At 71.5% G+C, this 53,316-nt stretch carries 44 protein-coding genes, 1 tRNA gene and 5 pseudogenes (1 of these 50 running past the window's edge); 29 read left to right on the top strand and 21 right to left on the bottom strand.

Features of this window, described 5'->3' with window-relative positions; translation table 11 throughout:
• The first annotated feature begins 149 nt into the window (after nucleotides 1-149).
• The 4 genes from ACZ4Z5_RS07910 (at nucleotide 150) to ACZ4Z5_RS07895 (ending at nucleotide 6,047) form a co-directional block, all read left to right on the top strand.
• Nucleotides 150-1,637 (top strand): AAA family ATPase, encoded by a 1,488-nt coding sequence (locus ACZ4Z5_RS07910; protein ID WP_468258242.1) that lies wholly within the window; start codon nucleotides 150-152, stop codon nucleotides 1,635-1,637.
• 433 nt (nucleotides 1,638-2,070) lie between these two features.
• Entirely contained in the window at nucleotides 2,071-3,741 is a 1,671-nt protein-coding gene (locus tag ACZ4Z5_RS07905) for an arylsulfotransferase family protein (protein WP_468258240.1), read from the top strand.
• A 10-nt stretch (nucleotides 3,742-3,751) separates the two neighbouring features.
• A complete protein-coding gene (locus ACZ4Z5_RS07900; protein ID WP_468258237.1) occupies nucleotides 3,752-4,603 on the top strand; it encodes a DAPG hydrolase family protein in 852 nt (283 codons plus the stop codon).
• Between the two features lie 73 nt (nucleotides 4,604-4,676).
• A complete protein-coding gene (locus ACZ4Z5_RS07895; RefSeq protein ID WP_468258235.1) occupies nucleotides 4,677-6,047 on the top strand; it encodes an FAD-binding oxidoreductase in 1,371 nt (456 codons plus the stop codon).
• A 117-nt stretch (nucleotides 6,048-6,164) separates the two neighbouring features.
• On the opposite strand, the gene ACZ4Z5_RS07890 is transcribed toward ACZ4Z5_RS07895, so the two are convergent.
• The gene (locus tag ACZ4Z5_RS07890; protein ID WP_468258232.1) at nucleotides 6,165-7,025 is read right to left on the bottom strand and encodes a universal stress protein; all 861 of its coding nucleotides are present in this window, start codon (nucleotides 7,023-7,025) and stop codon (nucleotides 6,165-6,167) included.
• Nucleotides 7,026-7,683: 658 nt separating this feature from the next.
• Here ACZ4Z5_RS07890 and ACZ4Z5_RS07885 point away from each other — a divergent pair.
• The 3 genes and pseudogenes from ACZ4Z5_RS07885 to ACZ4Z5_RS07875 all read left to right on the top strand — a co-directional run.
• Entirely contained in the window at nucleotides 7,684-8,376 is a 693-nt protein-coding gene (locus ACZ4Z5_RS07885; protein WP_468258742.1) for a CBS domain-containing protein, read from the top strand.
• On the top strand, nucleotides 8,373-9,020 hold the full coding sequence (locus ACZ4Z5_RS07880) for a CBS domain-containing protein (protein WP_468258229.1): 648 nt from the start codon (nucleotides 8,373-8,375) through the stop codon (nucleotides 9,018-9,020). The genes ACZ4Z5_RS07885 and ACZ4Z5_RS07880 overlap by 4 nt, the downstream gene beginning before the upstream one ends.
• A gap of 157 nt (nucleotides 9,021-9,177) precedes the next feature.
• Nucleotides 9,178-9,464 (top strand): annotated as a pseudogene (locus tag ACZ4Z5_RS07875) (response regulator transcription factor); the annotation flags it as partial.
• 34 nt (nucleotides 9,465-9,498) lie between these two features.
• Here the strand turns inward: ACZ4Z5_RS07875 and ACZ4Z5_RS07870 are convergent.
• From ACZ4Z5_RS07870 to ACZ4Z5_RS07860, 3 genes and pseudogenes are all read right to left on the bottom strand, one after another.
• Nucleotides 9,499-11,217 (bottom strand): sensor histidine kinase, encoded by a 1,719-nt coding sequence (locus ACZ4Z5_RS07870; protein WP_468258226.1) that lies wholly within the window; start codon nucleotides 11,215-11,217, stop codon nucleotides 9,499-9,501.
• Nucleotides 11,218-11,335: 118 nt separating this feature from the next.
• Nucleotides 11,336-11,524 (bottom strand): annotated as a pseudogene (locus tag ACZ4Z5_RS07865) (DUF1918 domain-containing protein); the annotation flags it as partial.
• Between the two features lie 323 nt (nucleotides 11,525-11,847).
• Nucleotides 11,848-12,135: pseudogene (locus ACZ4Z5_RS07860) on the bottom strand (universal stress protein); the annotation flags it as partial.
• 181 nt (nucleotides 12,136-12,316) lie between these two features.
• On the opposite strand from ACZ4Z5_RS07860, the gene ACZ4Z5_RS07855 reads away from it, so the two are divergent.
• Entirely contained in the window at nucleotides 12,317-12,946 is a 630-nt protein-coding gene (locus tag ACZ4Z5_RS07855; protein ID WP_468258223.1) for a CBS domain-containing protein, read from the top strand.
• A pseudogene (locus ACZ4Z5_RS07850) lies at nucleotides 12,939-13,153 on the top strand (nicotinate phosphoribosyltransferase); the annotation flags it as partial. The gene ACZ4Z5_RS07855 and the pseudogene ACZ4Z5_RS07850, both read left to right, overlap by 8 nt.
• Before the next feature lie 128 nt (nucleotides 13,154-13,281).
• Here the strand turns inward: ACZ4Z5_RS07850 and ACZ4Z5_RS07845 are convergent.
• From ACZ4Z5_RS07845 to ACZ4Z5_RS07825, 5 genes are read right to left on the bottom strand one after another with little or no spacing between them, the layout of a single operon-like run.
• Complete coding sequence (locus ACZ4Z5_RS07845) at nucleotides 13,282-13,938, bottom strand: potassium channel family protein (RefSeq protein WP_468258220.1); 657 nt, start codon at nucleotides 13,936-13,938, stop codon at nucleotides 13,282-13,284.
• Nucleotides 13,935-14,594, bottom strand: coding sequence for a potassium channel family protein (locus ACZ4Z5_RS07840; RefSeq protein ID WP_468258217.1), 660 nt, complete (start codon nucleotides 14,592-14,594; stop codon nucleotides 13,935-13,937). Before ACZ4Z5_RS07840 ends, ACZ4Z5_RS07845 begins: the two co-directional genes overlap by 4 nt.
• On the bottom strand, nucleotides 14,594-17,413 hold the full coding sequence (locus tag ACZ4Z5_RS07835; protein ID WP_468258215.1) for a cation-translocating P-type ATPase: 2,820 nt from the start codon (nucleotides 17,411-17,413) through the stop codon (nucleotides 14,594-14,596). Before ACZ4Z5_RS07835 ends, ACZ4Z5_RS07840 begins: the two co-directional genes overlap by 1 nt.
• Before the next feature lie 24 nt (nucleotides 17,414-17,437).
• Nucleotides 17,438-20,119 carry a formate dehydrogenase subunit alpha gene (gene fdhF / locus ACZ4Z5_RS07830; RefSeq protein WP_468258212.1) on the bottom strand — a complete coding sequence of 894 codons (2,682 nt, stop codon included), beginning with the start codon at nucleotides 20,117-20,119 and terminating at the stop codon, nucleotides 17,438-17,440.
• A complete protein-coding gene (locus ACZ4Z5_RS07825; RefSeq protein ID WP_468258210.1) occupies nucleotides 20,116-21,801 on the bottom strand; it encodes an NAD(P)H-dependent oxidoreductase subunit E in 1,686 nt (561 codons plus the stop codon). The genes fdhF and ACZ4Z5_RS07825 overlap by 4 nt, the downstream gene beginning before the upstream one ends.
• 372 nt (nucleotides 21,802-22,173) lie before the next feature.
• Between ACZ4Z5_RS07825 and ACZ4Z5_RS07820 the strand changes: the two genes are divergently transcribed.
• The 3 genes from ACZ4Z5_RS07820 (at nucleotide 22,174) to ACZ4Z5_RS07810 (ending at nucleotide 24,576) form a co-directional block, all read left to right on the top strand.
• Nucleotides 22,174-22,353 carry a hypothetical protein gene (locus ACZ4Z5_RS07820; RefSeq protein ID WP_468258207.1) on the top strand — a complete coding sequence of 60 codons (180 nt, stop codon included), beginning with the start codon at nucleotides 22,174-22,176 and terminating at the stop codon, nucleotides 22,351-22,353.
• A gap of 329 nt (nucleotides 22,354-22,682) precedes the next feature.
• Nucleotides 22,683-23,564 carry a universal stress protein gene (locus ACZ4Z5_RS07815; RefSeq protein ID WP_468258204.1) on the top strand — a complete coding sequence of 294 codons (882 nt, stop codon included), beginning with the start codon at nucleotides 22,683-22,685 and terminating at the stop codon, nucleotides 23,562-23,564.
• 22 nt (nucleotides 23,565-23,586) lie between these two features.
• Nucleotides 23,587-24,576, top strand: coding sequence for an Acg family FMN-binding oxidoreductase (locus ACZ4Z5_RS07810; RefSeq protein WP_468258201.1), 990 nt, complete (start codon nucleotides 23,587-23,589; stop codon nucleotides 24,574-24,576).
• 138 nt (nucleotides 24,577-24,714) lie between these two features.
• On the opposite strand, the gene ACZ4Z5_RS07805 is transcribed toward ACZ4Z5_RS07810, so the two are convergent.
• Nucleotides 24,715-25,008: a DUF1876 domain-containing protein gene (locus tag ACZ4Z5_RS07805; RefSeq protein ID WP_468258198.1), complete on the bottom strand. Its 294-nt coding sequence runs from the start codon at nucleotides 25,006-25,008 to the stop codon at nucleotides 24,715-24,717.
• A 380-nt stretch (nucleotides 25,009-25,388) separates the two neighbouring features.
• On the bottom strand, nucleotides 25,389-25,808 hold the full coding sequence (locus ACZ4Z5_RS07800) for a CBS domain-containing protein (protein ID WP_468258195.1): 420 nt from the start codon (nucleotides 25,806-25,808) through the stop codon (nucleotides 25,389-25,391).
• Nucleotides 25,809-26,439: 631 nt separating this feature from the next.
• Here ACZ4Z5_RS07800 and ACZ4Z5_RS07795 point away from each other — a divergent pair.
• The 9 genes from ACZ4Z5_RS07795 to ACZ4Z5_RS07755 all read left to right on the top strand — a co-directional run bounded on the left by ACZ4Z5_RS07795 (nucleotide 26,440) and on the right by ACZ4Z5_RS07755 (nucleotide 34,156).
• Complete coding sequence (locus ACZ4Z5_RS07795; RefSeq protein ID WP_468258193.1) at nucleotides 26,440-26,907, top strand: hypothetical protein; 468 nt, start codon at nucleotides 26,440-26,442, stop codon at nucleotides 26,905-26,907.
• The gene (locus ACZ4Z5_RS07790; protein ID WP_468258191.1) at nucleotides 26,880-27,833 is read left to right on the top strand and encodes a hypothetical protein; all 954 of its coding nucleotides are present in this window, start codon (nucleotides 26,880-26,882) and stop codon (nucleotides 27,831-27,833) included. The genes ACZ4Z5_RS07795 and ACZ4Z5_RS07790 overlap by 28 nt, the downstream gene beginning before the upstream one ends.
• A 76-nt stretch (nucleotides 27,834-27,909) precedes the next feature.
• Entirely contained in the window at nucleotides 27,910-29,250 is a 1,341-nt protein-coding gene (locus ACZ4Z5_RS07785; RefSeq protein ID WP_468258188.1) for a V-type ATPase 116kDa subunit family protein, read from the top strand.
• Nucleotides 29,235-29,651 (top strand): ATP synthase subunit C, encoded by a 417-nt coding sequence (locus ACZ4Z5_RS07780; RefSeq protein ID WP_468258185.1) that lies wholly within the window; start codon nucleotides 29,235-29,237, stop codon nucleotides 29,649-29,651. Before ACZ4Z5_RS07785 ends, ACZ4Z5_RS07780 begins: the two co-directional genes overlap by 16 nt.
• Nucleotides 29,652-29,654: 3 nt before the next feature.
• A complete protein-coding gene (locus ACZ4Z5_RS07775) occupies nucleotides 29,655-29,876 on the top strand; it encodes a V-type ATP synthase subunit F (protein WP_468258182.1) in 222 nt (73 codons plus the stop codon).
• Nucleotides 29,873-30,394, top strand: coding sequence for a hypothetical protein (locus ACZ4Z5_RS07770; RefSeq protein WP_468258179.1), 522 nt, complete (start codon nucleotides 29,873-29,875; stop codon nucleotides 30,392-30,394). Before ACZ4Z5_RS07775 ends, ACZ4Z5_RS07770 begins: the two co-directional genes overlap by 4 nt.
• Entirely contained in the window at nucleotides 30,391-32,124 is a 1,734-nt protein-coding gene (locus ACZ4Z5_RS07765) for a V-type ATP synthase subunit A (protein ID WP_468258176.1), read from the top strand. Before ACZ4Z5_RS07770 ends, ACZ4Z5_RS07765 begins: the two co-directional genes overlap by 4 nt.
• Entirely contained in the window at nucleotides 32,121-33,518 is a 1,398-nt protein-coding gene (locus ACZ4Z5_RS07760; protein ID WP_468258173.1) for a V-type ATP synthase subunit B, read from the top strand. The genes ACZ4Z5_RS07765 and ACZ4Z5_RS07760 overlap by 4 nt, the downstream gene beginning before the upstream one ends.
• Entirely contained in the window at nucleotides 33,515-34,156 is a 642-nt protein-coding gene (locus ACZ4Z5_RS07755; RefSeq protein WP_468258170.1) for a V-type ATP synthase subunit D, read from the top strand. Before ACZ4Z5_RS07760 ends, ACZ4Z5_RS07755 begins: the two co-directional genes overlap by 4 nt.
• Before the next feature lie 40 nt (nucleotides 34,157-34,196).
• On the opposite strand, the pseudogene ACZ4Z5_RS07750 reads toward ACZ4Z5_RS07755, so the two are convergent.
• A pseudogene (locus ACZ4Z5_RS07750) lies at nucleotides 34,197-34,337 on the bottom strand (PEP-utilizing enzyme); the annotation flags it as partial.
• 123 nt (nucleotides 34,338-34,460) lie between these two features.
• Between ACZ4Z5_RS07750 and ACZ4Z5_RS07745 the strand changes: the two are divergent.
• Entirely contained in the window at nucleotides 34,461-34,907 is a 447-nt protein-coding gene (locus ACZ4Z5_RS07745) for an OsmC family protein (protein ID WP_468258167.1), read from the top strand.
• Between the two features lie 189 nt (nucleotides 34,908-35,096).
• Here the strand turns inward: ACZ4Z5_RS07745 and ACZ4Z5_RS07740 are convergent, their stop codons facing one another.
• From ACZ4Z5_RS07740 to ACZ4Z5_RS07720, 5 genes are all read right to left on the bottom strand, one after another.
• Nucleotides 35,097-36,419 (bottom strand): PP2C family protein-serine/threonine phosphatase, encoded by a 1,323-nt coding sequence (locus tag ACZ4Z5_RS07740; protein WP_468258165.1) that lies wholly within the window; start codon nucleotides 36,417-36,419, stop codon nucleotides 35,097-35,099.
• 112 nt (nucleotides 36,420-36,531) lie between these two features.
• On the bottom strand, nucleotides 36,532-38,949 hold the full coding sequence (locus ACZ4Z5_RS07735) for a glycoside hydrolase family 65 protein (protein WP_468258163.1): 2,418 nt from the start codon (nucleotides 38,947-38,949) through the stop codon (nucleotides 36,532-36,534).
• The gene (locus ACZ4Z5_RS07730) at nucleotides 38,946-39,068 is read right to left on the bottom strand and encodes a hypothetical protein (protein ID WP_468258160.1); all 123 of its coding nucleotides are present in this window, start codon (nucleotides 39,066-39,068) and stop codon (nucleotides 38,946-38,948) included. Before ACZ4Z5_RS07730 ends, ACZ4Z5_RS07735 begins: the two co-directional genes overlap by 4 nt.
• A gap of 22 nt (nucleotides 39,069-39,090) precedes the next feature.
• Nucleotides 39,091-39,780, bottom strand: a complete 690-nt coding sequence (locus ACZ4Z5_RS07725; protein WP_468258158.1) for a helix-turn-helix domain-containing protein — start codon at nucleotides 39,778-39,780, stop codon at nucleotides 39,091-39,093.
• A 6-nt stretch (nucleotides 39,781-39,786) separates the two neighbouring features.
• A complete protein-coding gene (locus tag ACZ4Z5_RS07720) occupies nucleotides 39,787-40,866 on the bottom strand; it encodes a zinc-dependent alcohol dehydrogenase family protein (protein ID WP_468258155.1) in 1,080 nt (359 codons plus the stop codon).
• A 601-nt stretch (nucleotides 40,867-41,467) separates the two neighbouring features.
• Between ACZ4Z5_RS07720 and ACZ4Z5_RS07715 the strand changes: the two genes are divergently transcribed.
• Entirely contained in the window at nucleotides 41,468-42,145 is a 678-nt protein-coding gene (locus tag ACZ4Z5_RS07715) for a CBS domain-containing protein (protein WP_468258153.1), read from the top strand.
• 100 nt (nucleotides 42,146-42,245) lie between these two features.
• Here the strand turns inward: ACZ4Z5_RS07715 and ACZ4Z5_RS07710 are convergent, their stop codons facing one another.
• Entirely contained in the window at nucleotides 42,246-43,133 is an 888-nt protein-coding gene (locus ACZ4Z5_RS07710) for a universal stress protein (protein WP_468258739.1), read from the bottom strand.
• A 187-nt stretch (nucleotides 43,134-43,320) separates the two neighbouring features.
• On the opposite strand from ACZ4Z5_RS07710, the gene ACZ4Z5_RS07705 reads away from it, so the two are divergent.
• Nucleotides 43,321-43,581 carry an SHOCT domain-containing protein gene (locus ACZ4Z5_RS07705; protein ID WP_468258150.1) on the top strand — a complete coding sequence of 87 codons (261 nt, stop codon included), beginning with the start codon at nucleotides 43,321-43,323 and terminating at the stop codon, nucleotides 43,579-43,581.
• 213 nt (nucleotides 43,582-43,794) lie between these two features.
• On the opposite strand, the gene ACZ4Z5_RS07700 is transcribed toward ACZ4Z5_RS07705, so the two are convergent.
• Together ACZ4Z5_RS07700 and ACZ4Z5_RS07695 are read right to left on the bottom strand one after the other, a co-directional pair.
• Nucleotides 43,795-44,160, bottom strand: coding sequence for a hypothetical protein (locus ACZ4Z5_RS07700; protein ID WP_468258147.1), 366 nt, complete (start codon nucleotides 44,158-44,160; stop codon nucleotides 43,795-43,797).
• A gap of 223 nt (nucleotides 44,161-44,383) precedes the next feature.
• Nucleotides 44,384-44,572, bottom strand: coding sequence for a hypothetical protein (locus ACZ4Z5_RS07695; protein ID WP_468258144.1), 189 nt, complete (start codon nucleotides 44,570-44,572; stop codon nucleotides 44,384-44,386).
• Nucleotides 44,573-44,794: 222 nt separating this feature from the next.
• Here ACZ4Z5_RS07695 and ACZ4Z5_RS07690 point away from each other — a divergent pair, with 222 nt between their 5' ends.
• Entirely contained in the window at nucleotides 44,795-45,934 is a 1,140-nt protein-coding gene (locus ACZ4Z5_RS07690) for a glutathione-independent formaldehyde dehydrogenase (RefSeq protein ID WP_468258141.1), read from the top strand.
• A gap of 157 nt (nucleotides 45,935-46,091) precedes the next feature.
• Here the strand turns inward: ACZ4Z5_RS07690 and selD are convergent, their stop codons facing one another.
• On the bottom strand, nucleotides 46,092-47,111 hold the full coding sequence (gene selD, locus ACZ4Z5_RS07685; protein ID WP_468258138.1) for a selenide, water dikinase SelD: 1,020 nt from the start codon (nucleotides 47,109-47,111) through the stop codon (nucleotides 46,092-46,094).
• A 66-nt stretch (nucleotides 47,112-47,177) separates the two neighbouring features.
• Here selD and ACZ4Z5_RS07680 point away from each other — a divergent pair.
• From ACZ4Z5_RS07680 to fdh, 4 genes are all read left to right on the top strand, one after another.
• Nucleotides 47,178-47,272: transfer RNA gene (locus ACZ4Z5_RS07680), tRNA-Sec, on the top strand.
• A 54-nt stretch (nucleotides 47,273-47,326) separates the two neighbouring features.
• Nucleotides 47,327-48,715, top strand: a complete 1,389-nt coding sequence (gene selA / locus ACZ4Z5_RS07675; protein ID WP_468258135.1) for an L-seryl-tRNA(Sec) selenium transferase — start codon at nucleotides 47,327-47,329, stop codon at nucleotides 48,713-48,715.
• Nucleotides 48,706-50,559, top strand: coding sequence for a SelB domain-containing protein (locus ACZ4Z5_RS07670; RefSeq protein ID WP_468258132.1), 1,854 nt, complete (start codon nucleotides 48,706-48,708; stop codon nucleotides 50,557-50,559). The genes selA and ACZ4Z5_RS07670 overlap by 10 nt, the downstream gene beginning before the upstream one ends.
• Nucleotides 50,560-50,856: 297 nt before the next feature.
• Nucleotides 50,857-53,316, top strand: the 5' portion of a protein-coding gene (gene fdh, locus ACZ4Z5_RS07665) for a formate dehydrogenase (RefSeq protein WP_468258130.1). 825 nt of this gene lie beyond the right edge of the window; the window shows 2,460 of its 3,285 coding nt (coding positions 1-2,460); the start codon lies at nucleotides 50,857-50,859; its stop codon lies off the right edge, out of view.

Raw genomic sequence — 53,316 nt, 5'->3', positions numbered from 1 at the left:
TACCCCCCCCCCCCCACCCCCACCCCCCCCCCCCCCCCCCCCCCCCCCCCTCCCCCCCCCCCCCACCCCCCCCCCCCCCCTCCCCCCGGGACGGTCGCCTTCGGGGGGTACTGGAAGTCGAGGACAGCCACCGATGAGGGGAGCGGTCCGTGCCACACTCCGATGCCGTAATCCACCCCCGGCCGGACGGGATGTACGACCGCGTGGCCGAGTGGGAGGCCCTCATGGCCTTCGCGAGCGCACCTCAGCAGGGTCCCGCTCTCGGCGTCGTCTCGGGACGGCGCCGACAGGGCAAGACCTACCTCCTGAGGGCGCTGACCAGAGCCACGGGCGGCTTCTACTTCGGGGCGCAGGAAGTCACAGAGGCGGAATCGCTCCATCAGCTTGCCGACCAGTTCGCCCTGCACACCGGCACTTCGCCTGCACTCGACTGGCGTGGATGGGGGGACGCTGTCGACGCCCTGCTCGCCCTCGGGGATCAAGGACCGGTTCCCGTGGTCATCGACGAGTTCCCCGACCTGGTCCGGCAGAGCCCAGCCCTCCCCTCCATCGTTCATGGTGCCCTCCACCGCCTGCAGGCCCGGAGTCGGCCGGGCCGCGTCCGACTGCTGCTCAGCGGCAGCACCGTCTCTGTCATGCACCGCCTTTTCAGTGCATCCTCCCCGTTGCGGGGGCTGGCGACGCTGGAACTCGCGGTCCGCCCACTGGACTTCCGGCAGGCGGCCGGGCTCTGGGGCATCGACGATTCCCCGCTTGCGCTGCTCGTGCACGCCGTGGTGGGAGGAACTCCCGCATACCGGTACGAGTTCGTCGCCGACGACATCCCGACAGGTCCGGACGACTTCGACGGCTGGGTGTGCAGGACCGTGCTCAATCCCCGCAGGCCCTTGTTCTGGGAGGCACGCCACCTGCTCGAGCAGGAGGCGGACCACTGGGACCGGGCTCTGTGCCATTCGGCATTGACCGCCATCGTCTCGGGATGCTCCACTCGCGGCGAGGTCACCCAGTCTGTGGTCCGTCCCCTGCCCGAGGTGTCCAAGACCCTGGCGCTGCTGGAGGACTCGGGCCTGCTGCAGAGCGAAACCGACGCCTTCCGGCCAGGCCTGAAGCGTTACCGCATTGCGGAGCCGTTCCTGGCCTTCGACCACGCGATCGTGTGGCCGAACCGCTCGGCGCTCGAACAGTCGGACACCGCGCACGTCTGGCAACGCGCCCGCTCCGTCTTCGACGCATCGGTGGTCGCACCGGACTTCGCTCAGGTGTGCCGGGACTGGGCTGCGAAATTCGCCGCTCCGGACACTTTCGGGGCACCTGCCGCAACCGCGTCCCACGGCTCACTTCCGGGTTCGCAAAGCTGCACGCCAATCGACGTCGAGGTGGTCGTGCGCGGTGAGTCGAACCGTCGGCCCGGCCCCCTGCTGTCGGTCGGACAAGCACGCTGGAACGAAGTCATGGATCTCCCTCACCTGGAGCGCCTGCACCATCTGCTGGCTCTGCTCGCCGACAGCGGCGAAGACATCGCCCGGGCGAGGCCGGCCTGCTACAGCGGCGCAGGTTTCACACCTGAGCTACGTGCGGCGGAGGCTCGCCGTGAGGTGCTCCTCGTCGGCCTCGACCGGCTGTACCGAGGTCGGTAGCGTTGGCAGGTGCGCCGGGAGAGCCGTTTCCTGGCCGATGTGGGCGGCCCCGCCGGGCGCCGGTCATCGCCCGGGCCGCCGGGTTGCGGACCGACCCGAGGTGCCATTTCCAGGGCAGGAACAGCCACGACCAGGCCGAGCAGGTCGCCGCCGCCCATCGCCGACTATTCCTTGGGTCATTCCGGGGCCGGCAGTCCCTCTCTCGGCGATGTCGGCGGCTCGACCGAGTGGAAGCTGCCTCAGACCGCTCCTCGGACTACCGCGAAAGCCTGGACTCTACTGTGGGTGGCGCAGCCGCCACGCCCGAACGGCCCACTGCACCGCCCTACGACAGGCGCGAGCAGGCGGTCACTCCTACCGTCGCCAGAGGACGACAGTTCCATGCGATTCGGGCGAAGGCGCACGGGCGCAGAGGCGGCGAGGAGACGGATACATGCCAGAGCGACGAATGGGGGCTCGCGGTGCGAGAAGGGGGCTGAGCCGCATTGCCGGAGCCTGCGTGATCGCCGTGGGGTTGGCCTTCACGAGCTGCCCGCCCCACGCCGCCGCGAGTTCACCACCCGACCGGCCGCACCTGTGCGCGACGGAGCCCGCTGCCCCGACCGGCAGTGCCACCACGCCGCCGCCGATCACTTCGGGCAGCGACGTATGGAGCTTCGTCTCCGAGCCGGACCTTCACCCCCAGCGGGTCACGGTGACTGCGCACAAGCCCGGGACGGCTCGCGGCAAGATCTTCGTCGGCCCCTATGCCATCGGCACCGCGGTAGTCGGTCAGACGGGGGCGCTGATCTCCGACAACTCCGGCGATCCGGTCTGGTTCCGCCCCCTGTCCTCGCCCGACCTCCAGAACGCGGACTTCAAGGTTCAGACCTATCACAATCCCAGGACCGGAAAGGCGCAGCCGGTGCTGACCTGGTGGCAGGGATCCATCGCCATTCCGCCCACCTACACGAACCTGCCGGGCGGCGCCCCCGAGCCGGGCGGGTGCTACTACATCTACGACGATCGCTACCGCCTGCTCAAGACGGTCTTCGCGCATCACGGCTTCTACCCGGACGAGCACGAGTTCCTGCTGACCCGCAGGGGGACCGCACTGTTCATCGCGACCAAGCCTGTCCCCATGGATCTCACCCCCTACGGGGGGCCGAAGGACGGGGCCATCCTGGACAGCGAGGTCCAGGAAGTCGACCTGGAAACGGGGAAGCTCGTCTTCTCGTGGGACCTGCTGGATCACCTGGACCCCGCCGACTCCGAGGTGCCTGCCTCCGATGCGGCGACGTCAGGCGGGGTATGGGACGCCTACCACCTGAACTCGATCGACGAGGGGCCCAAAGGGGAACTGCTGATCTCGGTCCGGAACTTCTGGGCGATCTTCGACATCTCCAAGAAGTCCGGAGCGATCCGCTGGCAACTCGGTGGCAATAAGAGCGACTTCACCTTCGGCCCCAATGCGGACTTCTACTGGCAGCACGACGCGCGGTTCGGGCCGGACAACAAGATCAGCTTGTTCGACGACGGCTGCTGCAACCAGCCGGACGGCACACCGGAACAGGAGTCCCACGGCCTGGTCCTGGACCTGGACTTCGACGACCGCCGCGCGACCGCCGCGCGGACCTACTACCACCAGCCACCGCTCTTCTCGGCGTCCCAGGGAAACACTCAGGCCCTCGCCAACGGCAACAAGTTCATCGGATGGGGCCAGAACTCGTACTACTCGGAATACGCCGACGCGGGAAACACGGAAGGCAACGGCTCGGAGAACCTGCTCTACGACGCGAAGCTGCCGGGCTCGAACATCTCGTACCGGGCCTTCCGGAACGAGTGGGTCGGCAAGCCCTACTATCCGCCGAGCGCAGCGGCGAAGACCGACAACGGGAACAGTGTCGTCTACGCCTCCTGGAACGGTTCGACGCAGACCAGAGCGTGGCGGGTGCTCGCAGGACCCGACCCCGATTCCCTGTCGGTGGTCGTGCGAAAGGCGGAACGCACCGGGTTCGAAACGGCGATCCCGGCGGACGATCCAGGACCGTACTTCCAGGTCAAGGCGTTGGACGAAAAGGGTCACGTCCTCAAGTCCTCCGACGTCGTGACCCTGACCCGCTGAAGGCCGACCCATGAATGAGCCACGTCCCGATCCCGACCGCCGGACCCATCTCGGAATGCGCCCCGGCGAACTCGACGGAAAATGGTACGCGAAGTACTGGAACCCGGTTATGGCTCCACTGCCGGAGCACATCAAGGAGGCGATCGATCTCGGTCCGCAGGCACCCCCTTTGTGTCTGGGCCTGGACGATGCGGGCACCTTGGGAGAGCCCGGCGATCAGGACCTCGAGAACGGATACAGCCTCTTCGACGACGGCTCCATGCACATCGCCACATCGACTCGGATGCCGAGGGTGTCACCGGACATGGTGGACTGGTGGTTCTGGTGGCACACCACGGAGACCCAGCGGTACAAGCTGTGGTATCCACGTGCCCACCTGTACGCGGAATGGTCCGGCGGCACGGCGGACCGGAGCGCCACCCACCGTGAGAGGTATGTCGGCGGCACGTCGTTCGTCGACGAGTACGTCGGTAACGTGCTGGGCGAGCTCGCCATTCGCTTCGTCCGTCCCAGCAGCCTGGGATTCAGCGAGGACGGGCTCGATCCGGAGAAGGCAACGGCGATCTGCGCGAGAGTCGGTTTCTCGCACGTCCCTCTCGACTGGGGTCATCTGGTCCATCATGTGCGCCGGGTGAACGGTGGCGCCGAGATGCGTTCGCGCTTCTGGATGGGCGGGAAGTACGTCGCCCCCCGTGGAGGAGCCTCCCTGACCGGTGAACTCGAGAAGGTCGCGGAAGGCGTGAGACATCTCGGAGACGCGCAGGCCCGCGCCATGATCGTGCACTGCTCGCAGGAGATGAACCACCTCGCCGCGTTCCTCCCTGACATCTTCGACGAATTCAAACACCGTGAACAAATGTGAACAGTCCGGATGTCCTGCGCCCGGGGGCTCGGACGACAGGTGATGTGCATGGAACCCGGCGAAGGGAACGGACATGGCGAACCAGATCGAGGGCAGGGTGCTGCGGCGCGGTGACTACCGCTACGAGAGCCTGCGCCGTGAGGCCTGCTGGCACTCTGGGGTCCCGGACCGCCACCCCGAGGTGATCGTGCTGGCGAACGACGAGGACGACGTCGTCGGAGCGGTGAAGCTGGCCAGGGAGGAAGGCCTGCAGATCGCCGTGCGTTCCGGCGGCCACAGCTGGTCCGGGTCGCACCTGCGTGACGGCACGGTGTTGATCGACCTGTCCAATCTGCGCCATGTGACGGTCGACATGGAGGCGATGACCGGCACAGCCCAGCCCGGCATCAAGGGATCGGAGCTCAACTCGCTGCTGGCGGAGAAGGACCTGTTCTTCCCCACGGGGCACTGCACGGGCGTCTCCATCGGCGGTTACCTGCTTCAGGGCGGATTCGCCTGGGCCGGGCGGGACTACGGACCGGCCTGCATGTCGGTCACCGGCATCGACGCGGTCACTGCCGGAGGGGAGCGGATCCACGCCGACGAGACCCGGAACGCCGACCTGCTCTGGGCCGCCAGAGGCGCCGGTCCCGGATTCTTCGCCGTCGTCACCCGCTTCTACGTCAAGCTCTACCCGCGCAAACGGATCACGATGAACAGCGGCTACTTCTGGCCCGCCTCGGCCGCGCGGGACGTCTACGCCTTCGTGCACGAGATCGGCCGCCAGACGCCCACAGAGATCAATCTCATGTGCAACCGCGATCCGATGACGAACAACGAGCCGCTCATCTCCCTCAATGCCACCGCCTTCACCGACACCGAGGAGGAGGCCAGGGAGCAGCTGTCGGTCTTCGAGTCCTGCCCGTCGCGCGCTCAGGTGCTCACCACACGGCTCAACGAGGTGACGGACACCGGCACGCTGAGCCGGCTCGGCACCGATCCGCACTACGACGAGACCAAACGCTATCTGGCAGACAACATGTGGACCCATGCCTCCTTCGACGACCTCTGGCCCAACTTCGAGGCCATGCTGGAAGTCTGGCCTCCGGCACCCTCGCACATGGTGCTGTACAACTGGGGCGGATACGAGGGGCAGCCCGAACGCCCGCCGATGGCCTTCTCGGTGGAAGACGAGCTGTACTACGGGCTGTACGCGGCCTGGTCCGATCCGGCCGACGACCGGAAGTACACGCAGTGGGTGACCGAGCACATGCGGGCCTGGGAGCCGTACGCCAGCGGCATCCAGCTGGCCGACGAGAACCTGCTCAACCGCCCCTACCGCTTCCTGACAGACGAGAACCTCCGACGCCTCGACGACCTCCGCTCCACCTGGGATCCCGACGGGCTCTTCATCTCCTGGCTCGGCCGCCCCTACCCAGGCACTGACACTGCGGACGTGAGGTGACCGTCCGGCGACGAGCACCTCCTCACGCTGTTCGACGGCCCGTCCGCTCGCACGCCTTACGGCCTGTCCTGGTCTGCCTGAACCTCCGCCCCCGAAACAGAGAACGGGCGGGGTCAATCAGTGATGCGGAACCACAGCGAGGGGGCATTCGGCATGGTGCAGCACCGCGTGGTTCACCGGCCCCAGATGCATGCCGGCACGGCCGTCCCTGCGCCGTGCTCCCACGACGAGCAGAGCGGCGGCCGACGAGACGTCCAGCAGTACGTCACGAGCGCGGCCCTCCGCGATGTGCCGCTCGACGCGCACCGAGCTGTGCAGCAGTCCCTGCAGGGCGTCATCGACAAGCGCCTCTGCCCGGCGTTCGGCCGTTTCCTCCTCCTCGGCGGAGTCCTCCGTCCGGTCGGGCACCGCTGAGGAGGCGGCGCGCCAGGCGTGGACCACTTCGAGCGGAACCCCGCGGAGTTCCGCCTCGCGCAGAGCGAAGGCCAAGGTCTGCGCCGCGGTTTCCGGATCCGCCATACCGGCGACCACACGGTCGCCGGCCGCAGCCCGGTCGGTGCCGCGCACGACGAATACGGGGGACTCCGCGTGCGCCGCGACCACGAGGCTCACCGAACCGAGCAGCAGGCCGGCGAGGGTACCGCCGCCCCGGCTTCCGACGACGACGGCGAAAGCCTCGTGACTCTGCTGCACGAGTGCGGCGGCGGCGTCCTCGGGGACCACTTCGCTGGTGGCTTTCACTGCGTCGCTGCGATGAAGGGCGCGCTCTGCGGCTACGCCTGTGATGTGCTCCGCGTAGACCTGCCCGACGGGCCGTTCAGCGCTGAACGACAATGCGTGACGTTCGTACCTCTCCCAGCGCGACGCATACACGATGCGCAGCGGCGCGCCGTGGAGGGCCGCCTCGTCCACGGCCCAGTCCAGCGCGTCGAGGCTCGGCCCCGATCCGTCGACCCCCACGATCAGCGGACGCTCCACGGCTCTCACCGCTTCCTCTTCCGTTGCGGACCCCTGACGTCGACGCTGCCACGCGCCGGCCGTCCGAGGGAGAGGCAGGGCGGCCCTGGCTCCAGGGCCGTTCGGCCCATGCGTCGCGCCGAGGTTGGCGCCGAAGGTGGTGACAGGGGAGGAAAGTCCGGAAGGGGGCCATGGTGAAGCAGCGCACGCTGGCCGCGCTCATCGGCTTCGATGACGCCTCGCCGCACGACGGAGGCGTGGGGACCGCCGTCATGGCGGAGATCGTGTGGCGCGCCGTCGACAGACCGCTGCCGCCGGGGGCGGGGGTCGGCACGTGCGAAGACGACCCGGGCCGGCTCATGGGCCTGCGGGAGCAGGGTGCGGAACCGGCCGTCGTGGTGTGCGCGGCGCACTTGGGGGCCGTCCGTCCGGGCCGGGTGTACCGCTCGGAAGCGGACCGTGCTCGCGTTGAGGAACGTGCCGCGCCCGACGCGCCCCGGCCGGGCTTGGGCGAGGACGTGGATCGCCCCTCGTACGCCTGCCCGAGTGGCCGGTGGTGTACCCGGTGGGGCTCTCGCCGGCCGTCGCGGCAGCAGTGGGGCCGACAGCCGCCGCCGTCGCGGACGAACGGGTCCGGCACCGCCACAGTAGCCGCCGCGCGAGTGCAGGAGGGATGACCGTGAAGCACGACAAGGTCGGCTCCGTCATGACCACCGATGTGGTCACCGCCGCCTACGACACCCCGTTCAAGGAGGTCACCCACCTGCTGCAACAGCACCGGATAAGCGGCCTTCCCGTCATCGACGACGACGAGAAGGTCATCGGGGTGATCTCGGAGACCGACATCGCGACCCGCCGGCCGGACACGGGCGAGAACGGGAGCGGCGCGCATCGGCTCCGCTGGGCCTCCCTCATGGGCAGGGCCCGCCCACGTGAGTCCAAGGCGCGTGCCCGTAACGCCGGGCAGTTGATGACCCATCCAGCCATAACCGTCCACGCCGAGCAGTCCATCGCCCAGGCGGCGCGCACCATGGCCGAGCGGCGCGTCGAACGGCTGCCGGTGGTGGACGTCGAGGACCGTCTCGTCGGCATGGTGACCCGCAGGGACCTCATGCAGGTCTTCCTGCGTCCCGACCCCGAGATCCGCCGCGAGGTGATCGACGAGGTCGTGGTCCAGTCACTCTGGCTGGCCCCCGAGTCGATCGACGTCAGTGTGCAGGACGGTGTCGTCACGCTGTCGGGGCAGATGGAACGCCGCAGTGAGATCCCCGTCGCCGTAAGGCTGACCGGCCAGATCGACGGCGTGGTCGCCGTGGAGGACCGGCTCTGGTACCGCATCGACGACTCGCACACCCAGGAGACCCTGCCATGACCGGTTCACCGCACATCGTCAGCGACGTCATGACCCACACTGCCGTCGCGGTGGGGCGCCGCGCCGCCTACAAGGAGATCGTGGAAGTGATGGAGCAGTGGAAGGTCAGCGCCCTGCCGGTGCTCGAGGGCGACGGCCGGGTGATCGGCGTGGTGTCGGAGGCCGATCTGCTGCCCAAGGAGGAGTACCGCCTCGGCGACCCCACAGGGGCGGACCGGCCCCTGTCCAACGCGGCGAAGGCGGCTGCCCTGTACGCGGAGGAGCTCATGTCGAGCCCCGCCGTCACCGTGCACCCGGACGCCACCATCGCGGAGGCCGCCCGCATCATGGCGCGCCGCCGGGTCAAGCGGCTGCCGGTCGTCGACGGCGTCGGCATGCTGGAAGGCGTCGTCAGCCGCAGCGACCTGCTGAAGGTGTTCCTGCGCCCGGACGAGGACATCGCCGACGAGATCCGCCGCACCGTCCTCGCCGACCTTCCCGTCCAGGGGGGACTGGAGGCTTCCGTGGCCGACGGGGTGGTGACACTCCGCGGCGACCTGCACGACCGCGTGCTGGTCCCTCTGGTGGCGCGGGCGGTCCGATCGGTCGAGGGTGTGGTGGACATCCGGCTGGACCTGAACGAACCAGGCCCGCCCGTCGCATGACGTCACCGACCTCGCGGACGGCACGGACCGGCGCCACCATGGGGCCGACGGGCACAGGTGGACCGGTCGGCCCTGTCCCCCGGCTCCACACTCGACATGCTCAAGGGTGGACCCGAAGGTCAGGGGGCTGACATGTCCGAGGCACCGGCCTTCTCGGCCGGCCACCACCGCCCGCCTCATGCGCTCCCTGCGCACGCCGGAGGACACCCTCCACCCCGAGGACGAACGGCCGGCCCCTCTGCCCGAGCGTGAGCGGGCCGTCCTCGACCTGGTTCGGAGAGGGCCTGACGAACCGGCAGATCGGCAGGCGGCCGTACCTGTCCGGGAAGCGAGCGGCTGTACCTGTCCGAGAGGACAGCCAAGAACCACATCTCACGGCTGCTCTCCAAGCTGGGTGTGGAACGCCGCGTCCCAGCTGCGGTCATCAGCCGCACAGATCCATGAGCACGAGCAGCGAGTGCACTGAACCACCCGGCCCTCATGCCTGTGCACACAGCGGAATTCGCCATTCCAATCGGGTGCCGCCCACGGCACCGCGTCTGACGGTGAGTTCACCGCCCAGCCCCTCCGCCCGTTCTGCCAGGTTGCGCAGGCCGCTGCGTCGGCCTCCTTCATCGATGCCGACGCCGTCGTCGACGGCGGTGACAGCGAGGGTGCCTGCCTCCGCCAGGATCGCCACCTCCGCCCGGGACGCGTGGGCGTGCCGCGCGATGTTGGTGAGCGCCTCGCTCAGCACGGCGACGACCTCGTCCGCGGCCTGGGGGGAGACGTTGGTGTCGACCAGTCCCTCCATTCGCAGTGCCGGGGTGAAGCCCAGCGCGCGCGAGGCGTCCTCGACCACGTGGACGGCACGGATCCGCAGCCCAGGGCGCGTGCCCTTCTCGTCGTGCTGCCGCAGCCCGAAGATCGTCGACCGGATGATCTTGATGGTGGAGTCGAGGTCGTCGATGGCCCGCGCCAGCCTCTCCGACGCCTCCGGGTGCTCGACGAGGCGCTGGGTGCTCTGCAGTGTCATTCCGGTCGCGAACAGCCGCTGGATGGCAAGATCGTGGAGGTCACGGGCGATCCGGTCGTGGTCGGCGAGCGTGCTCATCCGCTCGGCGTCGCGCCTGCGGTCGGCCAGTTCCAGGGCGACGGCGGCCTGCCCGGCGAACCCGGACAAGGGGGAGGTCTCGACCTCCATGAAGGGCGGGCGGCCGGCCCGCCGGGCCAGCATCAGGACGCCCCGGACCTTCTCCTTCGTCCCCACCGGGACGGCCACCGCCGGCCCGAAGCCGCTCCACCGTCCGCGCTGGAACGTCACCCGGGCGTCGGCCGCCACATCCTGGGTCGCGACGAGGGTTCCCTCGGTGAGTGCGGCGGAAGCCAGGGTGCCGTCCGGAGGCAGCGTGCGGTCCTGGTGCTGCTCCGCCCGGTCCCCCAGCGCCAGGACGCCTCGCAGTCCCCCCGTCGCCTGCCGGAGGTACATCACGCCGATCTCGGCCACGGTGATGCGGCGGGCGCGTTCCACCATCATCTCGAGAACCTGGATCTCGGCGGAGCCGGACAGGAGTGCGCTGGTGCACTCCGCGCCGGCTTCCAGCCAACGCTCTCTGAGCCGCACTTCCTCGAAGAGGCGGGCGTTCTCGATCGCGAAGCCGGCGGCAACAGCGAGGGAGGCCAGGACGGCTTCGTCCTCGGCGTCGAACGCGGCCCCGCCGCGCTTCTCGGTCAGATAGAGGTTGCCGAAGACCGCGTCACGGACCCTGATCGGGACGCCCAGGAAAGAGTGCATCGGCGGGTGGTGGGGCGGGAAGCCGGACGAGGCGGAGTGCTGGGAGAGGTCGCTCAGCCTGAGTGGTTCGGGACGGCGGATGACCTCGCCGAGGAGCCCGTGACCGGTCGGCAGGTCACCGATGCGGGCGCGCAACTCGTCACTGATGCCCACGGGCAGGAACTGGGCGAACCTCTGCCCGTCACCGATGACGCCCAGCGCCCCGTACTCCGCGTCCACCAGGGAGACCGCGGCCTCCACGATCCCGCGCAGCACCTGCGGGAGGTCCAGCTTCCGCCCCACGGACAGGACCGCCTCCAGCAGCCCGTCCAGCCGGTCACGGGTTCCGCGCACCTCGTCCATGCGGACCTGGAGCTCGTCGAGCAGTTCGTCCAACCGGAGCCGCGGCACCCGGCTCGCGGCCTCCCGGTCATCACCGCCCATGGGGCCTCCGCCTCGTCGCCGTCAGGCATGGAGCGCTCGGTACCCTTCACGTTAGCGCTCACGACGAGCCCGGGCCCGGACGGCACGCGTCCGCACGGAACGGTCAGTGACTGCCGTGTTCGGTGAGGTGCTTGATGTGGGCGTCAGGGCCGGGGAAGAACAGGGTCACCCGCCCCGTATCGGACCAGCGAACGTCATAGGGCGGACTGCCGTCCGCATGGTGCAGTCCCACGATCTCACCGTCACGCCCCTCCACGCCCACGCTGGGGCCCCCGACGACGATCTGGTCTCCCTTGCGGGCACACATGCCTGGACGTCGGCCCGTCCGGCTCTCTTCCTCGCGGGCGGTTGCGGACATGTCCTCGTCTCCTCGCAGAGCCAGCCGTTCGACGCAAGGCGGAAGAAGCCCATCCGCTTCTCGCGGGTCCCGATCGTCCGGTGAACGGCCTCAGCCGCTTCTCCGGATCCTTCTCGCGGGCCTCCTCCGTCAATTCCATGCAAGCACGCTGCTCGGCCGGTCACCAGGGCCCAACAGGCCACTGCACGGACCGAAGGGCCCTGTCCGCGCCCTGACGAACCCGGCCATGCCGGAACCGTAGGAGCGGCCCTGTAGAGGGCTGTCGCGGGCTCGTCCGTACTGAGCTCCACGGTCGTCCGAAGCGACGGGATGCGCTGTTCCACTACTTCGGCTGCTGCCCGCAGGAGGGCGTTCCCGGCCTCCCGTTCCCGCTCCGGCGTCTCGGCCGACGGATGGACAACGTGGGTTGCGGTGCCGACCGCGTGAACGATCTTCAGGGACTGCCCGCGGCGGTCTGCTTCCGCCGCGGCCCACAGTGCGGCCGCCGTCGCCTGGGAGGAGCCGTCAACTCCGACGACGACGGGGCCTCGGTCCCGGCCGTCCGGTGCGCTGGTACCCATGGTGTCCTCCATGCCGTCGCACGAGGTCCTGCGAGCTCGCCGCCCCACCGCGCCCGGAGAGGGGGTCAGGGCCGCAGGGGCCGCCGGAAGGGCCGAAGGTCCCTGTACGTCCTGGGCCCGCCGGTTCCACGCTGGAATAGGACTGCTCCGATCCCCCAGGCTGCTGAAGGAGGAGTCGGCCATGAGGCGCAGTGTTGCCGATCTGATGACGCCCACCGCCGTGAGCGTCCAGCGGGGAACCCAGTTCAAGGAGATCGTGCGGCTGCTCGACGAGTTCGGCATCACGGCGGTGCCCGTGGTGGACGACAGCGGGTGCCCCGTCGGCGTCGTGTCCGAGGCCGATCTGCTCCGGCGGCAGCCCCCGGGATCTCCGCCGCGCACGGCGGAAGTCCTCATGACCAGCCCCGCCGTCGTCGCACTCCCCGGGTGGAGCGTCGTCCAAGCAGCACGGACCATGGAGAAGCACCAGATCAAGCGTCTGCCCGTGGTGGACGCCGCCGGCCGTCTCATCGGCATCATCAGCCGCAGTGATCTGCTGCAGATCTTCCTGCGCCGCGACCACGCGATCCAGGAGGAGATCCTGGAGGACGTCCTCACACACACGCTGCGGATACGGCCGTCGGACGTGACGGTCGACGTTGACGACGGGCGTGTCACCCTCAGTGGCACGCTGGACCGCCGCAGCCTCGTACCGGTCGTCGTGCGCCTGTGCGAGGACGTCGACGGAGTCGTGGACGTGGTGGACCGGCTCACCTACGCGGAGGACGACACGGCCCCGGCGGGGACGACGGACGGAGCCCCCCGTGTCTGACGCCACCACCACGGACCTGTACGAGGTGACGACGGCCCTGTCCTTACCTGCGGGAGGGCATGCCCGGCCCGGCCACCTTCAGCCTCTTCGTCCGCGACCTGCCGGCCGACCGCGGCTTCCCGGTCGCCGCCGGACCGGAACCGTCCCTGGACCACCTGTCCCGCTTCCGCACCGGCCCAGGACGACGCACGGGCCTTCGCCGCCGCCCCTGCTCAAGACCGTCATACACGGCGGCGCAGAAAGGAAACCCCGGACACCCCGGCAGCGGCCCGGGCACGCTTCGAAGCCGACCTCGCGAACCTGCCTGAAGTGGGCCTCGGCGGGGCTCGGGACCGTCACTGGAAGGCGGCGTGGATCTCCTGCTCGGTGGCTGCGTGGGAGACGACGAGGAGTTCGTCGCCGGGCCGGAGCCGCATCTCGGGCGTGGGGACGGTGGGCTGGCCTTCACGGATGACGGTGGCGATCACGCTGCCCGCGGGAAGGGTGATCTCGGCAAGCCGGTGACCCGCGGCGCGGGACTCCGGTGTGATGGCGGTCTCGATCACGTCGACGCCCGCTTTGCTCAGGCGCAGGAGGGCCACGGTGTCGGTGGCTCCGGTGGCTTCCTCGATGAGGGAGACGAGGGGCATGGCAGCGGGGACCGCGGTGTCGACACCCCACCGCTGGTCGAAGAGCCAGGTGTTCTCGGCGTCGTTGACGCGTGCCGCGACGCGGGAGACGGCGAACTGCCGCTTGGCGAGCAGGCTGATGACGAGGTTGTCCTCGTCGTTGCCGGTGGTGGCGATGACGAGGTCGGCGGTGTGCGCGCCGGCGTGTTCGAGGAAGGAGGGTTCGCAGGCGTCCCCGGCCATGAGACGGACGGGCAGGTGGCCTTCGAGTTCGGTGATGCGGTCGTCGTCGATGTCGACGAGGGTGACGTCGTTGCGGGCCGCGGCAAGGACCTGGGCGATCTGGGTGCCCAGGCGGCCGGCACCCGCGATGAGGGCCTTCACGTCCCCAGCTCCTTGTCCAGGAAGCCGCGCAGGCGGCCGAGGGCGGTGGCGGCGACGGCGAAGGTGACCAGGTCGCCGGGTTCGGCCGGGGAGCTGTGGGCGGGCACGAGTGAGCGGCCCGACCGGGTGACCTCCACGACGCGGATCTCTCCGTCGACGTCGAACTCGGTGAGCCGCCGTCCGGTGAGGTAGGGAGGGAGCTCGGAGCGCACCAAGAGGGTTTCGCCGTTGCCGAAGGTGAGCTCGGGCGTGAGGTGGCGGTGCAGCAGCATCTGGTGGATCTGGTGCACTGTCCAGCGGACGCTGGCGATGGTGGGAATACCGAGCTCGCGGTAGATGTCGGCGCGGCGGGGATCGTAGATGCGGGCGAGGACGATGGGGACCCGGTAGGTCTCCTTGGCTGTCCGTGCGCTGACGATGTTGCTGTTGTCCCCTGAGGTGACGGCCACGAACGCGTCGGCGTGCTCGATCCCGGCGGCCTCGAGTACCGCGCGACTGTATCCGTTGCCTTCGTGGAACCGGCCGGGGAAACCCGTCGGCAGCAGCCGACGGGTCTTGTGGCTGCGGTCGATGAGCCGTACGTCGTGGCCTTCGGCGACGAGCTGGACGGCGAGCGTGGATCCCACCCGCCCGCAGCCCGCGATGATCACTCTCATCACGTTTCTCCCTTCGGGGTCGCCGTCAGGTGGCGGCGCAGCCACGCCTTGCGGATCTCCTCGGCGGCCAGCAGCAATGCTCCGAAACAGGCGAGGACCGCCCAGTCGGCTGCGTCCAGCGGTGCGGTGTTGAAGACGGCCTGGAGCGGGGGCAGGTAACTGATGGCCGCCATCAGGGCGATGCCGAAGCACCCGGCGGCGATCAGCCATGGGTTGGACAGCAGCCCGACCCGGAACACGCTCTGCCGGTCGGTGCGTACCGCGAGCGCGTTGAAGAACTGGCTGACGACGATCCCCGCCTGGACCATGGTGATCGCCTCGCGGTAGACCGTGTTGTCCTCGGTGAAGTCGGAGTACGGGATTCCGGAGGCGTGGATGTTCCAGAAGAACACCACGCACACGCCGAGGGCCTGGATACCGCCCAGGAAGAGGATGCGTCCCGTCACGGCGGTGGAGAAAAGCCGTTCCCGGCGGGAGCGCGGCGGGCGGTCCATGACATCGGGCTCCGGTGGCTCGGCGCCGAGCGCCAGGGCGGGCAGGACATCGGAGCCGAGGTCGATGGCGAGGATCTGTACGGCGGTGATCGGGACCAGTGGGAACCCGGCGAAGGTGGCGGCCACGATCGGCACGAGCTCGGCGATGTTGTGGCTGAAGAGGTAGATCAGGAACCTGCGGATGTTCTGGTAGACCGACCGGCCGAGTCTCACCGCCGTGGTGATGGAGGCGAACGAGTCGTCCAGCAGCACCATCACCGCGGCTTCCCGGGCGACGTCGGTGCCGGAGGCGCCCATCGCCACGCCGATGTCCGCGTGCTTGAGGGCCGGTGCGTCGTTCGCGCCGTCGCCGGTGACCGCGACGACCTCGCCGCGCCGCTGCAGGGCGGTGACCAGCCGCATCTTGTGCTCGGGGCTGACCCGGCACAGCAGCAGCTCGCCTGATGCGGCGAGCACGGCGTCAAGGCCGTCGTCGTCGAGCGCGTCCAGCCGGGTGCCGGTCACGATCGTCGGCGCCGGCCACTGCACGATCCCGACGCGGCGGGCGACGGCCTCCGCGGTCAACGGGTGGTCGCCGGTGACCATGATGATGCGGATCCCGGCCCGTCGGCAGGCAGCCACGGCGTCGCTGACCTCCGGCCGTGGCGGGTCGAGCATGCCGACGAGGCCGAGCAGGGTGAGCTCCGATTCGACCTCGTCCTGGACGGCATGAGGATCGGATACGAGCCGCGATGCCGCCGCCAGCACCCGGAGCCCCTGGGAGGCCAGTCGGTCGTTGGCAGCGGTCACGGCCGCGCGGAGTTCGTCGGTCAGCGGCTGCTGCTCGCCCTGCCAGTCGATGGCGGTGCAGCGGGCGAGGAGCTCCTGCGGCGCACCCTTGACGTACGCGTGGTAGGGGTGACCGTCCGGGTCCGCGTGCACGGTGCTCATCAGCTTACGGACCGAGTCGAAGGGGTACTCCGCCACACGTGGCGCGGCGGCCTCCTCGGCGGTGAGGTCCACACCGGCCTTCGCCGCGGCGACGAGCAAGGCCCCTTCGGTGCTGTCGCCGAGTACCCGCCAGCCCTCGCGGTCCGAGGGCGGGACGAGCCGGGCGTTGCAGCACAGTGCCGCCGCACGCAGCAGCCCGCGAACCGGCTGCGGGTCGGTGACGTCCCCAACCGGCGCGTACCCCACACCGGACAGGGGGTGTGACGCGCCGTCGGCCCACACTTGGGCCACAGTCATCTCGGCCTTGGTGAGCGTCCCGGTCTTGTCCGTGCACACGACGGTGGTGGAGCCGAGCGCCTCCACCGCCAGCAGCTGCTTGACCAGCGCGTGCCGACGGGCCATGCGCCGTACGCCGATCGCCAGCGAGACCGACAGCGTGGCAGGCAGCCCTTCGGGGACGAGCGCGACCATCACGCCGAGGGCGAACACGAAGGTCTCCACGAACGGCTGCCCGGTGGGCACGCGTACGGCGAACAGGACCGCTCCGATCGCCAGCGCCGTTCCCGCCACCCGGCGGGCCATCAGAGCGACCTGGCGCTGCAGCGGTGTCTTCTGACGCGGTGCTGCCGCCGCGAGCCGGAAGATGCGTCCGAACTCTGTTGCCGCACCGGTGGCGAACACCACGGCCTTGGCGGAGCCCGCCACCACATCGGTGCCCATGAAGACGCAGTTACGGGCCTGCAGCACCGGCCCGGCCGCCACCGGCTCACCCGTGCGCCCGACCGCATCGCTCTCCCCGGTCAGGGACGCGTTGTTCACCGACACCTCATGCGCATCGATGAGGCGGCAGTCCGCCGACACCGCGTCCCCGGCTTCCAGGACGACGACGTCTCCGGGCACCAGGTCACGCGCGGGCAGCTCCTGGCGCTCCCCGTCGCGGAGCACCCGGCAGGTGTGCGGCACCATCGCCTGCAGCGACTCCGCCGTACGTTCGGCCGAGTACTGCTGTGCGAAACCGATGGCCGCGTTCAGAACCACCACACCCAGGATCGCCACGGCCAGCTGCAACGTGCCCACGTCACGGGGCTCCTGGAGGCCATAGGCCAGGAACGTGATCGCCGACGCGACGAGCAGCACCACGGCGAACAGGTCGGTGAACTGTCCGACGAGCTCTCGCCACAGTCCTCTCCGCCCTGCGGGCGGCAGCTCGTTGGGACCGAACCGGTCCCGCCGCGCCACCGCGTCCGCCGGGGCGAGTCCCCGCGGCGAGGTGTCCAGCGCGGCGAAGACGTCCCGGGGCGGCAGGGTCTGTACTGGGGGGCCGTGTGTCCCGCTCGGGGCCGCCTGCCTGCGGCCCCCGTCACCGGGCGTCAGTACGGGGGTTCCGGTACCCATCGGCGTGTGCCCTGCCGGTCGTTGTCACGGCGCGGCCACGCGTACGGCCGTGACCTTGTACTCGGGGCAGGAGGTGACGGTGTCCGCGTGGTCGGAGGTGAGCCGGTTCACTCCGCTCGCGGGGAAGTGGAAGGAGCAGAAAACCTGGCCGGGGGCTGTCTGTTCGCTGACCCGGGCGATGAGCCGGGCCTGGCCGTGCCGGCTCTCCACAGTGAGCTGCCCGCCGTCCCGCACGTCGTACCGGATGGCGTCGTCGGGGTGCAGGTCGAGGAAGTCGACCGGATCGAGCGCGAGGTTGCCGCCGCGGCGGGTCATGCTCCCGGAGTTGTAGTGGGCCCAGCGCCGCCCGGTGACCAGGACCAGCGGGTAGTCGTCGTCAGGGTGTTCACCGGGTGGGAGGTAGGGGGCCGCAGCAAGGTGGGCCCGCCCGTCCGGTGTGGCGAACCGTTGCTTGTAAAGGTTGGCTTCCCCCGGGCGGTCAGGGTGCGGGCAGGGCCACGGCACAGCGCCCTCCCGGTCGAGCCGGTCGTGGGAGATGCCGGCGAAGACGGGCGCGACCCGTCCGCACTCGGCCAGCGCCGTGGCCGGTGTCGGGCAGCCGATGTCGACGCCCATGGCCGTCGCGACGGCGTGCAGGACGTCGAAGTCGGTACGTGCCTCACCCGGCGGGGGCACGGCGGGACGGACGCGCTGGAAGCGGCGGTCGAAGTTGACGAAGGTGCCGTCCTTCTCCAGCCAGGACGCGACGGGCAGCACGACGTCGGCGTGTCGGGCGGTCTCGGACAGGAACAGTTCGTTGCACACCACGAGCGGGCACGTTTCCAGGGCCCCGGTCACCTTTCTCGTGTCGGGGTCGGTGGCGCAGACGTCCTCGCCGATGACCCACAGCGCCCGCAGATCACCCGCCCGCGCGGCGGCGAACATGTCCGGGATCCGCAGGCCGGGCCGCTCCGGAACCGGTACGCCCCACACCGCTTCGGCCCGGGACCGTACAGCAGGGTCGGTCACCTTCCCGTAGCCGGGCAGGAGGTCGGGCAGTGCGCCCATGTCGGAGGCGCCCTGGACGTTGTTCTGGCCGCGCAGCGGGTTGACGCCGTGCCCGCGGTCGGTACCCACGGCGCCGCGCAGGATCGCCAGGTTGGCCAGGGACCGCACCCCGTCCGTGCCGTGGAGGTGCTCGGTGACGCCCAGACCGTAGACGATCGCGGGGCGTAGGGCACGGCCGTACAGCCGGGCTGCGGCGACCAGGTCCGGAGCCGGCACGCCGGTGATGCCGGCGACCCGGTCAGGTGGATAGTCGTCCAGCAGGTCGGTGAGCTCGGGCAGACCACTGGCCCGCTCCCTGAGGAACTCCTCGTCGGCCAGGCCCTCGGACAGCAGGGCGTGGGCCAGCCCGTGGAAGAGGGCGACGTTGGTGCCGGGGCGGGGCCGCAGATGCACATCGGCGTGCAGGGCGAGCCCGACGGCACGGGGGTCGGCGACGACCAGTTTGGCCCCGCGCAGCACGCGTCGGAGCAGTCGCGCGCCGACCACGGGGTGGGCTTCGACGGGGTTGGCCCCCACCACCAGCAGGCAGTCGGACAGCTCCACGTCGTCGAAGCTGTCGGTGCCGCCCGACAGGCCGAAGGAGGCGGTCAGGCCGGCGGCGGACGGCGAGTGGCACAGACGCGAGCAGTTGTCGACGTTGTTCGTACCGATGCCGACGCGCATGAACTTCTGTACGAGGTAGTTCTCCTCGTTGGTGGCGCGCGCCGAGGAGATCACCGCGACGGCGTCCCTGCCGCCGGCGTCAACGGCCGCCCGCAGTCCTCGTGCGACATGGCCGAGCGCCTCGTGCCAGCTCACCGGCTCCAGGCGGCCGTCGCGCCGCAGCAGAGGCCGGGTGAGCCGTTCGGGAGAGGTCAGATATCCATGGGCGAAGCGCCCCTTCACACAGGCGTGCCCCTGGTTGACCGGGCCATCCCGGGAGGGCAGTACCGCCGTGACCTCGCCGTCGGAGGCGACGACGTCCAGGGAGCAGCCGACGCCGCAGTATCCGCACGTCGTACGGGTTGCCGTCGGCCGGTGGGCGGAGGTGAGCCCGCGCCCGGGTCCGGGTTCGGTGATCGCACCGGTGGGGCAGGTGTCGACGCAGCCGCCGCACGCCACACAGTCCGACTCGGCCCAGGGCCCACCGGTGCCGGGAGCGACCACGGTGTCGCCGCCTCGGCCGACCAGGGTCAGAGCGAAGGTGCCCTGCACCTCGGCGCACATGCGGACGCACCGGCCGCAGGCGATGCACAGGTCCCGGTCGAGGTGGACGTACGGGTGGGAGCCGTCCCCGCCGCGAGCTCCGGTGCCCTGTGCCGTCCCGGGGCCGATGCCCAGGGACCGGCAGACATGCGCCAGCTCGCTGGGGTTGTCGGGGGCCAGGGCACCGGGGGGCAGGGCGGAGGCGACGAGTTCCACCGCGTCCCGGCGCAGCTGCTGGAGTTCTTCGGTGGCGGTTTCGACGTGGAGGTCGGAAGCGGCCGGGGTGACACAGGCCGCCGCGATCTGCCCGTCGGCTCGGACGAGGCAGGTACGGCAGGAGCCTGCGGGGCTGAGCCGGTCGTCCGAGCAGAGGGCGGGCAGGTCGATGCCTGCTTCACGTACTGCCGCGAGCAGCGAGGCTCCCTCGGGAACGGTGATGCCCGTGCCGTCGACGTCGATCTCGATTCCGGTCATGGCCCCCACCCCGCCAGCCGGTCCCCGTAGGCGTGGGCGAGGCTGTACACGGCGGGCGGAATGCGCCGCCCGAAGGCGCACAGGCTCGCCTCGGCCAGAACATTTGCGAGCCGTCCCCACTCCAGTCCGGGCGGAGTGCCGGCGGAGGCCAGTTCCAGGCCGCGGCGCGAGCCCACGCGGCAGGGGGAGCAGGCGCCGCAGCTCTCCGCCGCTGCGAACTGCCAGATGTGCCGCAGCACTTCCTCCGGTGCCACGCGCTGGTCGAAGGCGACCAGTCCGGCGTGGCCGAGAGCGGCGCCCCGGGCGGCCAGGGCGGACTCGGTCAGCGGCACGTCCAGCGCGCCGGGGGCGAGGAAGCCACCCAACGGTCCACCGACCTGGAGCGCGGCCAGTTCTGCTCCGTCCTTCAGACCGCCGCCCAGAGCGGTGACGATCCGCCGTACCGGAGTGCCCAGCTCGACCTCGTACGCGCCCGGCCGCGTGAACCGCTCCGACAGGCAGACCAGCTTCGTCCCGGTCTGGTCGGCGGTGCCGCGCCGGGCGTACGCTTCTCCACCCCGGGAGACGATCCACGGGACGGCTGCCAGGGTCTCGATGTTGTTCACGACGGTGGGCGCGTCCCACAGCCCGTGCCGGGTCGGGTAAGGCGGGCGCGGCCGGGCGCAGCCCCGGCCCCCTTCCAGGCTCGCGATCAGGGCGGTCTCCTCACCTGCGACGTACGATCCGGCGCCCTTCACCGCCTCGACGTCCAAGGACGTGTCCGTGCCGTGCACGGAGGGACCGAAGTGCCCGTCGGCGTACGCCTGCGCGAGCGCTTCCCGTATCCGCGCCAGGGCGCGTGGATACTCCGAGCGCACGAGCACCACACCCCGGCGGGCGCCGCACGCGAAACAGGCCAGGGCCAAGCCCTCCAGCACCCGCTCGGGGTCTTCCTCCATCAGCAGCCGATCCGCGTAGGAGCCAGGGTCGCCCTCGTCTCCGTTGACCACCACCACGGTTCCGGGCGCCCGGCCGGCCGCCTCCCACTTCGCGGCTACCCGGAAGCCCGCGCCACCACGTCCCCGCAGCCCGGATGTCGCCACCTCCCGCTGGATCTCGTCAGGGGTGCTCGTGGTCACTGCCCGTGGCCACACCTGCCAGGCGGACTCACCGGCCACCACTCCTCCCAGCAGCACGGGGTCGCCGGTGTCGTCGGCCGCCGGGACGTCCGGTGCCCGGGGCGGCTCGCGCCCTGCGAGCTGCGCGGCCAGCGTCGGGCCTGTGCAGGGCGTGTCACCGTCGAGCGCCGCAGGACCCGCGTAGCAGTACCCCAGACAGCGGACGGCCTGCAGTGACCTCCCTCCGTCAGGTGAGGCCGTGCCCGCGGTGACGCCCAGCTCCTGCTCCACTTCCCCGAGGTGCCGTCCGGCCCGAGCGGCGAAGCACGCCGTGGCAGCGCAGACCCGGACATGGCGGCGGCCGTGCGGGGCGGCGAGGTCCGCGAAGTAACCGGCCGGTCCGAGGGCGGCGGCCGCGGGCAGGCCGAAACCGGCGGCGACAGCAGGAGCCCAGGCCTCGGCACGGTCCGTCGTTTCCGCCCTCGCCTCGGCCAGCGCCTGGACCAGCCGGTCTCCCGGCCGCCCACGCCGCTCGGCCAGGGCCCGAAACGCGTCGAAACGGTCCCCGGGACCCACGGGATCCATGACCTCATCGTGGAGGCGGGCCGACGAGGCCGCAATCCGGGCAATCCACAGCCGGTCGCACCATCGGCCCGGGCCTTCCCAGTCCGCCTGGCGCCGCGCCCGTGACGGGACGCCGACAGGGCTGCTGTTCCGCCGGCCGGACGGTCCCGACCCCATCGGCCTGCGCGCCGAGGAACCGCCGGACACTGCTTGAAGCGGACAGGGCGGGCGGCTCGAGGCCGACCTGGCGAGGGGCGGCCGCTCGGCGTGGTCTCCGAGAGCGTCCTCCTGCGCCGGACGACGGATGAGGACGACCTCGCGCACCCTCCCCCCGGGTCCGGGCCCGAGGCGTTGGAACGAGCCGGGGCAGAGGGGAGGACGGCGCGGCAGCTGATGTCCACTCCCGCCCTCTGCGCCAGGACCGACTGGAACGTGGTGGAGGCCGCCCGCCTCATGGCGAGGAGGAACGTCAGACGTCTGCCCGCGGTAGCGAGGCAGGCGAGCTCCGGCATCTTCCAGTCGCAGCGACCTGCTGAAGATCTTCCTGCGGGACGACGAGACCGTCCGCCGTGAGATCGTCGAGGACGTGCCGGGTCCGCTCCCTGCGGCAGAGCCCCGCTGCCACGACCGTCCATGTGGACGACGGACAGGCGGCTCCCACCGGAACCGTCGAGTTCCGGAGCCTGATCCCCGCTCTCGTGTGCTCGTGCAGGACCATGGACGGTGTGGTGTCAGCATCGGAGGACCGCGCGTTCTCCATCGACGACACCGCCGGGCGACGCTGACGCCCGGGCTACAGGGCCGTTCGGCCCCAGCCGGGGACCGTCGGCCCCTGCTGCCGGAGTCCCGGGGACGGAAGGCTGGGACCGGGCTGCAGGGACGGCCCGGAGGAGGTACACGACATGAACCGCCCTGTGACCGTCGGAGTGGACGGCCACCCCGAGAGTCGGGCCGCCGCAGAATGGGCCGCCCGCGAGGCGATACTCCGTGACGTGCCGCTCCGCATCGTGCACGTGGACGAGTGGCCCCTCGAGGTGCCCGTCACCTTCCCTGAGGCCGGCCGCAACGATCACCTCCGCTGGGTCGACTCACTCTTGGAGGACGCCGCGGACGAGCTCCGGCAACGCCACGCAGGACTGGCGGTGTCGACCCGGCGCCTGTCCGGCCGGCCGGCTGCCGCGTTGGCCGTCGAGGCGGCCGACGCGCAGATGCTGGTGCTCGGATCGCGCGGGCTGGGCGGCCTCGGCGCTTTCCTGGTCGGTTCCGTAGGCACGGCGACCATCGGCATCACGGACACCCCCGTCGTCCTCGTACGCCCCGGGAAGAGGGACGCGGAACCGGCCGTCTTCCCCGGTCCGTACCGGGACGTCGTCGTAGGGGTGGACATCCGCGAGACCGGTTCCGAGGTCCTCGCGTTCGCCTTCGACGTGGCCGCCCGGCGCGGCTGCGGGATACGTGCGGTGCACGGGTGGTCCATGCCGTTCGCGTTCGGCTGGGCGCCGTGGCTCGACCCTGGGGTCATTCAGGAGGTTGCCGACCAGGTCGCCGACAGCCTCGGTGCTGTGCTGCTGCCGTGGCGGCAGAAGTACCCCGCGGTCAAGGTCGAGGAGAAGGTGCTCGTCGGCGCTCCCGCCGAGCAGGTGTTGTCCGCGGCTGCCGATGCGGACATGGTGGTCGTCGGCCGCCGTATCCGCCGGTCCCCGGTGGGCGGACACCTGGGCCATGTCGCCCACGCGGTGCTGCACCACGCCGCCGCCCCGGTCGCCGTCATCGCGCATGACTGACCGTGTCACCCGGGAGGATGCCATGATCACCGCCCCCCTGGACAGAGCCACCGTCACCGCCCTGGTCGAGGACGCCGTGGCGGCCCCGTCCATGCACAACGCCCAGCCGTGGAGGTTCCGTTACCTGGCCGGCCCGGCCACGGTACAGCTGCGTGGCGAGCCCAGCCGGTCCATGGACAGGGCCGACCCGCAGAAGCGTGCCCTGCACCTGGGGTGCGGTGCCGCGCTGTTCAACCTGCGGGTGGCCGCCGCCTACGCCGGGAGGGAATCGGCCACGACGCTCCTTCCCGATGCGGCTGACCCCTGGCTGTTCGCGGAGGTCCGCCTCGACCGGCCGGTACGGCCGGACGACGACCTGGCAGTCCTCCACCCGGCCATCCGTCGACGTCACACGAGCCGCTTCCCGTTCACGGACGAAGAGATCCCCGCCCCCATCCTGGACGGGCTGCGCGCCGCGGCCCTGCTGGAGGGGGCCCGGCTGCACCTCCCCGACCTCTGGCACGTACGGGAGGTCCTGCAACTGGTCCACGATGCCGAGGGATTCGAGGCGTTCGACCCCGAAGTGAGGGACGAACTGTCCCGCTGGACCCGGACGGCCTCCGACAGCGTCACCGCGTCTCACGAAGGCATACCGGCACGTGCATTCGGTCCTCGGCAGTACGACGTCACGGCGCCGGTGCGGGACTTCGCCGCCGGCCGGCCGATGCCCGGCCGTGACACGGCCACGTTCGAGAAACGGCCCTGTCTCGCGCTCCTCGGCACAACCGACGACCGCCCCGTCGACTGGCTGCGCGCCGGACAGGCCATGGAACGCGTTCTGCTCCAGGCCACGCTGGACGGCCTGGTCACCTCTCTCACCTCCCAAGCCCTCGAATGGCCCGAACTGCGCTGGGCCGTACGCGATCCCGCTTCGGCGATGGGCTACGTCCAGATGGTGATCCGTCTCGGCTACGGGCCGGAGGGCCCGGCCACTCCGCGCCGCCCGGTCAGTGATGTCCTCGATGTCGCCTGAGACAGCCGATCGCTCGCGCTGGACGCCGAGGGTGGGGCTGGCCCCAATACCACTGACTTTGCGGGTTTCCAGGGCACCGATCGGAGCATCCTTACAGGTCGGCAGATCGCGAACCCTGTCAAGTCACCGGCATGGGGGCTAGCCCGCGGGGTCCGGCCACGCCGGTCCCGGGCTCGGGCTGGTGGGCCCTGCGCCGACTGCCTCGAGGTCCCGGTCCACCACCCGCATCAGCTGCCCCGCCAGATCCGTCATCGCCCGGCTCGCCGCCAGTTCGTCGCCGATCTCGGGAACATCAGTGTCATGAGGGTTGCAACGGGCCGTTCCGTGCCCGGTCAGCGTCGCGGTCCCCGTATCCAGCACCATCCGGGCCTTCGTCGTTCCCTCCTCCTCGAAGAGGAACAGACGGACCTTCCACTCCAGCGTCCGCGTCATGGCGCACCTCCTCGCTCGAACGCCCCAGCGGTGCGTTTCCGCACCGCGATCCTGCTTTCAGGATCCACCCGCGCCGCTGTATCCGGCTGCCCGCCGACGGCGGGTTCACCCCCGGGCCCGGCGGTGAGCATGCCGCCGGGCCACTCACACGGGGTTCAGATACCGACCCGGCCTCGGTCGCCGACCCGGACACGCCCGGCGGCAGCCCGGTCCGAACCTCGTCCGACCCGCTGTCCACACGGCACCACGCGGTTCTCCAGGCAGACCGACCACCGCGGAGGCCGAGGCCCGACCGGCAGCAGCTCGCGGCCCCTGGCAGGGGCGCAGCATGCGAGCCAGAACCAGAACCCGTGAACAAAGCCGGTTGGAGAGGGCCGAGGTCAGTGGGCCGCGCAGACCACCTCGACGAAGTGGCCCACCTGTTCTTCCGGCAGACGACGGGCGAGATCCGCCTCGCTGATCATGCCGACCAGGCGATGATTCTCGATGACCGGCAGCCGCCGGATCTTGTGCTCTTCCATGGCCTGGAGGACTTGGTTCGCATCGGCTTCGGCGTCGATCGTGATCGGCTTGCCCTGTGCCAGTTGCCCGGCGGTCATGGTCTTCGGGTCCTTGCCCTTGGCCAGACACTTCACGACGATGTCACGGTCGGTGATGATCCCGTGGAGGCGATTGTCCGGCCCGCAGATAGGGAGGGCCCCGATGTCCAGCTCACTCATCCGGCGTGCCGCGTCCTCCAGCGTTTCGTTCTCCTGCACGCAGGTGGTACCGGCGTGCATGATCTCCCGTGCCGTGGTCATGGCAGTCTCCTTCGAATCTGCGCGGCAGGAGCCGTCCGTCAGGAACCGGGATATCGATGTGACGCCCTTGAAAGGCCTCAGGCAGAGCCATCACGGTTCACCCTGGCGAAGAGCGGCACTCCGGCGCTTTCCATGGTGCATGTCCCCGCCCGTCCGGGCGACTTCAACGCAAGAGCCCAGGAAGAGAGCGTCCCGCTCAGTGAGCTTCCTTTCCCGGCGCCAGGCGATGGAGGCGTCTGAGACGCCTCGTCATCACGCCGGCGGGCGGCCCGGCTGCAGCCTCCAGTCGCGGGGAAGACGTCCGGACCGGTCACGTGTCCGGGCCGGCGGTGACGAGGGGGCGTGCCGTCACCGCTGAGATGCAGCGATGCCGCGTGATCATCCCCTCGTCCCGGGGTCGGCAGCAGATCCGGGACCGGAGCGGCTGGAAGCCGCCGACCTGCAGGCCGGCACCGTCGTGTGTCGCGAACCGTCGCCCGCACTCGACGTAGGGCCGTCCCTCTTTCAGTTCACGCGAGAAGGCCTGGCCGGCCAAAGGCCGGTCGGCCCTCTCCGGTGCGGATGTTCCCTCTGGAGCGACAGCTCACGCGGCAGTGTCCACACTGGAAGGAGCCGACCGCAGGAGGCAGTCGTGGTGGGATTCCGGGACTTCCTGGCACGGTTCAGGGCCACTGGAACTCCGGGGGCCGCTGTGGCACCGGTGCCGGCAGACCGGGTGTCCGAGCTGGAGCAGGAGCTGAACCCGGCCTTGGCCCGGCTGGAGGACGCCCAGCAGGAGGTGGCGCGGATCCGCGCCGAAGCGGACCGGGCGGCCGAGGCGGTGCGTCGCCAGGCCGCTGAGCGGAGCGACGAGATCATTGCGGTTGCCAGGGCCACGGCCTCCCGGGTCCGGGACGAGGCGGCCTCCCGGGTCCGTGAGGTGGCGCGGACGGAGGCCGCGGAGGTTGTCGCCACCGGCGAACGAGAGGCGGCTGCCCTGCGGCACCGGGCAGAGCGGCGTATTCCCGCCGTGGCCGGACGCATCGTCTCCGATGCGTTCCGAGGCATGGGCGACGAGACGAGGGGCGCCCCGTGGGTACCGCCTGGGTCGCGGGTGTGACCAGGGCGAGGGCCCTGGTCTCCCGGTCGCTCGGAGCACCTGGTGTCCGCGACCTCGCGGCAAGAGCCACACTGGACGAAGCCCTGCAGGTCCTCGGGACCACGTCCTACCGCCGTCATGTGCACCGGGGGTCGGATCTCGGCCAGGCGCAGCATGCGGTGTCCGCGACGCTGTTGTGGCACATGCGGGTCCTCGCCGGTTGGCTGCCCCGGGGCGGGGCCGCGCTGCTGCGCCCGTTTGCCGCGGGATTCGAGATCGCCAACGTGGAGGCCCGTTTGCGGCTCCTGGGCGAGCCCCTGCGGGCCGAGCCCACGCGGGGCACCGGTCAGGCTGCCGAGCCGTACCGGCTCGGCAGCCTGGAGACGGCTTGGCGTCGCCTGGAACACGCGGCCGACGCCCCGGAGCTGCGTGCCGTCCTGGCTTCGTCGCCGTGGGGCGACCCGGGGGACGGCACGGTGTGGGCGACGGCCGTGACCCTGCGCGCGGTGGCCGCGGCCCGGCTGGCCGACATCGTTCCACCGGCGCGCAAGTGGGCCGAGGGCAGAGCGGCTCTCCTGGTGGCACGCGAGCGCTTCGTCGGACACCGCAGCCTGCCCGAGCCCGCCCGTCGGCACCTGTCCGCGCTGCTCGGCCGGCGGCCGGTCGGGGCGGCGCGGTTCGAGGACTTCGTACTCCAACTGCCACGTACGGCGTGCTGGGTGCTCGACGGTGTCGAGGACGTCCGCGGACTGTGGCGCGCCGAGGCGCGATGGTGGTCGGTGCTCGACAGCGAGGGAACCGCGATGACACACGACGCGCGCTACGGCACGGTCCCGGTGGTCGGGGCTGTGGCCGTGCTGTCGGCGGACGCCTGGCGGACGCGAGCGGCACTGGAATCGGCGGCACGTGGGGGAACGGCCTCGGGAGAGCTGGATGCCCTGGTCTGAAGCGCTCACCCCCGTACGCATGCAACGTGTGGCTGTCGTAGCCCCCTCCCCGGCCCTGCGGCGGACGCTCGTGGCCGTGGCAGACGTCGGGTGTGTCGAGCTGGAAGGCGCTCACGCGAGCCGCGCGGGCCCGGCGGCACTGCGCCTGCAGCGCCTCTCAAGCGGTGCGGAGGTCCCCTCGTCGTTGACCGCGACCGCACCCGACCTCGACGTGCTCGAGCAGCAACGGTGCATCGCCCTGCTCGCCGGCGAAGCCCAGCTGGAGGAACGGGCGCTGGGCGCCGTCCGCCGCGGTGGGGTGGCCGCACTGGCCGGATGGTGCCCGGCTGCGGACGTGCCGGCAGTGGAACGGCGGCTCGCCGGTACCGGTGGGGCGATCGTCCCGCTTCCCTCGCCGCGAGGTGTGGATCCCCCCACCTTGCTGCCCGGCGCTCGGGGAGAGGCCGGCACGTTCACCCCGCTGGTGAGCACCTACGGCACGGTGCCCTATGCGGATCTCGACCCCACGTGGCCCGCGGCCGTCGCCTACGTCCTCATGTTCGGCCTGATGTTCGGCGACGTGGGGCACGGAGCCCTGCTGGTCCTGGCGGCGCTGTCGCTGCGCCACGGACTCCCGCGCCGACTGTGCCGATGGCGGCGCCTGTGGCCTTTCCTGGCCGGTGCGGGAGGGGCCGCCATACTGGCGGGCTTCGCATACGGCGAGTTCTTCGGGCCCACGGGTCTGCTGCCCGTCCTGTGGCTCGATCCGGTGGAGCGGCCCGCGCGGCTCATCGCCGCCTCGGTCGGCTTCGGCGCACTCCTGCTGGCCTTCGCCTACCTGGCGGGCACGGTCAACCGCCTCCGGGAGGGCGGCCCGGCACGCGCCCTGTACGCCACCTCCGGATGCGCGGGCTTCGCGCTCTTCCTGGGACTCGGCGCCATCAGTGGCGGCCTGTACCTGCACCGGCCGTGGCTCACCGTGGCCGGAGCTGTGCTGGCGGCGGTAGGTCTGGCCCTCGCGGGCGCGGGAATCCTCGCCTCCACGGGGGGTGGCGCGGGCGGTGTGGCGGAAACGGGCGTTCGGCTCTTCGACGTTCTGCTGCGGATCGGCACGAACACAGTGTCCTTCGCCCGTCTCGCGGCATTCGGCCTCACCCATGCCGCACTGGGCGGGCTCGTATGGCGAGGCACCGCCGCGCTCGCGCACGACGGCAGCGCGCATGTCGCGGCTGCCGTGCTGCTGTTCGCTGCCGGCACCGCCGTGACGTTCACGCTGGAGGCACTCGTAGCCGGAGTGCAGGCCCTGCGACTGGAGTTCTACGAGCTGTTCTCACGGCTCTTCGACGCCGAGGGCAGGCCGTTCCGCCCCTGGCACGTTCCGACCACGGACACGGATCCCACGGCAGACGCGGAGGTGACCCCGTGCTCGCATGGCTGATCGTCCTTCCCCTCCTCGCCGCCGCCCTCTGCGCGGTGCGCACGCTCGCCCAGCGGCGCGGCAGGGCGACACTGCGCTGGCTCCTGGCCTCGAACCTCACCCTGCTCGGGGGCGCCGCGGCGCTCCTCGTCACGGTCCTGGCGGACGCCACCCAGGCGTCTCCCGCCCAACCTGCCGGGCAGACGGGCCCGAACTCGGCGGCCCTGATCGGCGCGGCGATCGCCGTGGCCGGGGCCTCCATCGGCTCGGCCATCGCGGTGGCCTACACCGGCGCCGCGGCGATGGCCGCGCTCAGCGAACGCCCGGAGCTGTTCGGGCGCGCCATGGTCGTCGTGGGACTCGCGGAAGGCATCGCGGTCTACGGCCTCGTGGTCGCGATCCTGCTGATCGGCAAGGCCTGACCCATGGGCTCGGTGGCTGCCGTCGGCGAACGTGCCCGTGTGGCGGGCCTGGCCCTCGCCGGCGTGGACGTCCACCCGGCGGAGAGCGCGGAGGAGGTCCGCACGGCATGGGAGCAGCTCGGCCCCGGCGTCACCCTCGTCATCGTCACCGAGGGCGCGGCGGCCGCGCTCGGCCGCCAGGCGCGGGAAGGTCCGCATCCGCTGGTCGCGGTGATGCCGCCATGACCGCCCGGAAGGACGCCGGACATGCCGACCGGGCGATGGACCCCGTACGTGCCGAACTGCTGCACGTCGCCCGCCAGGCCGCCGACGCCCTTCTTGCCGAGGCCGTCGAGCAGGCGGCCAGGACCGAGGAGGCCGCCCGGCAGACGGCCGCCGGGATCCTCGAACAGGCGCGCCGTGAGGGGGAAGCGGACGGTGCGGCGGACGCGGCCCGGATCGTGCGGCGTGCCCGGGCACGCGCCCGCGCCCTCGTCCTCCAGGCCCAGGGCGCGGTGTACTCGGAGTTGACGCGACACGTCACAGAGGATGTGCGGCACATGACTGCCAGGGCGGGTCTTCGGGACCGCTTGGAGTCACGGGCGCGCATTCTCCTGGGCCCGGATGCCGTGATCACCGGCACTGCCGACGGTGGCGTGGTCGCCGGAACCGCGGGGCGGCACGTCGACTTGACGCCCGCGGCACTGGCGGCCCGGGCGCTGGAGAGGAACGGCGCCGAGGTGGAAGCGTTGTGGGCCCCATGAGACGGCCGGAGCAGGGCGCAGGCCGTGCGAGCATCACCCGGGTGACCGGTCCCCTCGTAGAGCTGGCCTACGAAGGCTTCCTTGCGATGCACGACCTCGTCCTGCTCGGCGAGGCAGGGCTGCCGTCCGAAGTCGTGGCGATCAGCGGCGGCACGGCCACCGTCCAGGTGTACGAGTACACCGGCGGACTCACACCAGGCACACCGGCGCACCCACAGGGCCGGCCCCTGTCCGTCCGCCTCTGGCCGGGCCTGCTCGGCGGCGTGTTCGACGGACTGGTGCGGCCTCTGTCAGAAGCCGGGGAACGGCTCACCGGAGGTATGACGAGTACCGCACCGGACGAAGGCACATGGATGTTCGAGCCCACCGTGCGGGAAGGCGTCGCCGTCGGACAGGGGGTCGTCCTCGGCACGGTCCCGGCAGTGCTTCCGCTGCGTGTCCTGGTGCCGCCCCGGTGTTCCGGACCGGTCTCCTGGATGGCCCCGGCCGGCCCGCGGCACGCGGACGAAGTCATCGCCGTGGTCGGCGGCGACGAGGTCCGCATGTCCGCGCAGTGGCCCGCCAGAACACCCCGCCCGGTACGGGAGCGGCTTGAGGCGGTGACTCCTCTGACCACCGGGCAGAGGGCGATCGACCTGCTGTTCCCCATGGCGCGAGGCAGCACGGTGGCTGTGCCCGGCGGGTTCGGCACGGGGAAGACCATGCTGCTGCAGCAGATCGCCAAGTGGTGCGACGCCGACGTGATCGTGTACGTCGGGTGCGGCGAGCGCGGCAACGAAATGGCGGACGTCATCGAGGAGCTGTCCCGTCTGGAGGACCCGCGTACGGGGGGACGTCTGGCCGACCGCACAGTCGTGATCGCCAACACCTCCAACATGCCGATGATGGCCCGTGAAGCGAGCATCCACACAAGCGTCACCGTCGCCGAGTACTTCCGCGACATGGGCCTGCACACCGTGGTGATCGCCGACTCGACGTCACGCTGGGCCGAGGCGCTGCGCGAATTCGCCTCCCGCATGGGCGAACTTCCCGCCGAGGAGGGCTATCCCGCCCGGCTCGCTTCAGAGATCGCCGCGTTCTACGAACGCGCCGCGCTCGTGCGCACCCTCGGCGGAGAGACCGGCTCGGTCACGGTCGTCGGCGCCGTCTCCCCGCCGGGCGGCGACCTCACCGAACCGGTCACCGCGCACACCGAGCGGTTCGTGCGCTGCCTGTGGACCCTCGACCGCGACCTGGCCTACGCACGCCACTATCCCGCCGTGTCCTGGGGCGCATCGTTCTCCCGCGACGTGTCCCTGCTGGCCGCCGCCAGGGCCGCCGCCGGTGACCGGGAGTGGGCGGCACGCCGCGGGCGTGTCGCCGCTCTTCTGGCCGAGGCCGACAGACTCGCCGACCTGGTCGAACTGGTCGGGATCACCGCCCTTCCACCACGGGAACGCATCGACGTACTGGGCGGGCGCCTGCTCCGGGAGAGCGTCCTTCAGCAGAACGCTCTGTCCCCGCGAGACGCGTACTGCTCGCCCGAGAAGACCACGGCACTCGTCACGGCCGTCCTCACCGTGGTCGAACGGTGCTCCGAACTGGCCGACTCGGCCGAGCGGGCCGACGCCGTGGAGTCGGTCGACTACACCCCGCTGGTGCGCGTACGGGAAGAGGCCGGCCCGCACGACGTGGACGCGGTGGCGGTGGCACGGGACACGGTCCTCGCCCGGCTCGGGGAGATCCGGTGACGCTGCCGTACGAGATCGAGTACACGGACGTCCGGGCACTGCGCGGCCCGCTGGTGATCGTCGCCGGCGTGGCCGGGGTGGGCTGGGACGAGTTCGTCCGTATCGACCTGGACGAAGGCGGCCGACGGCACGGGCTCGTCCTGGAGGTCGACCGCGATCTGGCCGTCGTGCAGGTCCTGGAAGGCACAGCCGGCATGGATCCGGCTCGCACGAGGATCGCGTTCGCGGGGAGACCCCTGCACGTTCCCGTCGGACAGGGCTGGCTGGGAAGGATCTGCGACGGAAGGGGCGAACCGGCCGACGGCGGGCCCCCGGTCCTCGGCCACACCGGCGCGGCGATCAGCGGCAAGCCCCTCAACCCCGTCCGCAGGGAGCCCCCGTCCGAGCCAGTCCTCACCGGGGTGGGCGCCGTCGACGTCCTCACCACGCTCGTCCGGGGCCAGAAGCTCCCCGTCTTCTCCACCGCCGGCCTGCCCCACCTCGAACTGGCCGTTCAGATCGCCGCCCAGGCCATGTGCGGCGGCGAACCCTTCAGCGTCGTGTTCGCCGGCATGGGCCTCACCCACGCCGAGGCGGTGTTCGTCCGCGACGGACTGGCCGAACGCTCCGCCGCCGGGGAACTCGTGCTCCTGCTCAACACGGCGGACGACCCCGTCATCGAGCGGCTGGTGACGCCCCGCCTGGCGCTGACCGTTGCGGAACACCTCGCCTTCGACGCCGGCCGGCATGTCCTTGTGATCATGAGTGACATGACCGCCTACGCCGAAGCCCTTCGTGAAGTGTCCGCCGCGCGCGGCGAGATCCCCGCACGGCGTGCCTACCCCGGCTACCTCTACAGCGACCTTGCCTCGCTCTATGAACGGTGCGGACGTATCCGGGACCGCCCGGGCTCGGTGACCGTGGTTCCGGTGCTCACCATGCCCGCCGGTGACATCACCCACCCCGTTCCAGACCTCACCGGATACATCACCGAGGGCCAGGTGGTGCTGTCGCCCGAGGCCCACGCCTTGGGCGTGTATCCGCCGATCGACCCCCTCGCGTCGCTGTCACGTCTCATGCGGCGGGGAGCGGGCGAAGGCCGTACACGCGCCGACCACCCCAGTGTCGCCGCCCAGCTGATCGCTTCGCTCGCTCGTGCACGGCAGGTGCGGGAACTCGCCGACTTGATCGGACGCCCCGCGCTGAGCCCCACCGACCTGCGCTACCTGGACCTCGAGCGGTCCTTCCGCCAGGACTTCCTCGGGCAGAGCTCTGCCGAGAGCCGCCCGCTCGGCGAGGCCCTCGACCGGGCCTGGCGGGTCCTGCTGACCCTCCCGCGCAGCGAACTGGGCATGGTCCCGGCCGACTTGATCGACGCGCACGCGGGCGCCGGACACCAGGGGGAGGAGCCATGACCGTGGGACGGGGCGCCGCTCCCGGACGTGCCGGACGGCTGCGCCTGCGTCACCGGCTCGACACCGCGCTGCGCGGCGCCGACCTGCTGGAGCGCAAGCTGCACATCCTGCTGGAGCGCGAACGGCAGCTCCGCCGGACCGAGGAGACCGCACGCGACGCGTGGCAACGGCTCCTGGCGGAGGCGGAGACCTGGCTGCTGCGCGGACTGCTCCTCGGCGGCGAGCAGGCATTGGCCTTGGCCGTGCCCGCCGACAGGGCGGACACGACCTTCGAGTGGACCACCTCCATGGGCGTGCGGCACCCGCTCAGGGCTGCCTTCACGTCTGCTGTCCGCTCCGGAGACGAGCCGACGCCGCGCAACACCGCACTGGTCCTCGCAGAGGCCGCCTACGGCGAAGCGGTCCAGGCCGCCGCGGACTTGGCGGCGGCCAGTGCGGCCGCACGCCTGGTGGGAGAAGAGGCGGCGCGGACCCGGCAACGGGTCCGCGCCCTGAAGCGGCACTGGATCCCTCGCCTGACTCGGCAGCTGGCTGCACTGCAGCTCGCACTGGAACAGGCCGAGCACGAGGACGGCGTCCGCCGGCGCTGGGCGGGGAGTGGCCGCGCGGCCGGAGCCGGCCATCCTCGACGGCCATGACCACGGGAATGCCGTACTCGCGAGCGACGATCGCCGCGTGCGACACCGTGCTCCCGCTGTCCGCGACGACGGCCGCGGCGAGCCGGAAGAGCGGGGTCCACGCCGGGTGGGCGTACGGCGCCACGAGCACGTCGCCCGTCCAGCGGTGAGACGACCCCGATGACGGCCACGGCCCTGGCATCGGCGCTCCGCGCGGTGCGGGGCCGATCGGCCCCGCACATGACCCCATGGGCCTCTCCCGCCGTCCGGCCGGGAGCGCTCCACTGGTTCGGTGGACATGGAACCCAGGAGGAGGGCCGACGCCATGACCGGGACAGCCGAGACCGTTGGAGCACCGGTTCCCGAGCCGGAAGCGCACCGGCTGGAAGCGAGCCATGTCACGGGGGACGCGTACGCCGTGCAGGTCCGCGGTCACCGGGTGCTGGTCGACCAGCCCGTCGCGGCCGGCGGGCAGGACAGCGCACCCACTCCGACGGAACTGTTCGCCGCGTCCCTCGCCACCTGTGTCGCCTTCTACGCGGGACGCTATCTCGAGCGCCACGGCATCGACCGTGCCGGACTGCGGGTCCGCGCGGAGTTCATCATGGCGCCGGACCGGCCTGCCCGTGTCGCCGACATACACCTGGTGGTGTTGCCTCCGCCCGGGCTGCCGGAGCAGCGCCGTGCCGCCATGCTCGCCGTCGTCTCGCACTGCACGGTCCACAACACGCTTCGGCAGCAACCCTCGATCCGCATCGAGGTCGTCTCCTGACCTTTGTCGGAGCGGGCGGGCAGCGCCCGTTCGAGCCGGGCGAGGGATGCCTGTGGGCGCCGGGCGCATGGCCCGAGGCGCATTCGCCCGGGGTTCGTACGTCGACGACGGTCAGCTCGTGCAGACGGACGTGGGCCTGCTCCGGTGTGAGGGCGGAGATGTGGTTCCTTGATCGGAACGGGCGACCGGTCAGCGTCCGCCCGGCGTGCGGAGGAGGAGCACGGCCATGTCGTCCTGCCCGTCGGCCGGCACATAGGAGGCGAGGGTCTGGCACAGCTCGTCGACCGGGAGCCGGGCGTGCTCGGTGACCGTCCGGGCGAGGTCGGCCATGCAGTCGTCGAGGTCCCGGCCCGGGTGCTCGACCACGCCGTCGGTGAAGAGCACCACAGTGGCGTCCCCGGGCAGCGGAACGACGTGGTCGGGGCGGGGGAACCCGGCGTCCACGGCCAGCGGCAGGCCGGGCTCGGTGTCCAGGTAGTGGCCGTGCCGGCCAGGCGTGACCAGCAAGGGCGGCAGGTGACCGGCGCTGGACCAGCGCAGTGTCCACGCGGATCCCTCCGGCTCGACGCGGGCCAGGCAGGCGGTGGTGACGGGGGCGTCGGCCACGGTGGCCAGGATGCCGTCGAGACGGGAGAGCAGGGCGCTGGGCGTGGTGCGCTGTTCATGAAGCAGAGCGCGGAGCATGTTGCGGATCTGGGACATGGCTGCGGCGGCGTGCAGATCGTGGCCGACCACGTCTCCGATGGCCAGGGAGCAGGTACCGTCGGGCAGGAGTACGGCGTCGTACCAGTCGCCGCCCAGTTCCCGCCCCGCCGCCGGCCGGTACTCCGCGGCCGCCGAGAACGGCGTCAGATCGGGCAGCCGCGGCAGCAGCAGCCGCTGGAAGCGCTCGGCGCCGGTCCGGACCTGCTCGAAGAGCCGGGCGTTGTCGATCGCGACCGCCGCGGCGCCGGCCAATGCCACCACCACGTCCCGGTCGTCGGTGTCGAAGGGCCTCCCGTCCCTCCGCTCGGACAGGTACAGGTCGCCGTAGACCTCGCCGCCCACTCGGATCGCCGCTCCCAGGAGTGTGTGCATCGGCGGGTGTCCCGAGGGAAAGCCGGCGGACGAGCGGTGTGCGGCGATGTCGTCGACCAGCAGCGGCTCCGGGTGGCGGATCATGTGACCCAGCAGGCCGTGGCCCTTGGGGGCCCCGATGCCGGCCATGCGCTGCATCTCCTGCTCGGTCAGGCCGACCGCGACGAACTCCTCCAGCTTCCGGTGCTGCTCGTCCAGGACGCCCAGTGCCCCGTAGCGGGCGTCGACGAGGTCCATCGCGGTGGAGACGATCCGGCGCAGCACCTCGCGCAGTTCCACCTCCCTGCTGATCGCCAGCACCGCCGCGAGAAGTGCCCTGAGCCGTTCCTCGGCCACCGCGACAGCCCTGAGCTGTTCCGCGACTCCCGCGAGCGCGGTGTCCGGGAACGGCGGGGCACCGTCGGACTGCGGTGCCTCGTTCTCGCGTCGACGCATGGGAAACGCTCCTTCCGCGTACTGCCCATGCTGCGTCATCCGGCGTCGCCGTGCCCCGGGGCCCACGGGACGAGAGCCGGGACCCGGCCGAACGGTACGACCCGGTCTGCCGTCAGGCGCGGGGGAGCAGGTACCACCGTTGCTCGCCGGGCGCGACCGCGACACGGCGCCCGCCCGGGAGATCAACGGTGAGGGGACGCTGCTGGGACGCGGGCACGCTGATGCCGAGCCGTCCGGGCCGGGTGCGGACACGGATGCCCCGATGGCCCTGGTAACAGAGGGTGAAGGAGAAGTGGGCCAGTTCGTCGAGCGGTACCGGGTCCAGCCCCAGCGCGTCGGGACGGGCAGACAGGCCGGTGATCCCGCGCTGGACGAGGTCGAGCGTGCCGGCCATGGCGCCGAGGTGGACGCCCTCGCCGGTCGTGCCGCCCTGGACGTCGGCGACGTCGCTGAGCAGCGCCTCCTCGCAGTAGGCCCAGGCATCCGCCCCCTTGAGCCGGGTGAGGACCCAGCCGTGGACGAGGCTGCTCAGCGTCGACCCGTGACTGGTGCGCCGCAGGTAATAGGCGACGGTGCGCCGCCACAGCTCGTCGTCCAGCCGGTGCCCGAGCCGCCCGAACAGCGCGATGAGTTCGGCGGGGGAGAACAGGTACCCGAGCATGAGCGTGTCCGCCTGTTTGGACGCCTTGAAATGGTTGACGCTGTAGCCCTCGGCCTCCAGGATCCGGTCCAGGCGGCGGATGTCGACGTACCGGGCCCGGTACGCGTCCCAGTCCAGCTCGGCAAGCTCTCCGTATCCGTCGAACTGGCTGATCACGTCGTTGTGGAACGGCACGTACAGCCTGCGCGAGACGTCGTCCCATCGTTCGAGCGTCCCTGCGTCGATCGAGAGCCGTTCGCAGAGCTCCTCCCGGCGTGCCGGGAGGAGCCGGCCGAGGAGATCGAGTGCCCTGGCGAGGACCCAGGCGGCGGTCACGTTCGTGTACGTGTTGTCGTCCAGTCCGGCCGTCCGGGCCCCCGGATAGGCGTCGTGGTACTCGTCGGGGCCGACGACGCCCCGGATGCGGTAGTGGCCGAGCGACGGGTCATAGGTGACCGCGCTCGCCCAGTAATGGGCGATCTCCACGATCAGTTCTGCTCCCGGGCCGTGGAGGAAGCCCATGTCCCCCGTGGCCTCGGCGTACCGCCAGGTGTTGTACGCGATCGCGGATCCGACGTGCCGCTGCAGCCGGGAGCGGTCCGGAAGCCAGCGTCCCGAGCGGGGGTTGAGGTGGAGTTCCTGGGACTCCTCGCGGCCGCTGCCGGCGCTCTGCCAGGGGAACATCGCGCCACGCCGCCCGGCCGCCGCGGCCGACGCGACGGCTTCCGGGAGCCGACGGTGGCGGTAGAGGAGGAGACCCCGTGCCACGTCGGGGAAGTGCAGGGTGAGGTAGGGCAGCACGAACAGTTCGTCCCAGAAGACGTGGCCGCGGTACGCCTCGCCGTGCAGTCCCCGGGCGGGCACGCCGACGTCCAGGTCCGCGGTGTGCGGGGAGAGGGTCTGCAGCACATGGAAGAGGTGCAGGCGCAGGATCCGGCCGGCGTCGCCGGGAACGTCCAGTTCGGCCTGGCTCCACAGGCGGGCCCAGGCGGCGCGGTGAGAGGCCATCAGACGGGGGAAGCCGGCAGCGCGTGCGACACGGTCGACGGCCGCGCGCAGCGGATCGCCGGCCGGCCGGTCCATCGAGGTGTGCAGTGCGACGGTCTTGGTCAGGACCACGGGCCGGCCGCGGGAGATGGGCAGGGTCCAGTAGACGACCGGACCTGTCTCGTCGACTCGGGTGCGGCCCTCGACCGGGGTGCGGCCCTCGGCCGGGTTACGGACCGTGGTCCGCACGGCCATGCCGATCCGGGTGCCGGACCCGGCCGTGCTGCACGACAGCCAGGAGACGCCGTTCGGTTCGATCCCGGCGCGATGCCCGACCAGGTGACGTCCCTCCAGGTCCCGGTACCGTTCGACTCCCGCGTTGACGACGGTGCCGTCCAGCGCGGACTCCACGTCGACACGGCCGCTCCAGCCGTAGGCGCGCAGCGTGGTCCGCTGGGCCGCGAGATGGGCGTCGCCCATGTGCACGATGCGGGTGTGGGTGACCCTGAGGCGGCGGCCGTGCCCGTCCTGGTACAGCATTTGCCGGACCAGGACGCCCGAGCGCAGGTCGAGGGTCTGCCGGTGGTGGCGCAGACTCGGGTGGTCGGGGGTGAGCCAGTCGCCCACGGGGCCGTCGTCCGGGCGGCACCGGTAGCGCAGCGGCAGCCAGTTGGGGAGGTTGACCAGGTCCTCGTTCCCCACGCGGCGGCCGGCCACCGTGGATTCCAGACGGTCGTAGCAACCGGCCACGTAGGTGCCGGGATAGTGGACCGGACCGGCACCCGTCTCCGACGCGGCCCCGCGGGTGGCGAATCGGCCGTTGCCCAAGGTGCACAGCGCCTCGCGCAGACGCTCCTGCTCGGGGTCGTAACCCTCGTACGCCCAGGTCCATTCCGCGGTCACGACGGCGCGTCCCCCAGCGGACCGGCGGCGTGCGGTGCGGACAGGTCCGCAGGTACGGCGTCGGCAGCGTGCGCGCACAGCGCGGGAAACGCCGTCGACGTACCGCCCGCAACGTCCATGGTGTCGCTCCCCGGGGCGTGGTCAGCCGTGCGGGCCGACGATCCGGCGGCCGGTGATGCGGGAGGGGGAGATCGCCACCCACAGGTCGCGCCGCCCTCCCACCCACGGCGGGGTCGCCGCTTCTTCCTCCAGGCGCCGGACGGCGGACTCCTCGGTGACGGCGCGGGCCGGCCCGACCGCAAGCACGCTCCAGCCCCGGCTGAAGGTCTCGTCCACGCGGTCCACCTCGAAGGCGACCTCGTCTCCCGCGGCGAAGGCGGGAACCTTGCCCAGAGCGGTGCGGAACGCGATGTCGGTACCGTCGACGAGGTAGTTGACCGGAACGATCGCCGGTCCTTCGGGCGTGAGCACGCCGACCCTGCCGACCCCGTGGGTCGACATCAGCGCGCGGCACTCCTCTTCGTCGAGTTCGGTGAGCACGGCGTCACGCAGGGCCCGGCCGCGACCCGGCGGCTGATCCGCGGTGCCTCCGGTCAGATCGGCCACCGTCGTGTCCAGGGCCGCGGCCAACAGCTGCAGCGTGGCCGCGTCCGGGGCGGCCGGCCGCTCTTCGAGGTACTGGAGGTAACTCTCGGCGGCGCCGCTGCGCACCGCCAGATCCGCGAGGGACAGGCCGAGTTCCTCGCGCCGGGCGGCCAGGCGACGACCGATGTCGGTTCGCGTATGTGAGGACGTGCCGCCTTCGGAACCGTGCGGGGTCGTGCCGGTCATCGTGGTTCACCTCTCCTCGGGCGCAGCCGGTGTGACCGCGTCGTGCCGGGGTCCGCCGAGCACCACCTTCAGCGCGCCGGTGTCCGCGGCGCGGGAGAACACGTCGTACGCCTCCTCCATCCGTCCGAGCTCGAAGCGGTGGGTGACGAGCGCGGACGTGGGCAGCCTGCCCGCGGCCGTCATGCGCAGCAGCAGGGGAGTGGAGCAGGTGTCCACGAGGCCCGTCGTGATGGTGACGTCCTTGATCCACAGGTCCTCGAGGTGGAGTACGGCAGGCTTGCCGTGGACGCCGATGTTGGCGACCCGGCCGCAGGGGCGCACCATGCGCGTGCACATCTCGAACGCCTCGGGCACCCCCACCGCCTCGACGACGACGTCCGCCCCCAGCCCGTCGGTGAGGTCCGCGACGAGCTGCTCCGGGCCCTCGGCGGCGTTGGCGGTCGCGTCCGCCCCGAGGCTGCGGGCCGCGGCGAGCCGGGACTCGGCGAGATCCACGGCGATGATCCGTCCAGGGGTGTAGAGGCGGGCGGTGGCGATGGTGGCCAGGCCGATCGGGCCGGCGCCGACCACCACGACCGTGTCGCCCGGCGTGACGTGCCCGTTGAGCACACCCACCTCGTAGGCGGTGGGGAAGATGTCCGCCAGGAGCACGGCGTCCTCGCTCTCGACGCTGCCGGGCAGCGCGTGGACGGACAGGTCCGCGAACGGGACGCGGACGTACTCGGCCTGCGTGCCGTCGATCAGGTGGCCGAGGACCCAGCCACCGCCTCCGCGGCACTGTCCGTAGCGGCTCTCCCGGCAGAAGCGGCAGCGTCCGCAGGCCGCGATGCAGGACACCAGCACCCGGTCGCCGGGACGGACGGTACGGACGTCACCACCGGTCTCCATGACCTCGCCCACGGCCTCGTGCCCGAGGATCCTGCCGGGCTCGACCTCGGGTACGTCGCCCTTGACGATGTGCAGGTCGGTGCCGCAGATCGTGACCGCGTCGACCCGGATGATCGCGTCGGCGGCGTCCTTGACGTCCGGGTCCGGTACGTCCTGCCACGCCGTCCGTCCCGGTCCCTGGAAGACGAATGCCTTCATGGCCTCGCGCCTCCTCTGCCGTTCTGTTCTGCTGTCCCGCATGTCTGCACCGCCAGCCTGTCTCGCGTGGTGCGCCCGGCGCTTGGGCCGGACGGCCCCGGGCGTGTCCCGCTCGGCCCATCCGGCGGGGCGGCTGGGGTGCGAGAGTGAACGAAGCCTCAGCCGGAGGTGGGCGAGCATGACGGACACGGTCCCAGCGGCCACGGGTGAGCGGCCACGACCTGCGCTGCCGTCCTTCGTGGGTGGTGCGGGCACCGTCACGGGCAGTGCGTTCCTCCTCGAAGTCTCCTCGAGGCCTCGTCGAGTCCTCGTCGGGCCGACTGTGCGCCGGCCTGGTCGACCGCGGACTCTTTCAGGGTCCCGCCGAACCTCGGCGCCGCAACCGGCGCCGCTCTCCCCGCGACACCGCCGACGTCGCCACGGTCGTTGTGAGCCCCCGCACCTCGACAGCCAGGCGCACCTCGACCACCGCGGATACCTCCCCCCGGCTGGTACGCCAGGGGTTCCGCGGGCCCGTCCTCACCAGCGAGGCCACTTCCCGGCTCGCCGACCACGTCCTGCGCGACAGCGCCCGCCCGCTCCGTCCGATGGGAGACCCGACATGGCCTCCACCCCCTACACCGTGAACGACGTGATGACGACCCCCGTCGTGGCCGTCACACCCGACGCCCGGTTCAAAGAGATCGTCGCCGCCATGGACCAGTGGAAGGTCACCGCCCTGCCGGTCATCGAGGGCGAGGGCCGCGTCGTGGGCGTCCTCTCCGAGGCGGATCTGCTGCCCAAGGAGGAGTTCCACGACACCGAGCCCGGGCTGATCGAGCAGATGCAGCGCCTGGGCGACACCGCCAAAGCCGGCGCGGTGAGCGCCCGGGACCTCATGACCACGCCACCGGTCACCATTCACGCGGACGCCACCCTGCCCCAGGCCGCTCGGATCATGGCACGCCGTCAGATCAAGCGCCTGCCCGTGGTCGACGCCGACGGGATCCTCCGAGGCATCGTCAGCCGCGCCGACCTCCTCAAGGTCTTCCTCCGCCCCGACGGCGACATCGCCACCGAGGTACGCAGTGAGATCGTCGACCGTCTCTTCGCCGTCTCCCGCCGGGACATCCGGGTCCACGTCGCCGACGGCGTCGTCACCCTCACCGGCTCCGTCCGGGACGGCACCCTCATTCCCGTCGCGGAGCGCCTCGCCCACGCCGTCGAGGGCGTCGTCGGCGTGAGGTGCGAACTCACCGGGCCGCCGGAACCGGCCGCGGCCGCCGACCCGTCCGCCTGACCTCGCCTCTCCCGGCGTGCCCGTGGCGTTGCGGGGAGGGATCACCGCACGGCACACCCGTCCGACGATCGTCGCCGACGCGCCGTGGCCGGGGCAGGCGTCAGGGATGCGCGGTGGAACCCCGGACCACGGCGACCGGACAGTGCGCGTGGTGGAGCATGGCCTGGCTCACCGACCCCAGCAGCAACCCGGTGAATCCGCCACGCCCCCGGGCGCCCGCCACCAGCAGCTGGGCGGAGGCACTCTCCCTGATCAGAGCCTCACGTGTGTCGCCCCGGACCACCTTCTGCTCGACCTCGACGCCCGGGTACTGCTCCCGACGGCCCGACAGCGCCTCGGCAAGCAGACGCTCTTCGGCCTCCGGGAGCGCGGAGGGAGGGTGGGCGTAGGGCAGTGACGGATCCCGTGGCGGAGGCATCGGCGCGTTCCACGGCGTCCAGGCGTGGAGAGCGAGCAGACTCGTTCCGCGCAGCGCGGCCTCGGCGAAGGCGAAGTCGACCGCGCGGTCGCCGGCGGAGGACCCGTCGACGCCCAGCAGTACCGGGCCGGTCGCGTCAGGCCGTTCCCGCACCACCATCACCGGACACTGGCCGTGCGCGGCCAGATGCACCGCTGTGGAGCCCAGCAGGAGACCGACGAAGCCTCCCATACCCCGGGAACCGACGACGGCCAGCTCCGCACCGCGCGACTGGGCTTCGAGCACGGTCAGCGGCTCGCCCGTCACCACGGCCGAGGTGACGTCCAGGTCCGCAGCCGTGGCCCGGGCCCGCTCCACCGCCTCGGCCACGAGGCGCTCCACCGCGTTCCGCAGCCCGCCCTCGGGCGGGCCGAGCAACGACGGCTCCAGCGACACATGTGCCCGGGGCCAGAGGAACGCGTGCACCACGCGCAGCCGGGCCCCACGCCACTGGGCCTCCCGGGCCGCCGCCTCGACCGCTGCGAGACCGGAGGCCGAGCCGTCCACTCCCACCACCACCAGGCCGCCCACCGCGCCCCCTTCATGCTCCGAGTCCTCCCCCAAGCCTCACCTGCGTGCCGCGTCCCCGCCACAGAGACGAGGCCGCTCGGACCACGCGCGGGGCCGAACGGCCCTGGCACACCGGCCGGGGCCGGGGCCAGCGTGGACACGTACAAGGTTTTTCCTCGCAACCTCATCGATCCTGGAGGTGGGGACCGTGATGTACTGGAACGGCGGTGGCTGGGCCTGGATGGCCTTCATGCCCCTGTTGTGGATCGGGCTGATCGGCCTGGTGGTCTGGGCCGTCGTACGCCTCACCCACCCCGGAGCCGGCCGTGACGGCACCCGTCAGGGGGCGTCGGCGCCCAAGGAGGATCCGGAGGAGATCCTCGACCGCCGCTTCGCGTATGGCGAGATCGACGCCGACACCTATACCGAGGCACGCCGACGTCTCGAGGCGCACCGGCCGAGGCCGTGAGGGCGGGAGGCGTGAGGGCGGGAGGCGTGAGGACGGTGCGGAGCCGCGCGACCGAGGGCTGCTGGTCACCGACCTGACACCCGCTCATGCCCGATGCCGGCCGCCGCGACTCGCCCAGCCCCCCGCCCCCCGCCGCTCCGCCGCGACTCGCTCAGCACCTCGAGAGGTGGCGAACGATCGCCGGCGCCGGCGGTCACCGTGCGGGACGCGGCCTCAGGAAACGCGTTTGATCGTCCCGGTGTTGGGGTCGTGGCCGGGCACCGCCGAGTACCGGCACGCGCCGCTGTAGAAGCGGCTCACCTCCACCCAGCCCGCCGGGGGGAGCGTGGATGCGCAGGCGTTCACCGTGGAGCCGATGGGCATACCGGAGACCTGCTGGATCTTCTTCATGTTCGGGTTGAAGGTGGTGCCGCAGGCCCAGCTGTTCCACCACTGCACATCGACCCAGCCGGACGGGGTCAGGGAGCTGGAACACATGGTCACTGTGTCACCCGGAGCGGCCGAGGCCGGAGTGCCGGAGAGCGCGACACACGCGGCGGCGGTCAGCAGGGCCAGCGGCGCCGGACGGAGACGGATCACGGGCGGACCTCCGGGTTCTACGAATTCTCTACGTGAACCCCACAATCCATACCGTTCCGTCACATCGGGAGGCAGTCGGTTATCGGACCGAGGTCGTTTGGCCGAAACGAGTGCGTCCATGATCGGTGATCACAGGACGCGGCATTCCGCGCGGAACCGGCCGCGACGCGGCGAGAAACGGCCGGACCGGCGCGCGCCGGTCCGCCGACGGGGCGTCCTCGGGTCAGCGGTCGACGGCTTCCTCGGTGCGCCCCTCGGCGAATTCCCACCACGCGAGCGGGAGCCAGTCGCCGTTCACGAAGGCGTCGACGGACGACCCGCGTCCGCTGATGGCCACAGGCGTCCCCGGCGGGTACGTCGTGCCGGACAGGCCGGGCACGGGGACGAGCAGGGTCCCGAAGCGCTGCGTCACTGTCCTCGTCCTCCGAATTCGGCGTGAGGTTGAAATCGGTATTTCCTAGAACATAGCTGGCTTGTCTCCTGCTCCCTAGAAGGGGAGCATGAGAGTTAGGTCACGTGAGGCGAACGGCCGCGGCTCTTCGGCCTGCTTCTCACCCGTTCGCACGAGGCTCCGTCGAGTCGACGGCCGTTTGTCTCCGGCAGCGAACACGCATCGCTCATCGGAGGTGTCGGCATGAAGGCTGTCGTCTACAAGGGACCGTTCGAAGTAGCGGTGGAAGAAGTCGAGACCCCCCGGCTCCAGCACCCGAACGAGGTGATCGTACGGGTGACGTCCACCGCCATATGTGGCTCTGACCTGCACATGTATGAGGGCCGTACGGCGGCCGAGCCGGGCATCGTCTTCGGTCACGAGAACATGGGCATCGTCGAGGAGCTCGGCGAGGGAATCACCTTGCTGAAGAAGGGCGACCGTGTGGTCATGCCCTTCAATGTGGCCTGCGGATTCTGCAAGAACTGCGTCGCCGACTACACCGGTTTCTGCCTCACCGTGAATCCCGGATTCGCCGGTGGAGCGTACGGCTACGTGGCGATGGGGCCGTGGACCGGAGGCCAGGCAGAATACGTGCGGGTACCGTACGCCGACTTCAACTGTCTGAAGCTGCCGCAAGGCACCGAGAACGAGCGCGATTTCGTGCTGCTCGCCGACATCTTCCCGACCGGCTACCACGGCAATGAACTCGCCCAGGTCTCCCCGGGTGAGAGCGTCGTCGTCTACGGCGGCGGGCCCGTCGGTCTCATGGCCGCCTACTCGGCCATGCTGCGCGGTGCGTCGAAGGTGTTCGTCGTCGACCGGGTGCTCGAGCGGCTGCAGAAGGCCGAGGAGATCGGCGCGATCCCGATCAACTTCGCCGAGGGCAACCCGGTGGAGCAGATCAAGGAGCAGACCGAGGGCGAAGGCACGGACAAGGGCATCGACGCGGTCGGATACCAGGCCATGGCCAGGAGCGAGGACCACGAGGAGCCCGCGGCCGTGCTGAACTCGATCATCGAGAGCGTCCGGCCGACCGGCGCGCTCGGCATACCCGGCCTCTACGTGCCGGCCGACCCGGGTGGACCGGACGAGCAGGCCAAGCGCGGCCGGCTCATGGTCTCGATCGGCAAGCTCTTCGAGAAGGGCCTGCGCCTGGGCACCGGGCAGTGCAACGTGAAGCGCTACAACCGGCAGTTGCGCGACCTCATCATCGCGGGCCGCGCGAGGCCGAGCTTCGTCGTCTCCCACGAGCACTCCCTGGAGGAGGCGCCCATGGCCTACGACAAGTTCGACAAGCGCGTCGACGGCTACACCAAGGTGATCCTGCATCCAGGGCAGTAGCTCTTCCGTAACGGCGGCCCGCCGGCTCGGGCGAGGACCGGGTCGGCGGGCCTGTGCGCCCACTGGCGCCGCCTCCTCGGAGCCGACGGGTCGGATCGCCGGCTCGAGTCCCCAGGCGACGCCCCGTCCCGCAGCGGCCGCGCGGTTGGTCCCGGACTCAGCGGATCACCAGGACGTGGTCACCGCGTGGCAGCAGCTCGCCCACGACCGGTGCGCCGGGGATCTCGCCGGCCACCAGCAGCCCGCCGGAGGTCTGCGCGTCGGCCAGCAGCAGCGCCTCGTCCTCGCTCACCGCCGACAGGTCGCTGTGCGGGCGCACCCACTCCAGATTCCTGCGGGTGCCCCCACTGACGTAACCCTCGCGCAGTGCCTCCCGGGCGCCGTCGAGACAGGGCACCGCGGCCGCGTCGATCAGCGCCGTCACCCCGCTCGCCCGCGCGAGCTTGTAGGCGTGTCCGAGCAGCCCGAAACCGGTGACGTCCGTCGCGCAGACGCAGCCGGCGGCCAGCGCCGCATCGGCCGCCTCACGGTTGAGCCGCGTCATTACGTCGACCGCCTGCGGGAACACCTCGCCGGTGGCCTTGTGCCTGCAGTTCAGCACCCCGATGCCGAGCGGCTTGGTCAGCGACAGCGGAACACCCGGCACGCCCGCGTCGCTGCGCAGCAGACGGTCCGGGTGGACCAGGCCGGTGACGGCCAGACCGTACTTGGGCTCGGGGTCGTCCACGCTGTGGCCCCCGGCGACGTGGCAGCCCGCCGCAGCGGCCGTCGCCAGGCCGCCGCGCAGCACCTCACGGGCCAGTTCGAGGGGCAGCACGTCCCGTGGCCACGCCAACAGGTTCACGGCGAGCAGCGGACGGCCCCCCGTGGCGTACACGTCCGACAGCGCGTTCGCCGCCGCGATCCTGCCCCAGTCGTAGGCGTCGTCTACCACGGGCGTGAAGAAGTCGGTGGTCGCGAGCACCGCCAGGCCGTCGTGCAGCCGGACGACCGAGGCGTCGTCGCCGTCGTCCAGGCCGAGCAGCAGCTCGCCCGCTGGGTCCTGGACCGGGACGCCGGCCCCCAGGCCCCGCAGCACCTCCTCCAGCTCGCCGGGCGGGATCTTGCAGGCACAGCCGCCGCCGTGTCCGTACCGGGTGAGGCGGGTGGATGGCCGGGGCGACGTCGACGCGGTCACACGGCCATCCTTCCGCACATGCTGCGTCGGCGGGCATATCGGGGCAAAGATGTCTTTGTGGCGCGAGGAGGCGTATCCGGCCTGGTGACCGGCCCGGTCTTCAAAACCGTCGAGCGGCAGGAGCTGCCGTTGGCGGGTTCGATTCCCGTCCGCCTCCGCCACGTCCCGCACGAGGGGCAGCCTTCCCAGGACCGGCAAGACGCGCAGGGCGCTCCATGAGCGATCCGCGCCGGCGCATTCCGGGCACCGACACGATGCTCGCCGAGCCACGCATCGCCGAGGCCGTACGGACGCTGGGGCGCCCCCTGGTGAAGGCGGCCATCGCCGACGCCCAGCGGCGTGCGAGGTCCGGCGAGATCGCCCCCGAGGACGTGGTCGACGCGGCGGTCGGCGGCCTGCCCGAACGGGCCTCCGGTCTGCGACCGGTAATCAATGCCACCGGGGTACTGGTGCACACCAACCTGGGCCGCGCGCCACTGTCGGATGCGGCGCGGGCCGCCGTGACGGCGGCGGCCGGATACACGGACGTCGAGTTCGACCTCGTGGACGGCCGCCGGGCCCGCCGGGGACGCGGCGCGCTCGCCGCGCTGGCCGAGGCCGTACCCGAAGCCGGAGCGGTGCACGTGGTGAACAACAATGCGGCCGCGCTGCTCCTCTGCGCCCTGGCGATGGCCCGCGGACTGGAGATCGTGATCAGCCGCGGCGAGCTGGTCGAGATCGGCGACGGCTTCCGCATCCCGGAGCTGCTGGCCTCCACCGGAGCACGGCTGCGCGAGGTCGGCAGCACCAACCGCAGCCACGCTCGGGACTACGCGGAGGCGATCGGCCCCGACACCGGCTTCCTGCTCAAGATCCACGCATCCAACTTCCGGATCAGCGGCTTCACCGCGGCGGCGGAGGTGACCGAGCTGGCGGCGCTGGGACCCCCGGTCGTGGTGGACATCGGTTCCGGCCTGCTCGCCCCGCACGCCCTGCTCCCGGACGAGCCCGACGCCGCCACCGCCCTGCGCGCCGGGGCAGCCCTGGTGACCGCAAGCGCGGACAAGTTGCTGGGCGGCCCGCAGGCCGGGCTGCTGCTCGGCGACGTGGACCTGGTCGAGCGACTGCGACTGCATCCCGCAGCCCGGGCCCTGCGCGTGGACAAGCTGACCCTGGCCGCGCTGGAGGCGACACTACGCGGTCCGGAGCCGCCCGTACGCACCGCGCTCGCCGCCGGCGCGGCCGGGCTGCGCGAGCGCGCCACCCTGCTGGCCGAACGCCTCCGGGCCCGGGGGGTACCAGCGGAGGCACTGCGCACGGAGGCGGCCGTGGGCGGTGGCGGCGCGCCGGGGGTGGCCCTGCCCAGCGCTGCCGTCGGCCTTCCCGCGTCGTACGGCCCGCTGCTGCGCACCGGCGCGGTCCCGGTGATCGGCCGGCTGGAACACGGACGCTGCCTGCTGGACCTCCGTACGGTCACGGCCGAGGAGGAACAGTCGGTACTGGAGGCCGTCCTTGCCGCCGCACAGCGGTCGCACGCGAGTGGGACGAGCGGTGGACACGCCTGCGGCGCCGGGCGTGCGGAGGGCTGCGGAGGCGACCAGGGGAGCGAGCGGCCGTGCAGGTGATCGCCACCGCCGGTCATGTCGATCACGGCAAGTCGACGCTGGTGAGGCTGCTCACCGGGATGGAACCCGACCGGTGGGAGCAGGAGCGGCGGCGCGGCCTGACCATCGACCTCGGATTCGCCTGGACGGCCCTTCCCGGCGGACGGCAGGTGGCGTTCGTCGACGTCCCCGGCCACGAGCGCTTCGTGCCCAACATGCTCGCCGGTGTCGGTCCGGTCCCCGCCGTGCTGTTCGTGGTGGCGGCCGACGAGGGGTGGATGCCGCAGTCCACCGAGCACCTCCAGGCGCTCCACGCCCTGGGCGTCCGGCATGTGCTGCTCGCCGTCACCCGCTGCGACCTGGCCGGTCCGGAACCGGCCCGCCGGGAGGCGCTGGCCCGGATGACGGCGGCCGGCCTGGGAACGGTCGACTCGGTGACGGTGAGCGGCCGCACCGGAGAGGGCCTGGACGGGCTGCGCACCGCGCTGGTCCGGCTGCTGGATGCCCTGCCGCCGGCTGATCCGGACGCCGACGTCCGGCTGTGGGTGGATCGTTCGTTCAGCATCGTCGGCGTCGGCACGGTGGTCACGGGAACGCTCACGGCCGGCACCCTGCACGCCGAAACGGAGCTTCGGCTGGCGTCCACCGGGGCGGCGACGCGGGTACGCGGCCTGCAGGCGCTGGGCCTGGACACGCCCGAAGTCCGAGCCGTGGCCCGGGTGGCGGTCAATCTCCGTGGCGTCGACCACCGTGCCGTCGGCCGCGGCGACGCGCTGCTCACCCCGGGCAGATGGCTGACCACGGCCGAGGTCGACGTGGCGTTGCACCGCTGCGACGGCGGCGGCCCTCACAGGGGTGACCGCAGCGGTGCGGTCACGGACGACCCTGGCACGGGCGACGCCGGTGAGCGTCACGGCATCCCTCGAGAGCTCGTGCTGCACGTCGGATCCGCGTCCGTCGCCGCCCGGGTGCGGCCGCTGGGGAGCGCGAGCGCCCGGCTGCGGCTGGCTCGTCCCCTGCCGCTGCGCGTCGGCGACCGCGCACTGCTGCGCGATCCCGGTCGGCACCGCATCGTCGCCGGAGTCGACGTGCTCGACGTGACGCCCCCCGAGTTGAGCCGGCACGGAGCCGCGCGACGGCGCGCCGTGGAGCTGGCGGCTCTGACCGACGCCCCACCGCGGGCGCTGGCCGAGGCAACACTGCTCCGGCGGCGCTTCGCGACTGCAGGAGGACTGCACTCCATGGGGCTGCCCGAGGTGGGCGAGCCGGTCGGCGACGGCCACAGGGTGCACACGACCGTATGGCGCGAACTGCTGGCCGCAGTGCCTGCAGTGGTCGACCGGTGGTGCGACGACCATCCTCTGGAGTCCGGCGTTCCGGTGGAGGCGCTGCGGCAACGGCTGCGGATGCCCACCACCGGTGCGGTGGAACGGCTTGCCGCAGCGGCGTCGCTGCCGGTCGTGGACGGGCGGGTGTGCCCGGAAGGCGGGCCGGCGGTGCTCCCGGGACCCGTCGAGGCCGCCGTGGCCGCACTGACCGCAGAGTTGCGCGATGCCCCGTTCGCGGCCCCGGACGCCGCCAGGATGGCCGAGCTGCGGCTGGGGCCCAGGGAGCTGGCCGCCGCAGTGCGGACCGGCCGCCTGTTGAAAGTGGCCGACGGCGTCTTCCTCCTCCCCGACGGGGACGCCCGGGCAGGCGAACTGCTCGCGCGACTGCCCCAGCCGTTCACCCTCAGCCAGGCACGACAGGCGCTGCGTACCACCCGGCGGGTCGCGGTTCCGCTGCTGGAGCTGCTGGACCGCCGCGGCGTGACCGAACGGCTCCCGGACAGCACCCGCCGCCTGCGGACCCCGCCACCCACCTGAGCGGTGCAGGCGCGGACGGGGCCCTCCAAGGACGACGACCGGCTCCCCCAGGGCCGCGCGGACGGGCCCTCCAAGGACGACGACCGGCTCTCCCAGGGCCGCGCGGACGGGTTCTCACAGCGCCGCCCGGGGTTCTCCCGGGACTGCCGGGTTAGGACCCCCAGGACCGCGCGAACGGATTGTCCCAGGACCGCCCGGATGCACCTCCCAGGACGTCCGACGGTGCTCGACATGCCCACGCCGGGACCCGGCGTTACGTTGGCTGCGACGGCGGAGGGCGCGAGGCGGGAGATCGCCATGGGCCTGCGACGATGGATCGACGACTGGCCGGTGTACCGGCAGCTCACCGGCGACGATGCGCTGGGCAGGGGCACCGCCGCACGCTCCCGAGGCACCGAGCGGCTGTCCGCCCGCACCGAGCGGGCCGACCGGGTCGTACGGTCCGTGTGCCCGTACTGCGCCGTGGGATGCGGCCAGAAGGTCTTCGTCGAGGACGAGAAGATCACCCAGATCGAGGGCGACCCGGACTCGCCCGTCTCACGCGGTCGGCTGTGCCCGAAGGGTGCCGCCAGTAAGCAGCTGGTGACCGGCCCCGGCCGGATCAGCACCGTCCTCCATCGGCGCCCGCACGGAACGGGGTGGGAGCGTATACCGCTCGACCAGGCGATGGAGATGATCGCGGACCGGGTCGTCGAGACCCGCCGGCGGACCTGGCAGGACACGCATCACGGCGTGCCCGTGCGGCGCACGCTCGGTATCGCCTCCCTCGGCGGAGCGACGCTGGACAACGAGGAGAACTACCTGCTGAAGAAGCTCTACACGGCGCTGGGCGCCATCCAGATCGAGAACCAGGCGCGGATTTGACACTCCGCCACGGTTCCCGGTCTGGGGACCTCGTTCGGCCGTGGCGGAGCCACGACGTTCCAGCAGGACCTGGCCGAGGCCGACTGCATCCTCATCCAGGGCTCGAACATGGCCGAGTGCCACCCCGTCGGCTTCCAGTGGGTGATGGAGGCCAAGGAACGGGGTGCCACGATCATCCACGTCGACCCCCGTTTCACCCGTACCAGCGCACTGGCGGACATCCACGTGCCGATCCGGGCAGGCACCGACATCGCGTTCCTCGGCGCTCTGGTCAACCATGTGCTGAGCAACGGCAAGGACTTCCACGAGTACGTGGTCGCCTACACCAACGCACCGGCGGTCCTGCGGGAGGACTTCGCCGACACCGAGGACCTCGACGGGCTGTTCTCCGGCTTCGACCCGGAGAACCACAACTACGAGACGACCAGTTGGATGTACGAGGGCGCGCAGGCCGCGGCCGCTGCCGGCGACAGGGACCGGTGGACGGCGTCGGGCGACGAGGACGAGCGGGGCGCGGCTGCCCGGCAGCACGGAGGCAGGGAACTGCGCGACACCGCCCGCGCCGAGTCGTACGGCGCCGGCGGCCCCGCTCTGGGCGTGAAGCCGGCCATGGACCCGACACTGCAACACCCCCGCTGCGTGTACCAGGTACTCAAGCGGCACTTCGCCCGTTACACCCCGGAGCTGGTCGAGGACGTCTGCGGTGTCCCCCGCGAGCTGTTCGCCCGGGTGGCCGATGCGATCACCGCCAACTCGGGACGCGAGCGCACCACGGCGCTGTGCTACTCCGTCGGCTGGACCCAGCACACCGTCGGGGTCCAGTACATCCGCACCGCGGCCGTCCTGCAGGCGCTGTTGGGCAACATCGGGCGGCCGGGAGGCGGCATCCTGGCCCTCCGCGGACACGCCAGCATCCAGGGCTCCACGGACGTCCCCACGCTGTTCGACCTGCTGCCCGGCTACATCCCCATGCCGCACGCCCATCAGCACCAGGACCTGGACGCGTTCGTGGCCGCGGACGCCGGCACGACCGGCTTCTGGGGCAACATGCGCGCCTACGTGGTGAGTCTCCTCAAGGCCTGGTGGGGCGAGGCGGCCACCGAGGAGAACGACTACCGCTTCGACTGGCTGCCCCGGCTGACCGGCGACCACGGCACCTACCAGACGGTGCTGAACCAGCTGTCCGGGGAGTGCAAGGGGTACTTCCTCATCGGTGAGAACCCGGCGGTCGGCTCGGCCAACGGCAAGCTGCAGCGGCTGGCCATGGCGAATCTCGACTGGCTGGTGGTGCGGGACCTGCGGATGATCGAAAGCGCGAACTTCTGGAAGGACGGGCCGGAGATCGAGACCGGTGAGCTGTGCCCGGAGGAGATCCCGACGGAGGTGTTCTTCCTTCCGGCAGCGGCGCACACGGAGAAGGACGGCAGCTTCACCAACACCCAGCGGCTGCTGCAGTGGCACGACGCGGCGGTCGCCCCGCCCGGGGACGCCCGGAGCGACCTGTGGTTCGCCTACCACCTCGGCCGGATCATCCGGGAGAAGCTCGCCGGGTCCACCGACCCGCGCGACCGCCCGCTGCTCGACCTCACCTGGGACTATCCGACCGAAGGCCCACTGGCCGAGCCGAGCGCCGACGCCGTACTGGCCGAGATCAACGGATACGGGCCGGACGGGCCGCTCTCCAAGTCCACCCAGCTCCGCGACGACGGCTCCACCGCCTGCGGCGTCTGGATCTACTGCGGGGTCCGCGCCGGCGGTCACAACCACGCGGCGAACCGCCGGCCCCGCGACGAGCAGGGCCGGGTCGCCCCCGACTGGGGATGGGCGTGGCCGGCCAACCGCCGCATCCTCTACAACCGGGCCTCGGCCGACCCCGAGGGCAGACCGTGGAGC

Source organism: Streptomyces sp. NPDC030222 (assembly GCF_055573115.1).
This window is presented reverse-complemented; position numbering and strand designations above follow the sequence as displayed.

Coding starts and splice junctions, on each gene's coding strand:
- ACZ4Z5_RS07905 (WP_468258240.1), top strand. CDS start 2,071: ATGCCAGAGCGACGAATGGGGGCTCGCGGTGCGAGAAGGGGGCTGAGC.
- ACZ4Z5_RS07900 (WP_468258237.1), top strand. CDS start 3,752: ATGAATGAGCCACGTCCCGATCCCGACCGCCGGACCCATCTCGGAATG.
- ACZ4Z5_RS07895 (WP_468258235.1), top strand. CDS start 4,677: ATGGCGAACCAGATCGAGGGCAGGGTGCTGCGGCGCGGTGACTACCGC.
- ACZ4Z5_RS07880 (WP_468258229.1), top strand. CDS start 8,373: ATGACCGGTTCACCGCACATCGTCAGCGACGTCATGACCCACACTGCC.
- ACZ4Z5_RS07870 (WP_468258226.1), bottom strand. CDS start 11,217: ATGGGCGGTGATGACCGGGAGGCCGCGAGCCGGGTGCCGCGGCTCCGG.
- ACZ4Z5_RS07855 (WP_468258223.1), top strand. CDS start 12,317: ATGAGGCGCAGTGTTGCCGATCTGATGACGCCCACCGCCGTGAGCGTC.
- ACZ4Z5_RS07840 (WP_468258217.1), bottom strand. CDS start 14,594: ATGAGAGTGATCATCGCGGGCTGCGGGCGGGTGGGATCCACGCTCGCC.
- ACZ4Z5_RS07835 (WP_468258215.1), bottom strand. CDS start 17,413: ATGGGTACCGGAACCCCCGTACTGACGCCCGGTGACGGGGGCCGCAGG.
- fdhF (WP_468258212.1), bottom strand. CDS start 20,119: ATGACCGGAATCGAGATCGACGTCGACGGCACGGGCATCACCGTTCCC.
- ACZ4Z5_RS07825 (WP_468258210.1), bottom strand. CDS start 21,801: ATGGATCCCGTGGGTCCCGGGGACCGTTTCGACGCGTTTCGGGCCCTG.
- ACZ4Z5_RS07820 (WP_468258207.1), top strand. CDS start 22,174: ATGTCCACTCCCGCCCTCTGCGCCAGGACCGACTGGAACGTGGTGGAG.
- ACZ4Z5_RS07815 (WP_468258204.1), top strand. CDS start 22,683: ATGAACCGCCCTGTGACCGTCGGAGTGGACGGCCACCCCGAGAGTCGG.
- ACZ4Z5_RS07810 (WP_468258201.1), top strand. CDS start 23,587: ATGATCACCGCCCCCCTGGACAGAGCCACCGTCACCGCCCTGGTCGAG.
- ACZ4Z5_RS07805 (WP_468258198.1), bottom strand. CDS start 25,008: ATGACGCGGACGCTGGAGTGGAAGGTCCGTCTGTTCCTCTTCGAGGAG.
- ACZ4Z5_RS07800 (WP_468258195.1), bottom strand. CDS start 25,808: ATGACCACGGCACGGGAGATCATGCACGCCGGTACCACCTGCGTGCAG.
- ACZ4Z5_RS07775 (WP_468258182.1), top strand. CDS start 29,655: ATGGGCTCGGTGGCTGCCGTCGGCGAACGTGCCCGTGTGGCGGGCCTG.
- ACZ4Z5_RS07770 (WP_468258179.1), top strand. CDS start 29,873: ATGACCGCCCGGAAGGACGCCGGACATGCCGACCGGGCGATGGACCCC.
- ACZ4Z5_RS07765 (WP_468258176.1), top strand. CDS start 30,391: ATGAGACGGCCGGAGCAGGGCGCAGGCCGTGCGAGCATCACCCGGGTG.
- ACZ4Z5_RS07755 (WP_468258170.1), top strand. CDS start 33,515: ATGACCGTGGGACGGGGCGCCGCTCCCGGACGTGCCGGACGGCTGCGC.
- ACZ4Z5_RS07745 (WP_468258167.1), top strand. CDS start 34,461: ATGACCGGGACAGCCGAGACCGTTGGAGCACCGGTTCCCGAGCCGGAA.
- ACZ4Z5_RS07740 (WP_468258165.1), bottom strand. CDS start 36,419: ATGCGTCGACGCGAGAACGAGGCACCGCAGTCCGACGGTGCCCCGCCG.
- ACZ4Z5_RS07730 (WP_468258160.1), bottom strand. CDS start 39,068: ATGGACGTTGCGGGCGGTACGTCGACGGCGTTTCCCGCGCTGTGCGCG.
- ACZ4Z5_RS07725 (WP_468258158.1), bottom strand. CDS start 39,780: ATGACCGGCACGACCCCGCACGGTTCCGAAGGCGGCACGTCCTCACAT.
- ACZ4Z5_RS07720 (WP_468258155.1), bottom strand. CDS start 40,866: ATGAAGGCATTCGTCTTCCAGGGACCGGGACGGACGGCGTGGCAGGAC.
- ACZ4Z5_RS07715 (WP_468258153.1), top strand. CDS start 41,468: ATGGCCTCCACCCCCTACACCGTGAACGACGTGATGACGACCCCCGTC.
- ACZ4Z5_RS07690 (WP_468258141.1), top strand. CDS start 44,795: ATGAAGGCTGTCGTCTACAAGGGACCGTTCGAAGTAGCGGTGGAAGAA.
- selA (WP_468258135.1), top strand. CDS start 47,327: ATGAGCGATCCGCGCCGGCGCATTCCGGGCACCGACACGATGCTCGCC.